This is a genomic window from Streptomyces sp. NPDC127595 (genome assembly GCF_042671685.1).
Taxonomy (GTDB): Bacteria; Actinomycetota; Actinomycetes; order Streptomycetales; family Streptomycetaceae; genus Streptomyces.
In genome coordinates this window covers 57672-115342 of the sequence record NZ_JBHXWK010000015.1, presented here as the reverse complement: position 1 = coordinate 115342, position 57671 = coordinate 57672, and the positions used below count along the sequence as shown (strand labels likewise).

The window sequence follows — 57671 nt, the reverse complement described above, 5'->3', positions numbered from 1 at the left end:
CCACGACTCGTCGATGTCAACGTTTCTGCACCGAAGACCGCAAGCCGGCCCACCGGTCGTCACGGCCCTTGCGTCGACGCCGTTCATGGCCGCTGTTGGGTCCCCAACCTATGCAGAGGCCGATCATCCGACATGGCGGACGGTGCACCGGTCTTCCTGGCCGCAACCCGATCAGACGGCCGGACCCCATCAGGCAACCGGTTTTCCCTGCCTCGACCACCCACAGGGCCGTGCACGCAGCCCTTCCAAGTCGCACGCGAGCTAGTTGACAGTCCGGTGAACAGCGTGAGCGCAAGTCGCCCGGTATACCGCTGGACGCCCCGCGGCTGCCTCGATCGACGGCTGGCCAATAGGCAGCCACCCCCTATCCAAGATCCCACGCTCAAGAACTGACACGTCTCGACCTGTACTGGCACAGCCCGAGGCAGGACCACTCGGACGTCACGTGGCGGTGACCGGTGACCACGGTTCCCGCAACGCGGCGATGCGCCTCATCGATGCTGACGTCGACCGCTCCTGATAGCTCAGATACACGTTCGCTCACCAGGCTTGCGATCACCACCAAGTCCTTGGCCAGCCATGAACTACAACGACCGCGCTTCACGTCAAAAAAGTTACGGTCGTAACATACTGGCCATGGAACCTCATCGCGTCGCTGTTTTGGCACTCCCCGGTGTACTCCCCCTCGACCTGGGCATTCCCGCCCAGATCTTCACCCCGCGGCGTAGCACCCCGTACGAACTGACCGTGTGCGGCCCCGCCCCGGGCAGCGTCACAACCAGTACCGGGTTCACGGTCGGCGTCACAGCAGGGCTACCCGCTCTGGCCCGAGCCGACACGATCATCGTGCCCGGGTACGCGGAGTACCAGCTTCCGCCAGCACCGGAGGTCACCGCTGCCCTGAGGCAGGCATTCGTTCGGGGCACTCGGATCGCCTCCATCTGCACCGGCACCTTCGCCCTCGCCGCGGCCGGACTCCTGGACGGGCGCACGGTGACCACACACTGGGCCAGCGCCGATGACCTGGAGCGCCTTTACCCCGGTCTTCGCGTGGACCGCGACGTCCTGTACATCGACCACGGTCCCCTTCTCACCTCCGCAGGGGTGACCGCCGGCATCGACCTGTGCCTCTACATGGTCCGCAAGGACCTGGGCGCCGCTGTCGCCAACGAAATCGCTCGGGCACTGGTCGCATCACCACACCGCGAAGGCAGCCAGGCCCAGTTCATCGACCACGCCATGCCACCCCCCACCGCCCACTCCCTCGCCGACACTCGTGAGTGGGCACTGCAGCACCTCGATGAGGACCTCCGCCTGGACACGCTCGCCCTACACGCACGTGTATCCCCGCGGACGCTGAACCGCATGTGGCGTCAGGAGACCGGCATTACCCCACACCAGTGGCTGCTTACCGCCCGGATCAACCACGCTCGTGAGCTCCTGGAAGCCACCGCGCTGAGCATTGGGCAGATTGCTGCCCAATGCGGACTTGGCAGCACTACCAACCTCCGCGCCCGCTTCCGCGATGCCCTCGGCACCACCCCCACGGCCTACCGACGCGCGTTCGCGAACCCAGTACGTCCCGATGCGGCGGAACCAGAGGCAGCCCGAGCAACGTCCTAAGGCGATCCTCTGCTGCCCGGGCCCTCACCTAAATACGTGATGCCCGGGGTCAAGACCTTTCCCGACACTGAGTGGATCGGCGGCAGCCCCGCACTGTTGCCGCGATGCAGCCGGCAGCGAACGGAGAATGAGGCCCCACTATGGACGATCCCACTTCAGACCCCAGCGCGGGGACCAACAAATATGAATCCACTCCGAACCTTCGCACGACGGCCGCCGACGGCGTGGAATACGCATATCGCGACGTAGGGCCGCGCGACGGCAGCGCACTGGTACTGCTCCAACACTTCCGCGGAAACCTCGATAGCTGGGATCCGGCCCTGATAGACGCACTAGCGCAACACCGCCGCGTGATCACAATGAACTACCAGGGCGTCGGAGGCAGCACCGGGACGCCGGCTGACACCATCGAGCAAATGGCACGCGAAGTTCTCGCCTTCACCGTTGCGCTCGGCATCGAAACCTTTGACCTGCTCGGCTTCAGCATTGGCAGCTTCGTGGCGCAGCGCGTCGCACTCGCACGGCCGGATGCCGTTGGCAAGGTGATCCTCGCGTCCACCGCACCGCAAGGCGCGCGCGGCATGCACGGGTGGGCGCCGGAAGTGATCGGTGCCGTCGGCAGGCCGCAGACGTCGCCCGCGGAGTACATGAGCGTGTTCTTCACCATGTCGGAGTCCAGCCGCGCCGCAGGCGGGAACACTCTTACCAGGATCTATTCGCGTACGGACGGCCGAGACGTCGAGACGGACTGGGCGACTCGGATGGCTCAGTACGACGCGGTCACGAAATGGGGCGTGCCGAACACCGCCTTGTTCGAGGAACTCGAGGGGCTGACTGCTCCGGTCTTCGTGGCAAACGGCGACAGCGACCCGATGATCCTGCCGAAATACTCGTACCTCATCGCCGGCCTGCTACCGAACGCGACCGTCAAGATCTACGAGGACGCGGCACACGGGGTCTTGTTCCAGCACTACGAGGAGTTCGCATCCGACGTCATCACGTTCCTCGATCGCCAGTGAACACGAGGCGTGGGCATCGCCATCGCTAACAAAACTGGCGCCTGGACCCTCCACAGTCCTTTGTAGCCTCTGACCACCGCGGCCTGGTTGACTCGGCGCAGCCGTCCGAGCCAAGAAGATCGCGCGGCTGCGCGTCACAGTGTCGAGCACGGCATCGCACACCGGAAGAACTGACGGATTGCTACGGCGAGGCCATAGCCAGGCGGCACTCGCCCGACACCTCAACCGTCTCGAGCACATGTGCGACACCGTCCAGGCCGTCTCCGGACGGTGTCACGCCAACAGACCGCCACCCTCTCCCACCGCCCCCGAGCGTGACCACCGCCAGCGCCGCAGACCTCGACGTCCCGCGGCCAACCACACACAAGGTCGTTAGACCCCGCGCAGACTGGGCCCAAGAAATGGCGATACGCCACCCCCTGTGGGCTGGCCCTTATTCAATCCGCAGTCAACGGCGCCAGCCGTACCCAAGCAGAGCCGTCACCCTTCAGAATGGAGTGAGTAGGCTTCTCTGAGCACATGGTGGCTACAGGTAATGGTGAGGCAACGACGCGGCTCGCGTGAGATTGCAGACATCGACTTCGCTCCCCCGGTCAGTACACCGGCCAGCGTCGAGATCATGTCACTGGCGGAGCTTCGGCAGCGAGCTGCAGTCCGCATGGGCGAGGCCGGGCTCGGTGCACCACAGCGGCCAACGTTCCATCATCTGATCACACTCTCCAGTGGCTCCTTGTGGCACACAGTGGACTTCACCGGCTATGCCCTAAAGCCGGGTTCCTGGCTGTGGGTCCGGCCCGGTCAGGTTCAGCAGTGGGGTGACCTGCACGAGGCCGAGGGCATGCTGATCCTCTTTGAGAGCGACTTTCTGGATTCGAGCACCGTGACCGCGTCACGCGTGGACGATCCGCACGCCCCTGTACTTCAGACTCCCGACCCTGAAGATCGCCACGCGCTGGCGATGGCCGTCGACCATCTTTCACTAGAGTTCCAGGGACTGCGCGGCATTTCGCTGGAAGCCCACGTAGCAGTTCTGCGCCATCTACTGTCGGTTCTGGTGCTGCGCCTTTCCCAGCGGACCACACCGGTCGGCAGCCCGGCTCCAGACCCTGGAGAATCCTTCGTCCACTTCCGTGACGCCGTCGAGCGCGACTTCACTCGCACACGTCGTCTGGAAGACTATGCCCGCGCTCTGGGGTATTCGCCTCGCACTCTCTCCCGGGCCGCAATCGCCGGAGCCGGTGTGGGAGCGAAGGAATTCATCGACCGGCGAGTGATCCTGGAGGCAAAACGCCTCCTGGCGCACGGCGACCAGCCAGCCTCCCGCATCGGGGCACAACTCGGATTCACCAGCGCCACCAATTTCAGCAAGTTCTTCCATCAGCGTACGGGTCACTCTCCCACAGCCTTCCGGGCGTCTGTGCGCGGGCAATCTTCGAAGAATTCCCATGACCGTGTGACTGATACCGGGCAACCCCGGCAGTGATGGCCGCTCCTGCAAGCGGTGCCACCAGGTAGATCCACAGAGGTGACCAGTAGACGCTGTGGTGTGCCCACAATGCGGGGCCAAACTGGCGGGGCGGGGTTGGCGGACCCACCGGTCATGGTGCCGAGGATGACTACGGCGACGGCGGTGGATCGGGCAAGTGGGATCCAGCGCCTCCGCCTGGGGCGGGACATCAGCACCAGGGTGACCGTGAGGGTTGCGGCGGTGGCCGCGGCTTCGTCGGCGAACACGGCAGCGGCTGGCCAGACGGCATCGGGCTTTACGGCGGCGTAGACCATACGATCGCCGACGACCGGGCCCCACACGAGGCGGGCCAGGCCTGTGCCGGCCACGGAACCTGTGAGTTGGGCGGCGACGTACGGCAAGACACCCCGGCCGTGGAGGGCGCCGGTCAACCACAGGCCGAGAGTGACGGCCGGATTGAGGTGTCCGCCGGAGTAGCGGCCCCACGGAGAGGACAGCGCCCAGGTGAGCGCAGTACCGACGATCACCGCCACAACCGCGAGCTGGAGGTGCGCTTCCGGCAGGACCCGGCTGCGCGGAGAGATCATCATCCAGCGCACGGCGCTGACCACGACGAAGAGCACGCCGCCGGTGAGGGCGAACTCCGCGGCGGCTGAGGCCCAGGCACCCGTGCCGCCCGTGGATGGGGACCGCCAGGCACCATCGGTTCCGCCGCCCGACGCCAGGCAGGCGTCCACCGGTGTGGACACCCGAACAGGGGTGAACATCGGTCAGCTCCAGGCCATCTCACCCGTCGCGACCTTGGCGCCCAGGTCCAGCGCGACCGGCAGGCCCAGGTCCGGGTAACGCTTGAGGAGTGCGGCCTTCAGCGCCTTGGAGTCGTTGCCGCTCCTGGCCAGCTCCTCCTCGAGCGCGGCGAGGTAGGCGCGGGTGTAGGCGATCGCTGAGACGTCGTTGGCGGCGTCGGCGGAACGGTGGCCGGCCACCACGAACTGTGGGGCAAGTTGGTCCATCTCGACGAGTGTCTCGGCCCATGCGGCCCGCTCTCGCGGGGTAGGGGTGTCGGCCGTCCACACATGCAGGCCGGCGAACAGCAAAACTCCGCCCACGACTGCGCGGTCCTCGGACTGCCACAGGTACTCGGTGCGCCAGACCAGATCCGGGTGGCCGCCGCGGAGCTCGAAGTCGTGGCCCTCCATGCTGACACGGTCCCCGTCCAGCACCTCCGGAATGACCACTTCACTGGGCAGGTTCCTGGCCAGGTGCGCCCAAGTCTTGAGCTTGCCTTCCCAGCTGGACTTGATCCGCTCCACGGTGGTGGCGGTGGCGACGATCCTGACGTCGGGGAACGCCTGCCGGATCACTTCCAGACCGAAGTAGTAGTCAGGGTCCGAGGTGGTGACCACCACGGTGGTCAGCTCCTTGCCGCTGTCGATGATGTCCGCCAGGACCCGGTGCTGCTCAGCGACCGTGAACTGGCCGTCGACCAGTAGCGCTTCACACTCGCCTGTGATCAGTACGGACGACTTGTGCAGCCCAGTGTCGCCAGCGGTGTGAACGGTATATGTCAGGGCAGACATGGCTGTGCCTTTCACGGTGCTATGCGGGGATCAGGTATTCGTTGCTGCGGCCAGGTGCTGATCCAGGGCCTGAGCCAGCGCGTCGGCCGAAGAGACCGGACCACCTAGGCGATCGGTCCCGTGTGCGGTGTGCAGTAGCAGCGTCGGGTAGGCGTCGACGCCCAGACGGCGCACCCTGAGGAAGTCGGCCTCCGCCTCGGCGCGCGCGGTAGGCGAGGCGTAGGCGTCTGCTACCGAGTCGGCGTCCAGGCCCAGTTCGATGGCGAGGTCCCGGTAGACCTCAACGTCGGAGAGGCTCCGGCCCTCGACGTACCAGACACGCTGCATCGCAACAGCAGCACGCAGGGCATCCGCGCCCGGCTGGCTGCGCAGCGCAACTAGCCCCACGGCAGCATCGGCAGAGTCCATCACGACCGTCCCGTCGGCCAGCGCGGCAAGGTAACCGTCGCCGAAAGTGACGCCGGTCAACTCGGCGATGCGCCCATTGGCGCCCGGGATATGCGGATACGCAGACACCGGCAGCGCGCGCGAGCCGGTGAACAGACCGCCGGACAGCACGCGCAGCTCGATCCGGTCCGCATTGACGGCCGCGAACTCGTGAAGCGCTGGCCCGAAGCCGTAGCACCAGCCGCAATAGGCGTCGAAGGCGTAGGTCAGTCGAACGCGCTCCACGGAACTCATCACGTGTCGGCCCTTTCCGGATTCCGTCACCCGGCTCTCTGTCTCGGTCGGGCTGACAGTGTCAAAGCTATGGCCAGATACTAGATCCCTCTGGATACAGAGACGACGCACCATGGTGAAAAACCGACAGGTTTCAGGATCGCCTCAATCCGAAGGGGACGAACGCTGTCCCGCCCTTCACTTAGCGTCGCTTCAGCGCTACGGGATGACCAACCGTTCCAGGTTGTCAACCGGACCGAGTCCATTCTGCTCGGAGCTCTGCACTCCGCCATCAGCGGGCGTGCTGGCGCGGTCGGGAGCGGACGTGAACTCAATTCTTCGCAACGCAACACAAGCAAAAGCCCATCGCTGACGCCGAACGTGAGCCCCTGTGACGACCCTGTCCTCGGCACAGCCTGCTGCCGAACTGGCCGCCCTCGTTAGAGGCACGAATATTGACCACGACCATCGCCCCGGCCATCGCGGCCAGCGCGCCGATCATCTTGAAGCCGGCGCCCGCGACCCCGCTCTCGGGCCTGATCATCGGCGAGCTACTGGCCGAGACCGAGCTGCCCGCCGGTTCGTGGAGCATCCTGCCGGTGGCGAACGAGCGGATGCCCGCCCTGGTGCAGGACGAGCGGCTGCCCGTCATCTCCTTCACCGGGTCCGAGAAGGTCGGTTACGCGATCATGGACAGCGTGCCGCGCAAGCACTGCACGCTGGAGCTCGGCGGCAACGGCGCGGCCGTGGTGCTCGCCGACTGGGCGAGTGACGCGGACCTGGACTGGGCCGCCACCCGCATCGCCACCTTCTCCAACTACCAGGGCGGCCAGTCCTGCATCTCCGTACAGCGGGTGATCGCGGACGCGTCCGTGTACGACCGGCTGCTGCCGCGCATCGTCGCCGCCGTCGAGGCGCAGGTCACCGGAGACCCGTCGGACGACAGGACCGACGTCGGCCCGCTGGTCAGCGAGGACGCCGCCAAGCGCGTAGAGGCGTGGGTCGAGGAGGCCGCACAGGCCGGGGCCCGCGTGCTCACCGGCGGCAAGCGGGACGGCGCCGCCTACGCACCGACCGTGCTCGCCGACGTACCGCAGGACACCACCATCTCCTGCGAGGAGGTCTTCGGACCGGTCCTCACCGTACGGCGGGTGGAGGGCGAGGCCGCCGCCTTCGCCGCCGCCAACGACTCCAAGTACGGGCTCCAGGCAGGTGTGTTCACGCACGACCTGCAGACGGCGTTCCGCGCCCACCGCGCGCTGGAGGTGGGTGGCGTCGTGATCGGCGACGTGCCGTCCTACCGTGCCGACCAGATGCCGTACGGCGGCGTGAAGCAGTCCGGCGTGGGCCGCGAGGGCGTGAAGTTCGCGATGGACGACTACACGTACGAGCGGGTGCTGGTGCTGACAGGCCTCGCCCTCTGACTTTCACCTTTCGCCGCCGATGGCCGGAGTCCGCTGTGCGGGGGCTCCAGCCGTTGCCGTCCCGCAACCAGCCATCAGAACCACTAGCCCCGCGTGTTGGCCTGTCCGGACCCTCAGCCGGAGAAGCCGATATGCGCGAGCCGCACTGGGCCGCGCAGTCCGAGGTGGAGGTCGGGCACGTCGGTGGCGGCGAATTCGGCGCCGAGCGTGGTGTAGCCGTACGGGCCCTTCGTCGCGCTCAGGGTTACCGCGGCGATCATCGGACCGCCCTTCAGGGAGAGTTCCACGACTCCCAACCACACCGACAACCAGACACTCCGTCAACCACACGATCAACGACTCCAGAATAAGCGAGCAAGCCCTCGACGCTCCCTGCTGCTAAAGACACAGGTGCTCAAGCATCCGTCCGCATCAGCTCTGGTGGGATGTGTTCCCGAGTGCCGTCGTCACCACTGCAGCCACGTCTGGACTGTCCGCCCCTGGGAGGTATCGCGAACGTCTGTCCATGCTGACAACAGGCGAACGATATTGAAGCCGCGACCGTGTTCGTCCGGATCGACTTCGCCCCTCGTGTGGGGGTCGCACTCACCTGAGTCGACCACCGTAATACGCAGGGTTCGGATGTCGAGACAAAGCAGTACTGTCATTTCGGTGCGACCGTGAAGGGCAGCGTTGGCGGCGAGTTCCCCGATGATGAGAAGAGCGGAATCCGTCGTGTCCGACGGAACGCACCAGTGCCTCAGCACATCAGCGGCCCAGGCACGTACTACAGGCACAGAGGCTACGGTGGCAGACGACGCGACCAAAGCTCGATTGCTCAGGCCGTGGGTGACCGTCCCAGGGGTGGGCCCGGCTGGTACGACGGGCGCTTCGGCGAGGCGCATGAGGGGCCTCTCGGGGTGGACGGGATACGGAGGCCCGACGCCGGGACGGCGTCAGGTCGTCCGGAGTGACATAATCAAAGCTATGACTAAATTGCGCGTGATTCAGGATACAAACGCGACATAGTGCAGTCAGAAAGCGACAGGCCATACCGAACCGCCCGTACGTCAGAGCCCTGAGCCGCGCCTCTGACTACGCAGGGTAAGTCGGCCTTCGTCAATCGCGATCGCTGGCCTGGCATGCCGTTCATCGCGACCTCCTCGCACCAGGACCTGCGATCGCCCGCCAACCCGAGGTAGCCACCTCACCCAGGTCGGGACGCACGCACCCTCCAGCGCGACAGCACGACGACCGCCCAGGGCCGACTGACATGACGTAGCCACCAAGACCAGTACGACCCCTTCCAGCCGGACCGGAAGCAGGTCAATGCCAGCGAGACAACCAGACTGCACCGCGAGCAGCCGACGTGCGCGCCTCTCGTCAGGGTCGTAGCGGTAGCCACTGGATGCGCCGGCTCCAGCAGTGAGCCTGCCGCACGTCACTCGGCACACAGGTCGCGACAACGATGACGTCTCCCACCCTCCGCATGGTGGGCTCCGGCGACCAGGCCGACCCGACAGACGAACACCTTGACAACGACCATCCGTGTCAAGCCCGATGTCTGGCGTCGAAGTCGACGGAGTGGGTGGTCAGCTTCCCCAGCAGTTCGATCAGCGTGCGCTTCTCGTCCCCACTGAGGGCGCTCCCCCACTCCCGCTCCCGCTCATTGTGAGCCAGGAACGCGGACGCGATTGCCTCCTGCCCCGACTCGGTGAGGGAGAGCCCCAAAGCCCGTCCGTCGTAGGCCGCGCGCTCCTTCCTCACCAGACCGTCACGCTCCAGCGTGTTCACCAGCGCAGACACTGCAGCCCGGCTCATGCCGGACAGTTCCGCCACCTTCTTCGCCTCAACTGGAGCGCTCAGCCAGATCGCGAACAGCACGCGGAAGCCGGGCCAGGACCAGCCGCGTGGCCGGTGCACGGTGGATTCGAGGTCGTAGACGACCATGTTGGCCGCTCGATGGAGAGTGAACACCAGCCGCATGGCGACCGGATCGATGCTCGGCAGTTCCCGGGAGACCCGCTCGACGGCGTAGTCGATGAACGACCAGAAGTGCAGATGCTCGGGGTCGGACGGTTCCAAGGTCATGCCTGGAGTCTAGGGCGCAGCTCGAGGCTGGTTCACCCGAGGAGGTAGGCCCGTTCGCGACGTTTCCGACAAGTAACAGGAGTCCGTCGTTCGGGTCTTCCCAAAGGTTCCAGCGAGGAGTAGGGTCCAACTAATCAAAGCTTTTATTACGGCTTTCGAGACCATTCCTCCCGATTCAGATATCGGGTCTCAATGGTGCAAAAACACCCCCGGTATGGCCCCACACCTTGTGCCTCACCGGCTTCCCTGATCGCGCGCCGCCACGGCAGACGCGATGCGAGTGCCACTCATGGGAGTCCTCATGCCTGAAGTCCTAGCTCCGCCCAGCCCCGGCGCGCTGCGCGCATGCATGTCCCGCTTCGCCACGGGCGTCACGGTCGTCACCTACGACGGCGAAGACGGCCCGCGGGGCGCCACCATGAACTCCTTCACCTCCGTGTCGGCCGACCCTGCACTGGTGCTGATCAGCGTCGCTCGCAGAGCCCGGTGCCACGACCGGCTCGCCGACCAGTCGTTCTGCGTCAACGTCCTGGGCGCCGAGCAGGAACGCCTGGCCCGGCTGTTCGCGGGGGCCCAAGGTCTGGGAGAACCCGACTGGGTGGCTGACGCCCGGGTGCCACGGCTGGCCGCCCCCCTCGCCTGGATCGAGTGCGACCCCTGGCGCTCGTACGACGGCGGTGATCACACCCTCGTCGTCGGCCAGGTCATCGACCTCGGCCACCGTGACGGCGACGCCCTCACCTACGCCTGGAGCCGCTTCGGTACAGCGACCGAGTCGTCCGACGGCATCGAACACCTCATCTGACAGCCCTTCCCCCGACCCTTCCGACTCAGGAGCACCACCATGGCCGCACGCACCGGCAAGGAATACCTCGAGCGACTGTCTGCCTCGCGTCCCACCGTCCATATCCAAGGCGAGACCATCGCCGGCGGTGTCCAGGACCACCCTGCCTTCCGCAACGTGGTGCGAACGTACGCCGAGTTGTACGACCTCCAGCACTCCGCCGAGCACAAGGACGTTCTGACCTACACCTCCCCCACCTCCGGTGAACCGGTCGGCACCTCGTTCCTGACCCCGAAGACCCCGGACGACCTGGTCAAACGACGCAAGGCGTTCAAGGTGTGGGCCGACCACAGCAACGGCATGCTCGGCCGCACCGGCGACTACATGAACAGCTCCCTCATGGCACTGGCCTCTGCCGCCGACTGGTTCGCCCAGGCCAACCCCGCTTTCGGCGAGAACATCCGCCGCTACTACGAGAAGGTCCGCGAAGAAGACCTGCTGTGTACCCACACCCTGATTCCGCCGCAGGTCAACCGTTCGGTGGCTGGCACCCAGCAAGCCGGAGGCAAGTTGGCGGCGCGGATCGTGAAGGAGGATGACAACGGGGTCGTCATCCGCGGTGCGCGCATGCTCGCCACCATCGCCCCGTTCGCTGACGAGATGCTCGTCTTCCCGTCCACCGTGCTGCGTGGCACCCCCGAGGACAAGCCGTACTCCTACGCCTTCGCCGTTCCCAACGACGCCCCCGGCCTGCGATACATCGCCCGCGAACCACTCGACTACGACCGCCCCCGCCACGACTACCCGCTTTCCTCCCGCTTCGAGGAATCGGACAGCGTGGTTGTTTTTGACGACGTTCATGTGCCCTACGAGCGCTGCTTCGCCCTCGGCGACGCGGATCTGTGCAACGGCTTCTACTCCCAGACGGCGTCCGTGGTGCACATGACGCATCAGGTCGTCACCCGGACGTCCGCCAAGACCGAATACATCCTGGGCCTGGTGTCTCTCCTGACCGAGGCCATCGGCATCGAACAGTTCCAGCACGTCCAAGAGGACATCGCCGAGATCATCACCACGCTGGAGATGCTGCGCGCATTCCTGCGGGCAGCCGAGGCCGACGCCGAAATCAACGAGTACGGCGTCCTCACTCCGGCCTTCGCCCCGCTGAACGCCGCCCGCAACCTCTACCCCAAGCTTTACCAGCGCTTCCCTCAGATCCTCCGCAAGCTCGGCGCCTCCGGCCTCATGGCCACTCCGACCGAACTGGACATCAACGGGCCGGCAGCCGCCGACATCGAGGCTTACCTGCAGTCGGCGACTCTGACCGGCCCAGAGCGCGTGAAGCTCTTTCGGCTGGTGTGGGACACCTGCATTTCCGCCTTCTCCAGCCGCCAGGCCCTGTACGAGTACTACTTCTTCGGCGACCCGGTCCGCATGGCCGGCGCCTACGTGAAGTCCTACGACCGCGAGCCTTACAAGGCCAAGGTCCAGGGATTCTTGGAGCGTTCCTGATGACACATCCGCTCGGGAACCCCCCATCGAAGATCATCGCGGTCCACCTCAACTACCGCAGCCGGGCGAAGGAACGCGGACGGGTTCCGTCGCAGCCGTCGTACTTCCTCAAGCCGCCGTCGTCCCTGTCGGGTACCAAGGAGGCGATTGTCCGGCCCGAGGGGTGCGAACTCCTCGGCTTCGAGGGCGAGATCGCGCTCGTCATCGGCTCGCGCGCCCAACACGTGACGCCTGAGGATGGCTGGTCATATGTGCGCTGGGTGACCGCAGCCAACGACGCGGGCGTGTACGACCTGCGGTACGCCGACCGCGGCTCCAATCTCCGCTCGAAGGGCGCCGACGGCTTCACACCGATCGGACCGCGCCTGTTGGACGCCCGTGAACTCGACCCAGGTGCCCTGCAGTTGCGGACCTGGGTCAACAGCGAGCTGGTCCAGGACGACACCACCGACACGCTGCTCTTCCCCTTCGGACAACTCGTCGCCGACCTGTCCCGGCTGGTCACACTGGAGCCGGGAGACGTGGTCCTCACCGGCACACCGGCCGGCGCCTCCGTCGTTTCGCCAGGCGATCTGGTTGAGGTTGAGGTGAGCGGCGGTGGGCTGTCCACGGGGCGGCTGCGCAGTCCGATTGCCGCAGGGCCCGCGCTCGACTCGTACGGTGCCATGCCCCGTGTCGACCCCGCGGAGCGCGAGGCCGCGTACGGATCGACGTACGTCCCCGAGCCACTACTCGCCAAGGCGATCGAGGACGGGCTGCGCTCGGTCGCCGTCGCCACGCTCAGCGCACAGCTACGCAAGCGCGGTCTGCCGCACATGTCGATCGACGGCGTACGTCCCACACAGCCGGGCGCCGGCATGGTCGGTGTCGCCCACACCCTGCGCTATCTGCCGCTGCGCGAGGACCTGTTCAAGAGGTACGGAAACGGCATGAACGCCCAGAAGCGGGCTGTCGAAGAGCTTCGTCCGGGCCAGGTGCTGGTGATGGACGCCCGGCGGGACACCTCCGCGGGAACGATCGGCGACATCCTGGCGCTGCGCGCACAGCAGCGTGGTGCGGCTGGCGTCGTCACCGACGGCGGGCTGCGCGACAGCGCGGCCGTGACGGAACTCGGCCTGCCGGTATTCCACGGCGGAGAGCATCCGTCTGTGCTCGGCCGCCGCCACATCCCCTGGGACACCGGCGTGCCGATCGCCTGCGGCGGCGCCCTCGTCCAGCCCGGCGACCTGATCGTCGGGGACGCCGACGGGGTGGTGGTCGTACCGCCCGAGCTTGCCGAGGAGCTGATCGCCGACTGCAGCGAGCAGGAGGCGCAGGAAAGGTTCATCACAGAGCAGGTACGGACCGGACGCAGTATCGACGGCCTCTATCCGTTGGGGCCGGAGTGGCGTGATCCGTACGAGCAGTGGCGCAAGCAGCGCAATACGGAAGGAGAGTCCCTGTGAAGTTCAGAAGTGACCCGTCCTCAATCCGCGGGTCCATCGCCCCCGTCGTCACACCGTTCACCGCGGACGGCGCCGTCGACCACGACAGCTTGCGGACACTGATCAGCTTCCAGCTCCAGGCCGGCTCGCACGGGATCTCGCTGGGCGGCTCGACCGGCGAGCCCAGTGCGCAGTCCGCCGCTGAGCGGATCGAGGCGATGCGTACCGTCGCGAAGGAAATCGGCGACCGTGTTCCGTTCCTGCCAGGCACTGGTTCGCACAAGCTCGACGAAACCCTCCAACTCACCGCCGCAGCACAGGAGTTGGGTGCCGACGCGGCGCTCGTCATCACTCCGTACTACGCGCGCCCCACGCAGGAAGCCCTCTACCGGTGGTACGCGACGGTGGCCCGGGAATTCCCGGACATGCCGATCGTCGCCTACAACGTGCCGTCACGCACCGCCGTCGACATCGCACCGGAGACAGTGAAGCGCCTGTTCACAGACTTCGAGAACTTCGTCGGAGTCAAGGAGACGACAAAGGACTTCGAGCACTTCTCGCGCGTCCTGCACGCCTGCGGCCGCTCGCTGCTGGTGTGGTCCGGCATCGAATTGCTCTGCCTACCACTCATGGCGCTGGGGGGCGCTGGGTTCGTGTCGGCCGTCGCCAACATCGCGCCAACTGCGGTTGCCCGGATGTACGAGCTTTGGGAGGCAGGCGAGTTCGACGCCGCCCGCGAACTGCACTACCGACTTCATCCGCTGGTCGACCTGCTGTTCGTCGAGACGAACCCGGCGCCTGCGAAGTGGGTGCTGCACCAGCAGGGCCTCATCGCCTCTCCGCATGTCCGCCCGCCGCTCATCACTCCCACGGACGCGGGCCTCGTGAAGATCCGCGCGCTGCTCGCCGAGGGCGGCGATCTCACCTCACAGATCGGAGTTGCACGATGACCACGATCCCCCAGGGCTTGCCGTCTGTCATCCGCCACTGGATCGGCGGCAAGCTCGTCGATGCGGCCGACGGCCGAACGTTCGACGTCTCCGATCCGGTGTCCAACACTCCGTACGCGCAGGCCGCTCGGGGTTCGGCAACCGATATCGACCTGGCAGCGCGCGCGGCAGCTGCTGCCTCCACGGAGTGGGCGGGACTGTCCAACCGGGACCGAGCCGCCACGCTGTACCGCATCGCAGACGCAGTCGAGGCCCGCCACGACCGGCTGGCTGCCTACGAGACGTACGACACCGGACTGCCGATCACCCAGGCGCGCGGCCAAGCGCGGCGCGCAGCGGAGAACTTCCGCTACTTCGCGGACGTCATCGTCGCACTCGGCGAGGAGGCCTTCCGGCAGGGCGAGGAACAGTTCTCCTACGTGCGACGCACTCCTGTGGGAGTGGCTGGGCTGATCACGCCATGGAACACACCGTTCATGCTGGAAAGCTGGAAGCTGGCGCCCGCACTGGCCTCCGGATGCACGCTGATCCTGAAGCCGGCCGAGTGGACACCGCTATCGGCGTCACTGTGGCCGGAAATCTTCGCCGAGGCAGGCGTGCCGGCAGGTGCGGTGAACATCGTGCACGGCATCGGCGAGGAGGCCGGCCAGGCCCTCGTCGACCACCCGGACGTGCCGCTGATCTCCTTCACCGGATCCACCGGCACCGGTCGGCGCATCATCCGGTCCAGCGCCCAGCACCTCAAGACCACTTCTATGGAACTGGGCGGTAAGTCCCCGGCCGTCGTCTTCGCCGACGCAGACCTGGAAGCCGCACTCGACTCGATCGTGTTCGGGGTGTTCTCCCTCAACGGCGAGCGCTGCACGGCCGGTTCACGGGTGCTCGTGGAGCGATCGCTCTACTCGGAGTTCGTGCATCGCCTCGCCGAACGGGCCGCAAATGTACGAGTCGGGCTGCCTTCCGACCCGGCAACAGAAGTCGGCGCACTGGTCCACCCCGAGCACTACGCCCGAGTCTTGAACTACGTCGAGATCGGCAAGCAGGAGGCCCGGCTCGTCGCTGGCGGCACTCGACCTGATCACCTGAACGACGGCAATTACCTTCAACCAACCGTGTTCGCCGACGTCAAGCCTGACGCCCGGATTTTCCAGGAAGAGATCTTTGGCCCGGTCGTCGCCGTTGCCCCCTTCGACGACGAGGCCGAGGCGATCGAACTCGCCAACGCCACCCGGTACGGTCTGGCGGCCTACATCTGGACAACCGACCTCAAGCGCGGCCACCGCATCGCCCATGCCGTCGAGTCAGGAATGGCCTGGATCAACTCCCACAACGTCCGGGACCTGCGTACTCCCTTCGGCGGGGTCAAGGACTCGGGCGTCGGCCGCGAGGGCGGCGCCCACTCCATCGACTTCTACACCGAATCCAAGATCATCCACGTCGCTCTCGCCGAGGTTCACACCCCACGGTTCGGGACCGTCTCATGAACGCACCTGATGTCATCCGGTCGACGTATGCCCAGCTCGCCGTCACCGATCTCGGTGCGGCACGCTGGTTCTGGGTCGACATGCTCGGTTTCTACGTCCAGTACGAGGACGCCGACTCTCTCTACCTGCGCGGCACTGACGAACTCACTCACCATTCCCTGGTGCTGCGCCGCGGTGAACTGGCCGCCCTCGACCACATTGCCTACCGCGTACGCACCCCTGACGACGTCGACAAGGCCGAGCGGTTCTTCGCCGAACTCGGCCGCCCCGTCAAGCGCTTGAAGAAGGGAGATGGTACACGCGGCATCGGCGACGCTGTACGTGTGATCGATCCGTTGGGCTTCCCTGTCGAGTTCTTCTACGAGATCGAGCACGCCGAACGTCTCATTCAGCGCTACGACATCCGTCACGGTGCTGAGGTTGCCCGCCTGGATCACTTCAACATCTGCACTCCGGACATCCCCGCGGCTTACGCTCACTACAAGTCCCTCGGCTTTGGTTGCTCGGAGACCATCGAAGGCGACGAACACGAGCTGTATGCAGCGTGGATGTATCGCAAGCAGACGGTGCACGACGTTGCTTTCACTGGCGGTGCCGGCCCCCGCCTGCACCACCTGGGCGTCGCCACCCATGAATCCCACCAGATCCTGCGATGCGCCGACATCTTCGGCTCGCTGCGCAAGGAGCATCACATCGAACGCGGCCCCGGGCGTCACGGGGTCTCCAACGCCTTCTACCTCTACCTCCGCGACCCTGATGGTCACCGAGTGGAAATCTATACCTCGGACTACTACACCGGTGACCCGGATCACGAGACGTTTCGCTGGAACGTCCACGACGACCGTCGCCGTGACTTCTGGGGCAATGCAGTGATCGAGTCCTGGTACAAGGAAGCCACCCCAGTCCTGGATCTGGACGGACGGCCTCAGGACGTCTCAGATGCCGTACTCGATGAGTCGGCCGTTCAGGTCGGCGCAGACGGACTCGGCTGAGCCCGTCCGGAGGGGGACCCCAGATGGGGACCCCCTCCGGACAGCAGAGAGCCGTGGCGTTAGTGACCACGCCGCGAGGCGACGCGTCCGCCGGACGCATCGAATTCTAGGCGGGAGGCCGTCCGTCAAAGCTTCGTGCCCCCAGAAGCACAACCGGGCGAGACGTCCAACTCCCGCGCCTCCCTGCACAGATGTCGTCTCGCTGCTATGCACAAGGGATAAGCGGACGGCGCTCGACATGCCGGTCCGATGACACTGCGGTCCGGCGGTTCGGCGTCCGACATTGCCTACGTCCAAGTTGCCCTAAGGCTTGGGCCTTGGCCCAAGGCCCCTTGTCCCGTAAAGATCTTCGAGTCAGCGGGGCCGTGATCGGCTACCACCCGCTCTGCTCGCCTATCGGCTGAGTGCGAGGTTGTGTAGGCGGGCGATTCCACTCATCGCCTGATGGACGCCGTCGCCCTTCAAGCGGCAGTCGCGGAGGATCTTCCAGGTCTTCATGCGTGCGAAGGCGTGCTCAACACGCGCACGGACCTGGCGGTGAGAACTATTGTGCTCTTCCTTCCAGGCCGGCAGCGCGCTCTGCCCGCGCTCGCGGCGGTGCGGGATGACCAGGCCGGTGCCCCGGTGGCCGCCGTCGGCGATCACAGTGGTGCGGCCGACAGCGTCCTTGGCTCCGGACAGTGCCCACGCCTTGCAGTCGTTGCGGTTGCCGGGCAACGGTCGGCCGACCACGACGACGCGCCGGGTGTCAGCGTCGATGACGACCTGGTGGTTGGTGGAATAGCGGTAGTTCTAATAGGTCATCGGTGATCCTGAACGCGTGAGCGCAAGGGCTGCCGAGCGAGGTGGAAGCCTGCCCCACTTCCGGGACGAGATCCCCGTGGTCAGACCGGCTCTGCCTCGCGCCCGCCCTGCCGGGCGGAGACCTTCGGTAGTTCCGGGACCTTTGATCTCTTGTCTAAGACCGGTCCCGCCCGGCAGGAGCGGGTCAGGTTTCATGTCGCCAGCCCGCCGGCAGGGGCCGACCTCTCAGCAGTTCGCGAGCCCGAGAGCTCTTCAGCAGACCGAGGTCCCTGCCGGTCGCTGGAGACACGAACGGCTCATGAGATGGCGTGCCTTGAGCACTTCTATTAGAGCGCCGCGTGCTCCGCCCGGGCAATGACGTGCACGACGAGACGGAGGTAGAGAAGTTGAGCGCAATCTTCTGCGGTATCGACTGGGCAGAGGGGCACCACGACATAGCCCTGGTCGACCAGGACGGCAGCCAGTTGGCCAAGTTGCCGATCAGCGACGACAGCGCAGGCTTCCACGCCCTGCTGGAACTCCTGGCCCGCCACGGCGACAGCGTCGAGTCCCTGATCCCGGTCGCCATCGAAACTCCGCGTGGGCTGTTGGTCGCCGCTCTGCGAGCCACCGGCCGCACGGTCTATGCGATCAACCCCTTGGCCGCCGCCCGCTACCGCGACCGCGGAAGCATTTCCCGGGCCAAGTCCGATGCCGCTGACGCCCGGGTACTGGCCAACATTCTCCGCACCGACCGGCACGCCCATCGCCCGCTGCCCGCAGACAGCGAAGCCGGGCAGGCCATTGCCGTCCTGGCCCGCGCCCACCAGGACGCGGTCTGGGATCGACAACAGATGGTCAATCGGCTCCGCTCCCACCTGCGCCAGTACTACCCGGCCGCCCTCACCGCCTGCCACGGATCGGGCAAACTGGGACTCGACTCCGCACACGCACGCGCGGTCCTTGCGGCCGCCCCCACCCCGGCCGCCGCGGCCAGACTCACCCGCAGCCAGCTGCGCGCCCTCCTCACCCGGGCGGGTCGCCTGCGTCGTGGCATTGAAACGGAGGTCGAGCGGCTCCGGGAGATATTCCGCGCGGAGCACCTCCACCAACTGCCCCTGGTCGAAGAGGCCATGGGGCGTCAGGCATCGGCACTCATCCAGCAGGTCAACGCTGCCTGCAGCAGTGGCACCGACCTCGCGGCGGCGACAGAGGAAGCGTTCCTCGCGCACCCGGACGCCGACATCATCACCAGCTTCCCGGGTCTGTCCGTGCTCTCCGGAGCCCGAGTGTTGGCCGAGATCGGCGACGACCGCTCCCGGTTCGCGGACGCAAGGGCGGTCAAGGCATACGCCGGCGCGGCACCCGTGACACGGGCGTCAGGCCGCAGTCACGTCGTCGTGGCTCGGACCGTCAAGAACCAACGGCTCGCCAGCGTTGGCTACATGTGGGCCTTTGCCACACTCCGCACCGACGCTACACGCGCCCATTACGACTGGCGACGAGCCGGCGGAGAACGCCACACCGCCGCACTGCGGAACCTGTTCAACAAGCTCCTGGGCTGCCTCTACCACTGCCTGCAGAACCGAACGACCTACCACCCCGACCGAGCCTTCCCAACCCCTGTGCCCCTCACCACCTGAGCGCGGACTTGACCTCTCAACGACATGAGATGTCTTCGACCGCTCGGCCACCGTGTGGTCGCGGGTGGGCACCAAGGTTCCGTCCACGATGAGCACGGTGGCCTTGCGAAACCGGCTGCGGGACTTGAGCGCGAGCAGGGGACCAAGGTGGCTGATGATTCGGTCAGCCGCGGAATTCGAGTCGCCGAAGAGCGGGGCAAGCTGGCGCAGTGTCAAGTTGGTGCGCCAGTACGCCGTGACCAGCAGCACCCGATCTTCCAAGGGCAGGCTCCACGGCCGACCTCTGCGGACCGCGTCATCTCCCTCGTGCCGCAGCTGCGCCACCAACGTCCCGAAACAACGGGGGCTCAACCCAGTGAACGGGGCTATCCACGACGGCTGCGACGCCGTAATCACAGCAGGCACCGCGAGATCATTTCACTCGTCGCCAGACGTCCCGCTCACGGCAGGTCTCGACGTCCCACCCAACCTTGAGCGGCGGCCCCCACCGGCCCCTGGCGATTTGGTTCAGTCGAAGAGGGCAACGACTCCAATTACCCAGATTACGAGGAACGCCAGGGCCCCCGCCAGGCAGCCGACGCCCGCCAGTACACCGCCGACTGTCCACGGCCCGGAGGGCGCCTCCTCGTACTTCTCTTGCAGGCCGTCCCGGTAGGAGGCGGGGTCGTCCCAGTCGACGAGGTGCCCCAACTCCTCGGCGCAGGCGTTCCGCACTGCGACCAGCTGCTTCTCCGCGAAGGAGGTGGCAGCCATCGCCTCGGGGCCGCGCCAGGCGAGGGCCTTCATCCGCCACCCGGGAGACCTGTACCGCGCCTCGAAGGCGGCGGTCTCGTCGGCGTTGCGGTCCTCCTCGAGATACATCCAGCGTCCGGCCTCGGCGGCATCGCCGTAGAGCCGGTACACCTCGGCCAGGCCGCGACGGAGCGTCAGGTCATACGGGAAGGATGAGACGAGACCGCGCAAACGCTGGCGCGCGACGGGAACCCGGCCGGCGGCCAGGTCTGCATCGACTCGGGCAATGGTCTCTCTCAGGGGCATGAACGCATCATCGGGTACCGCACTGATCCACGTCGACCTGGTTTGTTGCTCAACACTTGCCGCTCTCAACGGCATCGACCGAAACCCACTGAGACGGGACACCCTTACTTACGGGACAGCCCTTACGAGCTCGTGCATGGTTGGCGGTGGCGCGTTGAGGTCTGCGGCGCTGACGGTGGGGTCACGCTCGACAATCGCGGGCGAGAGCCCTCCAGTTCTTCAGGTGTGCGATGCCGTGCGCAACGCGGATGCGCCGTGAGGAGTGTGCCTTGCGCTGCTGCTCGTACCACTCCTCCTACCAAGCGGGACCGTTCTCCTTGAACTTGTGATGTGGCGGTGTCACCACCCGCCCGCCGATCTACGTACCCATGGCCTGTCAGCCGCGGCGTCCGCGAGGATCCCCTGAAACGGACCGTCACGTCGGCCAGGAACTTGACGAGTCCCAGCTGTCGGGTCTTGGACGATGTCGGCTCAACTGCCCCGCCAGCTCTGGCTGCAGAACAACACTCGCCCCTTGGCGTCCGTGACGACCATGGACTTCACAGCGTTCTGCTTGGTCTTGCCGGAGACAGCGGCCTGCGGCCGGGCGCCTCCCACGGATCTCCGTGCATACGATGATCCCCGTCCGACCGCGGACGCCCGGGTGCTCGATGACCTCGGCAAGCGTGCGCAGCCGGATACCTGGCGCGATCGTGCAGCCCTTGCCTTTGACGGCATCAGCGACGAGTTACGTCAGTCCGCACTGAATGGGCCCGTACGCGCCAAATGGCTCTCCCACTCGGGGCTCACTCGATTGCAAGGCGATCACGCAGGACGTGTGCAGTCCTTCGAAGCTGAGCTGCGCGATTTCAACGTCAAAGACGATCACGTGCACCTGCTCGTGCGCTGCCCACCGAAGGTCCAACTCTCGAAGCTGGTCAACTCTTGCAAGGACGTCGTCAAGCAGTACATCGAGCAGTAAAGACGTCCGCTCTAACCACCACGTCAGAGCAACAACGAGATCGCGTTCCCACCAGGACTAAAGGCCGAGTGGGAACGCGAGGATCAGGGATGGCGGCGGCCCCTCAACCAGTCGCAGTACCGGCGGCGCTGGTTGACCTGCACCGGCACAACGCGCGTGGCACCCCGCACTCGCTCAGGTGAAGAACGGGTCGTCGACGACGTGAACCCATCCGCCATCGGGCTGACGCCGTAGGATCTCGGTGGTGTTGGATACGACGGGCTCGGGCGTGGCTCCGGTCAGCGTTGCGGTGTTGGATACCAGAGCGACGTCGTCAACCACGCGCAGCTCGCGTGGCTCCAGCTTCAGCTTTGCACCGCTGTTGATCAGCTGACGCAGAGCGTTACGGATGGCCTCCGTGCCGACTACGTGATTACCGGGCTCCGGAACAAAGTGGGCGTTCGGCTCGTACAGCGACACCAGGCCTTCCAGATCTCCAGCCTGAAGGTACTCCACGAACAGAGCGGCCACCTGCTGAGGCGTTTCGGCAAGTCGTCGACCACTGGTAGTCACGGGCTTGTCGCCCCAACCAGTCGTCGCAAGCAGGTCATGCCAATCCGGGTAGGCGCCGTACGGCAGATGCCGACGCAGCGCTTGACCTACGAAGGTGGTCGGGCTGGCCTTCTGCGGCTTAGCCAGGGCCTGGTTCAGGACGGCATCGGTGAACCTGTACGCCAGATCGGAGCGAGGAAGCAGGGCGTGCACGTCATCAGCAAGGCCGTCAGGAAGCGTTTCACTACCCAGACCAAGAATGTCGGTGGTAATGCCCGCCTGCGCAATGGATACCTCCGCTCCCTTGCGCGCGGCGATTCCGTCGGAAGTGTGCAGGGCGATGGCGTCCCAGACGACCTGAACACGTGGTTCCTCAACTCCCTGCTCTCGCAGGAACGCCGCCGCTACGTCGGCCCCGTCGAGCTCGAAACGCTGATCGCCGTTGCCTTCCTCGCTCAGCCCCACATCGTGCAGGACACAACTGAGGAAGAGAAGTTCGTCGTCGTAGTCCACACCCGACCGCAAGTCACGGTGATTCGCGTGCGCCCGGGCGAAGACGTAGCTTCGAACACTGTGGTTCAGGAGATATTCCGGCGTGATGCGTGCCGTGAACGCAAACGCATCTCGGGCAATCTCCGAGTCAGGAAGAGAGAGGTGAGTGAAGATGAGCGGTGGTGTGTCAGTCACGGTATATGGCTCCCTTTCATCGAGTGCGGCTGGTTGAACCGAGCCCGGTCAGCTGTGACATTAGGCGGCCCCGCCTCAGGGCATGCGGCGTTGCGCGCACGGGCGTGTGGCGTTTTCTGATATGGCAGGCACACAGTCACAGAGCCGACAGGGGCGAGCACGAGTGAGTCGGGGGTACCTTCCATAGGCCTCGCGACGGCTCGACGGGTCCAGACCGGCATCGCCAGAAGCGAAGATGTTGCGATCGACTAGTCACGCCGGTTGCTTTTTCAGCAGTCGATCTACCCAGCCGCACATCAGCATGACGCGCCTCTATTTCCCACCCAGGATCCATCCTCTGGACCTGGCCGGGCGTTGACCGCCATTACGTGTCCCTGAGTGACGTTTATCGGGTGGGGTGACGCGGGATGCACCCTTGGCCTAGGGGCGTAGGCGACTCAGGACCGTCCAGTAGGTGGACGGGAGAATACGGCCAACAATGTCGGCGAAGATGGCAAGCCGAGTAATCACTACCAGGCCATTGCGCTTCTCGATGGCGCAGAGTATCCGGGCGGCAGCCTTGTCCGCGGAGTAGGTGAGCATCTTGTCGAAGGAAGCGGACCCAGCCTGCCCTGACTGTTTGTCAGCGAGGCTTGCGGCGATCCGTGCCAGGGCATGTCAGCAGGGCCCCTTGGTATTTCGGGCGTGCGAACCAATCCGAGCGCCAGAGGGCTTGTTGCCCCTGCCTCCAGCGTCCGCGTGAGTAGAGCCCAATCCGGCTTTCCTGTCGTGTGTCGGTCTCACGCACAGGTTCGGCAATGCGTCGGACAGGCCTGACCACGCCCGAGCTATATCTCAGACGTCACGAAGGCGGAGTAGCGGGTCGTCCAGGCGGTGCTGCCGGTTCCGTCCTGGCTGGAGGGGCGGGGCGGTCGGCCGGACGACTTCTGCCACCGGAAGCTGATCGACACGGTGCGATATATGGCCGACAGTGGCGTCAAGTGGGCCAACTGCCTGCGGTTTTCCAGCCGTATCTGTGGATGCTCATGGTTCCGCCCGCAGCCGGCAGGTCACGGGATTGCCTGAGAGCTCCCTGGCCGGTTGCGCGACAAAGTCCGCCAGAAGGAGGGCCGTTCACCGGGCCCGACGGCCGCGAACCCGCGGTCGGGGCAGGCAGCCGCGAACATGCCGGGCTCGACCTCCGGCTGCGATGGCGACAAGAAGGTGGGCGGCCTCAAGCGCCGTCTGATGGTGGCCGGCCTCGGCCTGGTCTTGGGCGTCACGATGACCGCAGCGAACGTGCGGACCCGTGATGCCACCGGGGCGCGATGCCGGGTGAACACAGACGCGGAACCTGGCATACAGGGTGCCTGGCTCCACGTCCGTTTCCGTCGTGACTACCGGCTGGTCAAACGGCCCCAGCAGCCCTTAGCCACCGCGGGACATCGTCAGTCCGGACGCACCGGGCCGGCGAGCAGCTCATCCAACCCGGGGAACGGATTGTCTGGCCGGTGCTTGCGGTACACGGTGTCGACGAACGACAGCGGCACCCACTTCGACGGCTTCTCGTCGATCTGATGGACCAGCTGATCATGGATGTTCTTGCGCAGATCCAGATACGGAAACGCCGCGTGCGCCGCGTCCAGTACCGCCCGGTCCACGTTCTCGACACCGAAAGCGAATATGTCGGCGCCGATTCCGAAATGCGCGAGAGCGCAGATGGCATGCTTGTGAGGTGCGATCCCCGAGGATGTGTGCAGCGCCACCGCATCCCAGATCTGGTCGGCGGCGACATCGGACAGCCCGTGCTCCCGGGCGAAGCGAGCGGCCCGGAACGCACCGTCCACCTCGAACCGGTTCGGACCCTGCCCCGCGTCGGTCAGACCGATGTCGTGCAGCACCGTGGCGAGAAAGAGCGTCTCGTCGTCGTAGTCCGCACCCGCAACGAGGTTCGTGGCGGTGGCGATACTGCGAGCATAGAAATAGCTGCGGACACTATGGTTGAGCAGCCATCCCGGCGCGTGCTCGGCAGTGAAGGCAACGGCGGCCTCCGTAGCCGCCGTACGCGGCCACCGTCCGATTTCCTCCGGCAGATTCTCGAGCACGCTCATTTGACCTCAGCCTCCAGTGCCCGGACCTCGGCGCTGACCGCCTTCGGGGTCCACGTCTCGAGCACAACATGCATGGTGCGCATCTCCTCACCGGTCGCGATCGACATGATGGGACCAGCGTAGAAACTCCCAGGCCACCGTACGATGGCCAGGTGGACAGTAATCCCAAAGATCCGGCCAAGGTCGTCGTAGTGGTGCAGCCGGGCTACGTTCTGTTGGACGTAGCCGTTCCCCAACAGGTGTTCGGCCACTGGCCGGACTACGTGGCCGCCCGCTGGCCCGGCGGCGCCCCCTACGAGCTGACCTTGGTGAGTGGGGTTCCCGCGGAGAACTCGCTGGTGCCCCGCGAGGTCGAGCCGCTCGACCGATTGGACGCGGCGGACACCGTGATCGTCGCCGGAGTGCAAGACCCCACAGAGCCTCCAGACGCTGAGTTGGTCGAACGCCTGCGTAATGCATACAACCGGGGCAGTCGGATGGTGTCGATCTGCACAGGCGCCTTCGCCCTGGCGGCAGCCGGGATCCTGGACGGCCGCAGCGCCACCACCCACTGGTACTGGGCCAGACTGCTGCGAGACCGCCATCCGTCGGTCACGCTCCGCGAAGCGGAGCTCTACGTCGAGGACACTGGCGTCTTCACCTCCGCGGGAGTCCTCGCCGGAACCGACCTGTGCCTGCATCTCCTACGGCTCGACCATGGTCAGGCCGCCGCGAACACCATGGCCCGCTTCCTGGTCAGCCCGCCCCGCCGCGAAGGCGGACAGGCCCAGTTCATCGACCACACCCCACCCGGCGGTGACCCCGAGATCACCGACGTGATCACTTGGATCCTGGAGCACCTCGACGAGCCGCTCACCCTCGAGTCGGTCAGCAAACACAGCCACATGAGCACACGAACACTGCGCCGCAGATTCCAGGCCGTGACCGGAACGAGCGTCATGAAATGGGTGGCCATGCAACGTGTAGCCAGCGCCCGCGAACTCCTCGAGACCACTCGCCTCGGCATCGACGACATCGCCCATCAATGCGGCTTCGGCTCCGCGGAGTCACTACGCATCCACTTCACCGCGATGACCAGGACCAGCCCGTCGAGATACCGCCGCACCTTCGCCGCCTGACTGCTCGCTTCTGTCTCCGAACAAAGAGCCGAAAGAGCTCGTGGAGTAGACGGCCATAGCTTCACCCTGTGCGGTCAGATCGACAACACCCGAAGTGTGTTTCTCGGTGTACAGAAGCAGGTCCATCGTCGCCGCATAGCAACAGCTGACACAATGAGCCCTTTTCAACCTGTTGCGGAAGCACGGCAGTTGGGCTGCCAGCGAGGTGAAGCCCCTGGTAGATAGGTGCGCGACCAAGAAAACTGTCTTCACCAGAGGCTTCGTGTGCACGTCTACCCGTCCGGGCTGGACGTGTCCAGCTCCGCCCTTCGTTTCCCCTCCGCTCGCCGCGGGAGCGCCGTCAGATCCTCGGTACCCGGTGGCGGCGCTTGAACGCCGGCCGACAGGCCCTGCTCGCACTGGCTCACTTGCAGTGCGGCCACACCTACGCGCAGCTCGCGGCTGGCTTCCCAATCGGCTCCCCCACCGCGTACCGCTACGTCGCCGAGGCCGTGGATGTCCTGGCGGCCTTCGCCCCGTCCCTCGCTGAGGCGATGCAGACCGCTTCCACCAAGGCGTTCGTCATCATGGACGGCACGCTGTCGCCAATCGACCGGATCGCCACGGACCGGTCCTTCTACTCCGGGAAACACAAGAAGCACGGCATGAATCTGCAGGTCATCTCTGATCCGGCGGGACAGCTACTGTGAGCATCTCCCGCCCTTCCCGGAGCGGTCCACGACATCAAGGCCGCACGGGTCCACGGCATCGTCAACGCCCTGAAGAAGCCGGGGTGCAGTGCTGGGCACATAAGGGCTAACGGCGAGCCGGGGCACTGTGCGAGTGCCCTGCTGAGGGCGTCGATAGAAGCCTGTCCGCCGATCAGCAAGCCGTCAACCGCGCGCAGGCGAAATGTCCGGTCGCGCGCTGTTGGTCGTGGCAGGTCGCCCACGCCTCGGGCCCGGACGGCGCCGGGCGGCGGTGGTGATCGCGGTCGTCGCGGCGGCCGTCGCCAGCTTCGGCTGTTCTTACGAGGCGATCGCCGACACGATCTGCTCGGCCTCCACAATCCGCAGCCGCCGCGACGAGTGGATACGACTGGGCATCTTCGCGTACGCCCGTCATACGGGCCGTGTTGATCAACAGGCCCTCTGACCGACCGTGTTCAGCGCGTCCGAGGAACGACAGTCCGGTCTCAACGATCGCATCTACTGATCGTGCCCTGGCCAGTGCTGTGACAAATCCGTGTAGACGACCGATTGGCTACTGACTCCATTCGTCGGGGCGGCGTAACGAGCCATGGCGCGATGTTTCAAGCTTCGTTTCATCAGTGCTCGCCTTCTGTCTGCGACATGACGTCTGCGGTGAGACGGAGCTTGCTGAAGTCTCACCGATGCTTGCGCTCCTCGGTCACGCCTTATCGTGCTTCCCCTCGGTCGTCACGTGTCCGGATCCGAAGGGACGAAGAACGTGCGTCGCGCGGGTGGTCCCTGATGCCTTTACGCCCGTCGACGAGCCCTCGTCCGGGCCACCGTCTACGACGGGGCGTGCAGCGCGATGCCCGCCAGCCGGAGGTTGCCCGGGAGGCCGGGAGGTACGACCAGCCGGATGTCGGTCGCCGTCGTACGGGGCACTTGGTACGTACGGGCGGCGGCGGAGCAGACAAGGCGCGCGACCGGCTGCCAGGGGCTGTCCGATGTCGTACGCGCGTCCAGTCGCACATCCCGCAGCCAGGACTCCGGATGCGCCGGGTCGTCCCACAGCGAGATCCGGTCGAAGGTCGGCGGGCTACTCAGGTGGGACTGGACAAGCAGGTGGGACAGCGGGAACCCCTCGGCGGTGTACTCGACCAAGTCGTCGGACAGCAGCGGTGCCTGCGGCGGAACGTGGGCCGGGTTCAGCAGGTTCACTGTGCTCAACGGGGTCGTGCCGCCCGGCAGCGAGGAGCCGACGAAGGCAATCGTCGTAGTGGCGGTCAGCAGGTTGGGAAGGCCGGCGACCGCAGGCGTGGTGCCGTTGCCGGCGACGGCGATCCGCGATACCGGGGCGGTCTCGGCCGCGAGCAGGGCGGCGCGCATGTCCGGAGCCGCTGAGCGCAGCTGGGTCGACCAACTCTGCTGGTAGGTCGTGCCGTTCAGCCGGCCGACCCGGCCCAGCCAGGTGGCGAACAGCAGGTCGCCGCCGGGCAGCCAGCGGACCGCCGGGATGCCGGTGACGTCGGTGACCAGGACGGGCTCGGCGTTCGCGTCGAGCACGATGAGGTTGCCCTGTTCGTCGCCGCACGCGATCCGGCCGTCGGCGGCGATGTCGAGGTTGTGCAGGACGTCGGCCGCCGGGTAGGAGCGGCGCAGCGCCCAGCCGGATCCGGTGTCGCCGAACTGGTCGAGCCGGGTGTCGCGCAAGGTGACCAGCGACCGGCTGTCCGGTCCCCATGCGAGTTCGTCGGCGCGGGAGTTCAGGGCCGCGGCCACCGAACCGTCCGCGGTGCGCAGCAGGAACACCCGACCCGAGTCATAGGTGCTCGCCAGCGCCACCGTCATGCCGTCGGGGCTGGGCGTGGCGCCCGTGAACAGGCCGCCGAAGGCGGTGGCGACGGCGGTCAGGTCCGTCTGCCAGCGGGTGGCGCCGGTGCTCACCTGGTACGCGGTCGCCAGCCCGCGGCCGGCGACGAGCACGGTGTCCTCACCGAGTGCGGTCAGCACCACCTCGGCGGAGGCTCCCGGCCGGTCCGACAGCGGTGCCCGCGACCACCAGTCCTGATGCCACAGCTCCGCGAACCCCGAGTCCTCGCGCCGCCACACCGCGAGACCGAGGTTGCCCGCGGTCGTTACCCACGCGCCGCTGGGCGCGGCGGCGAAGGCCGGCGGCCGCCCGTCCGGCACGACGCTGGTGATCCGCAGGAACCAGCGAGGCGTCGTGCCGTGCAGGTCGAAGCGGTGTTCCACCGCGCCGGTCGCGGTGTTCACCAGATGCAGCCCGAAGCCGCTGGGCGTGTCCAGAGCCATGCCGCGTACCGCGATTGCGTCGCCGGCCGGCTGCGGGTCGTACGCGTACTGCTGCCCGATCCGGGTCTGCCAGCGCTGCTGCCCGGTCGCCAGGTCGATCGCGTAGAGGTTGGTGTCCCAGTTCGCGGCGGTCAGCACCGCGCCGCCGTCCCCGGTCAACGCGATCTCCCGCAGGTGCGCGCCGAGCCGCTTCGCGGCGGCCTGCCAAGGGGTCGCCACGGCGGCCATGGGCCTCGCGAGGGCCTTTTCCGGTACGGAAGCCGGAGCGTTCGTAGCCGCTGCTGCGGCGGCGGCACTCGTACCCGGCACGGCGGCGGCACTCGTACCCGGCACGGTGGCGGCACCCGTACCCGGCTCGGCCGCGATAGAAGTGACGGGCCCGCCGCCGTCCCCGCCGCTTCCGGGGAGCAGATCGATCGGGGTCCCCCCGGCCTGGGCCTGGGCGTCGGCGACGCCGGGCCGCCCGCTGACCAGCTCGACCGCCTCGACCCGGATCGCGCCCTGCGCGTTGGCCGGTACGACGAACCCGCCGACGGCCGGGGTGATCGTGCGGTTCTCCCAGAGCACGGTGTTCCCGGCGTCCAGGATCCTTACCCGCACCGGCAGTACGAGTTCCGCGGTGCCGGGCGGACCGCCGAGTACGCGCACCGACCAGCTGATCAACAGCGGGTCGCCGGCCCCGGCGCTCACCACCGGCGCCGCGGCGACCACGACCTGGCTGATCGGCGCGGTCAGGATCGCGTGGACGGACACCGGCCAGTGCCGGAAATCGGCCGGTACCTTGCCCTGCGGCGACGGCGTCACCCGGGTCGCCGCCAGTACGTCGTAGACGGCCGCGGTGCCGGGGAGGCTCGGGAGGTTCAGCGTGGTGGCCACCGGGGGGCGGACCGTGTGGTGGTTCTCGGCACGGCGGAAGAGCGCGTTGTCCACGTCGAACACCGAGCTGTTGACAGCGATGACGAGCCGCGCGTCGCCCCAGGTCCGCTCGCTGACCAGGATCTCGGAATCGTCGGCCGTCGCCCGGTCGGCGCCGACCACGTCCGCGAGGGCGGTGCGCAGAGCGGGAACGTGGGCGAGTGAGATCGACCGCCAGCTCTTGGCGTCGGGACGCGTGGCCCCTGCCCGGTTCGGGTTCGTGGTCTGGACGCAGGAGTCCGCGTTGAACTGCTTGAAGGAGTTGTCGTCAGCCAGGTCGAAGGTGACGTTCAGTGGGGTGCTGCCGACCGCGTCGGTCACGATGCTCGTGCACGCGCCGTCGTGGAACACCCGCCGGGCCCCGGCCAGCGCGCTCAGCACGGCTGGTTCGCACTCGATCCGCTCGTGCACGAGCAGTACGGCGGCGTAGTCCGACAGCTGTCGCGTGCCGGGGAGTTGGAGGTCCTCGACGAACACCAGGCTCGCCGGGATCTGCGCGTACAGCAGTGCTACGTACGCCTCGTAGATCCGGGCGAAGTGGTTCGGCATCTCCCGGTACCAGGTCTCGGTGGCGAACTGGCGGCGCGAGAGCAGGATCGCGACGCGGTCGGCGCTGCGGGACCGGCTGATCCAGTCTCCGTATTCATGTAGCAGTTCGGCGAGCACTCTGTGCATCGATGCCGTGCCGTGCACCAGCGAGCGGGCGTCCGGCAGTTGATCGTGCTGCCGGGTGGTCGGGACCAGAGCGGAGTGGCCGCTGGTGGCGGACCCGCGCATCAGGGACAGAAGTGCCTGGCCCAGCAGTTGGTCACCGGTTCCGTTGTCGTTCCAGTTCTCTTCGTGCAGCGTGCTCGCCTTGCCCGGGCGCGGGTAGTAGTCGACGGAGAAGGCCGTGTGCAGCCACATCGGGAATGCTTCCATCTGCGCCTGGAGATCCACCTCGTCCACCTCGTCGAAGGTCTCGGGCGGGTAGACGAAGGGCGTGCGCAGCGGTCCTGCGGCCGAGGTGACCAGGTCGGCGGTGCCGGCGCCGGCCGCGGCGCCGGCGGTGAGCGCCCGCCGCAGCTGCCGCTGGGCGTCGGGCGCGTGGCCCATCGTGTGGGCGAGCATCGCGGCCAGCAGCGGCCGCCACTTGCCGTCCTTCTCGGTGCTGGCCAAGTCGGCGGCGTACGGGCCGGCTTGGGGCAGCGTCGCAAGTTTGCCCGGGCTGTGCTCGGTCACCCACCAGTTCGCCGCCCAGTGCCAGCCTCCGAACGCCCGGTAGCCGCAGAACACGGTGTTCGCCAGGAACAGGTTGGAGTAGCGCTGGACGGGGCGCAGGCTGTAGCTCTCCCGGGGGTCGTTCTGCTCCTGCAGCGGCAGGTTCGCGTCGTTCTCCATCAGCAGGCCGCGCTGCTGGACGCCCGACGCGCCCAGCCCGCTGACGGTGTCCAGCAACGGGGTCAGGCGCCACAGTTTCATCGGGTCGGCACCGGCCGGCTCGCGGTCCAGGCGGGTCTTGATCGGCCCGAGCACCACGGTGTCCTGCTCGGGCGGGAAGACGGACGTGCCGGGCATCTGGGAGGCCAGCCGGTCGACCACGTGTGTCCAGCCCTGGCGCCGGACCCGCTCCAGGTGGGCGGCCACGACATCGGCGGAGTCCCACTGGTCGGCGGCCGGTCCGGCGGCGGACCCGCCGGGGTACAGCCCGCCGTACTCGCCGAACCACACCCGGCGGTAGCCGCTGGGCGGGGCGCCCGGGCCGATGTCGAGCGGCTGGGCGGCGATGGTCCGGCCGGGGGCGTCGGCGGTCAGCAGATACCGTCCGGGCCGTAACTGCCCGGTCACCGACGGGGGCACGGTCAGGGTCAGTTGCGGCGACGCTGCCGCCGGCACGGACACCGTGGTCCGGGCGACCGTGACCGGGGTGGCACCGTCGGCGCCGCCCACGTCGTCGAGCCGCAGGACGAGGTCGGTCGCGGCTGTCGGAGCGGGACGCACCGACACGGTCACCGTGATCGGCTCGCCGACCGCGTAGCGCGTACGGTTGAGCGTCCGCTCGTAGCCTGTGGGCCCGTTGACGTACCCGATCACCGCGTGCGCGACCGTGCCCAGGCTGACCGAGCCGGCGGCCCCCTGCGGGCGGACCTCCACGATCCGCCGCAACCGGTACTCCGGGGCGGCGCCGATCCGGTATGGGCCGCTCTCCGGTGCCAGGGTGAGCTGGGTCAGCCCGCTGATGTCGGCCGGTACGGCCAGGTGGTACAGCGTGGGGTCGGCGACATCGGCGGTCAGGGGGAGCTCGCGGTGGTCCTGCGCGCCCATCGTGCGCAGCCACGCGCGCCAGTCGGGTGCGGGGACCGGCTGCTGTTCGGGCGTGAACCGTTCGGTGGTCAGCCGCACCTGTACGGTGCTGCCCGCCGTCCAGGCCGCTTCGGTGGGTTCGTCGACGAACTGCGCTCGTGCCACGTCGTGTTGCGACCACACCGAGTACTGGAACGCCAGCGTCGGCTGGGCCGCGGCCGGGTCCGGCAGTGCGAAGGCCCCGTACAGCTCGCTGTCCTGCGCGCGGCGCAGCAGCAACTGGCCCGGCAGCAACCGCAGTTCCTGGTACGGCGCGGCCTGGGCCGAGGGGAACGCACCGGCCAGCGGCAGTTCGACGCGGGCGCTGGTGCCGTCGGCGGGGTAGCGGTAGACCGACGTGCCCTTGGGCGCGACGACGTACAGGTTACCGGCCGCGTCCACGTCGAAGCCGCCTGACCTGGTGGTCTCGTTGCGCGGCAGCTGCTGGATGACGGTGTCCGTGCGGTCCCACACCTTGGTCCCGGACTTGTCGATCTTGGTGATGTGCGGCAGGCCGTCGGCCGTGGCGGCGTAGAGCACGTAGAACTCCGGCGCGAAGTCCGCCGCGCCGCCCGTCTCGCGCATCCGGAAGTCCAGCACGGCCTTCGCCGTGGGCGCGAACGTCAGCGGGTACGTGGCGGCGACCGCGTTCACCGGCTCGGGCGGGCTGCCGACCGCGACGATGTGCGGTGTGGCGTTGGCGAGTTCCCTCGGCTTGCCGGGAACGGACAGGCCGTGCTGCGCCAGCGCGTAGAACCGGCCGCTGACGGAACCCGCCTCGACCCGGAACGGCGAGTAGAACTGCACCGCGTCGCTGACGTAGCACCCGACCCACTGGCCGACCGGGTCAGCGTCGAGTCCCTGGCCGAGCACGGTGACCGCGCCGGCGAAGTGCGCGTCTGCCCGGGCCACATAGCCCGCGCTGTTCGCGGTCACCGCCAGCGGGGTCTCGATCCCGGTCTTGTAGACGAGGCCGTCACGCGTACCGCCGTCGACCGTCATCCGCAGCAGGTAGTTGTACCCGACCGCCCCGATGTACTGCGTGCCGATCAGATAGACCAGGCCGTCCCGGCCGGTGCTCAGCCTCATGGCCGCGCCTGCCATCGCCGGGTGCTCCCGGCTGACCGACTGCTCCAACGTCAACATGACTGTTTCCCCCCGTCACCCCGCCCCTTTACGTGCTCTTCGATTACCAGAGTGAGATGACGCGGGCCAATCCGACACACCGGCCCGGGCGTTTCACCCGAAGGAGAGACATGACAGCACTCTTGAGACCGCGCCGGCCGACTGCTCCCGTGGCCAACGGCGGGCCACTTCGGCAACTGCTGCGAGGCTCAGGTCCGGCCATCCCGTCCGGGGCGGTCTCAGGAACCATCCATGGTCCGGCGAGGCGTGTCAGGGGGCGCTGGGCCGGCAGGGTGTCGGGGGCGGCGCCGAGGACGAGGGCCCGCGGTTTCCCATACCCGCTCAGTGCGGGACCGAGCAGCATGGCGCCCTGGAAGGCGATTCGTCTCAGCGCCAGGCCCGCGGCCAGTTGGGACTTGGGCAGGAGGTGCGGAATGAAGGTGCGCGAGGCGGGGCCGCTGCCTGCGCCGAAGCAGGACTGGAGTGCGACCAGCCCCAGCACGCCGGCGGCAGGAACGTGCCCGAGGAAGCCCTGGAGTGCGAGGAGGAGCGAACACGCGGCCTGTCCGCTGATCGTGAGCAGGTAGAACTTCCGGCGGTCCACCCGGTCGACGAACGAGCCCGCGAACAGCCCGAGCGCGACGAGCGGAACCGCCTGGGCCAGCCCGACGGCACCCGTCCACGTGGGGCTCTCCGTCATCTGCCAGACCTGGAACATGACGGCGACGAGTGTCATCTGGCCGCCGAAACCGGACAGGGTCTGGCCGATCCACAACCGCCGGAACGGTGGCGATGACCGTAACGGAGTCACGTCGATCAGCGTGCGCTTCAGCCCCATGCGGGATCCTCAGCCAGCTTCTCGGCGATCCGGTCGTGGAAGCTCCTGCGCTCCAGAGCCTGCTCGATATCCGCGACGACCTGGGAGAGCGGGTAGGGAATCTCCGTCTCCACGTCAGCGACGGCAGCCTCGGTGGCCGCGAACGGGCATTCGCCGACGGCGTCCGCAGCAGGTGCGGCCGCCGGGACACCTCCACGCGTCGGTCGACGGCCGGAGCCGGCACCTCAAGTCTGCCGATCCGTCAGGCCCATGGGTCGAACGGGATACCCGCAGGCTTGGAGGCGTTCAGCAGGTTGGTGAAGCGGCTGTCCTTGTCCGTGATCTTGATGGTGGCGGAGCCGAAGTCCGCGTTCATCAGCCGATCTCTGAGGGAGGTGCTGGGCCAGCCGTTCCAGTCCACGATGGGGGGCTGGCGCCAGTTGTGATAGTGGTTCTCCGGCGGCTCGTCGTTGCTGTTGGCGAGCCGGAAGAAGTGAGTGCCCAGCCCGTCCTTGTGGTAGACGACCTTGGGGTGCGATCCGTCGAACCGTACCTGGGACCGCGCGTAGGTCACCTGGCTGCTGTGTTGCGTGGTGGTCACGTATTCGACCTGGTTGGCCTGCTGGTTCACCCACGAGATCACGTGTTCGAAGTCGTGACGGTGCCCTCCAAGGCCGCTGCCCGCGACGGCCTGGTCCTTCTCGAAGTAGCTCGCGTAGACGACCGCGCACCATCCGTTGTTGCACTTGGACCGGGCGTATGTCTGGGTACGGTCGAGATCGGACTGGTCACGACAACTGCCGTTCACCGCGCCCGACGTGTTCAGGCCGGGGTTGAGTGTCCCGTCGGGAGATATGGCGGCGACCGCATAACAGCCGTCACCGTCATAGTCGTACGCCGGTGAGAACGATGCTTCATATCCTCCGGCGTTCTGGGGCAGGTTCGGCAGATTGTCGGCATACGCCACTGATGCGGGAATCACCGTGGCCAGGAAAGCAGCCCCGAGGATCGCGCTCAGCCGCCAACGTCGTTTGCTTTGTCCAGCAGTCCGCATTCTTACTCCCAAGACGGCACATACTTTGGGTCGGATGGAATAGCGCAACGATGAACGCCTGGCCCGACCTCTGTGCAGCGCACGGCGGGCGTGGGCAGGGCAAGTAGAGCGTACAGAGGTCGAGTTGCGCAAGAACCGGGAAGTTTCCCAGGCGCCGCAACCCCCGCGGTGCCGGTATTCCAGTTCAGTGCTGATACATCCGGCCGTTGCCCCAAAGTTCCGGCGTCATGGCTTGGCCCGCGGCATCCTGGCCACTGCGAGGAAATGATGCATGAGGTTTACGCGAAGGCCAATTGTGCGACTGTGCGAGTTAAACGGCGAGACTCACCACGGCTACCCGCTGGTGCAGCGCCCGATCCAGATCAAATTCTCCGCTCTCGTCGGTCAGCTCAAATCCGCCTTTCGCCCGTGATGTCCAGGCGGTGGCCTATGATCGCGGTCCTGCTCCCTGGGCGTGGCACCCGCCCCGGCGAGCATCTGGCGTCTTGCCTGGGGGCGTTCAGGGTCGGGGTGCGCCGGTCGCTTCCCCCAACTTCTGCTACGAGACCGCCGAAGGACGACAGCCTTGGGTCACGCCTGCGAGTGGTGGCCGCGGGTGGACGCCATCCGGTCCGCTTCCGTGCCGGATCCGTCCCGGATCCGACACGGAAGCGGACCGGTCCTGCCGACTCCGTCCCCCCGGGTCAGGCCCCGGAATGCGGAAGCCGCCAGTCGAAGGGCATCAGGTCCCGCTCCCAGCCGGGCGATGGGGCCAGTACGCCAGCAGCATCGGGCATACGCAGGAGGCAGCGGTGGCGCAACAGCTCGCGCCGGTCACCCGGCGTCAGAAGCCTCTCCTCGGGGCTGAGATTCTCCGGATGGTCGGGGGGCAGGTCAGCACTGCCGTCGATCGGGCGGTCCCCCGCCACGTTGAGCCGATCGCCGGACGGGGTCCGGTAATCCAGGCGGAAGCCGGTACACCACTGCGAGTTGCCGCCCCAGCCCTGAGACAGGTCGATCGTCGGCCGGTGACGGCGCCGGAAGGCCCAGTACAGCGGCGAGCGGTCCGCCACGCCGCGCTGCGCGTGCACGACGCCGGCGCTGATCCGCACACCGGCCCGGTTGAACAGCAGCCGGCCCAGCATCAGGCCGGGCCACAGAACCCCGGTGACCACGATCGGTGCGTGCGGGTCCTCGGCCTGTTCGACCTCGACGATCTCGTGGAGGAACGGGTCGAACGTAGCGCCGTCCTCGAACGGCGTCATGCCGAGCGAGGTGAACACCTCGAAGTACTCCCGCTCCGAGAGCAGAGGCAGCGGGTCCGGGGAGCCGGGCCCGTCGGCGGGAGGCTGGAAGGTGAGCAGCAGCCGGTCGCTGAGCCGGTGCAGGGCATAGAGCTCCCACACCAGTTCCTGGCCGCCCGGCTCCGATCCCTTCCCGGCCCACCAAGAGCTGTCTTCACCCGCCGTGGCCAGCCGGCCGCGGTAACCGTCCCCGGCCCGGTCGAGCCACGGCACCACGACCCTCTCGAACGGCTCCACACCCTCGAACCGGACCAAAGCCTCGTACAACTCCCGCGCACCCACCCCGAAAAACATGACCGGAGCCTACGACAGACACCCAGGGCACCTATCCGGAAACCCACCCGGACAATCCGCCCGGACGGACCGTCTCCGACGCTGCAGAGGGCGGCGCCCGGATGCTGGTCGGCCGAAGTACGCCGAAGGGCCCCGGCTGCTTCCACCCGCCAGCCGGACTCACCAACGTGGCCCCGGACAGCCGCCTCATAGACACGGAGACCCTAAGTAGGTGTTTCTCATCCTGAGGCTTTACTGAAGTGATCTGCCGACGGATCTTCTCGGATCTTCCTCAGACACCTGGTTCGGACCCTAGGGTGGAGGCTGGTCTGACGACGGTTGGAAGGGGAACGCGGTGATTACGGGGTGCGTCATCGGAGAGAGTCTGCGGTCAGGCGCGGTACTGGAGTTGACGGGGCTTCGGGTGTGTAAGGTCACGCGGGTGGACGTCTCCAGCTCGGCTCAAGGGAGCCAGCCGCCGGTGTGGACGGTGCTGGAGTTCGAGAGCGACGCGGAGGACGATGCGCCCCTGGCGAAGGCACTGGCGGAAAGCCTGTCTAACGAGGGTGGCTGGTACGCGGATTACCGTTCCAGCGGGGAACGAGTGGTGGTCTTCGCGGGCCGTGTGTTCCGCTATGCGGGGGCTGACGATGTCCGCCGTGCCGAGGCGGTCGCGTACGGGCTGTCGGTAGGGGTGCCGGAGCACCAGCTTGACTGGAAAGACTAGGCAAGCAGTGCGGGCGGGCCTGTCATAGTCTGGTTGGGTGATCGACACTGAACGGCTCTTGCTGCGGCCTCTCCGGGTCGAGGACGTTGACGCGTTCGTCGCTCTCCATGACGACGAGCGGGTCAACCGGTTCGTCGGCGCTTACTCGCACCAGCAGGCGTTGGAGCGGCTGGCCTCAGTCGAGCAGCAGTGGGCGGAACGAGGTCACGGGTTGTGTGCCGTCGAGCTGAAGTCCACGGGTGAGTTCATCGGGCGGGTCGGGTTGAACTACTGGGAGAACTTCCGTGAGGTGGAACTTGGCTGGACTTTCAAGGCCGAGACATGGGGCCACGGCTATGCGACCGAGGCAGCGCGCGCATGTCTGGACTGGGGGTTCGCGACCTTGGACGAGTCCTACTTCATCTCCTTGATCCGTCCCGGGAACGTCGCCTCGGTGCGCGTGGCGGAACGGCTTGGCTTTGCCCCTCTGCGTGAGGACGAGCTCTTCGGGAATCCAGTCACGGTGTACTCCTTGGACAAGCCGACCTCGCTCTGAAGTACGTATGTCTGCGGCTCTCCCGCAGGTCAACGTGGCTTCTTCGCCCAATGGCTCGTTCGGGGGCTCTTGCGGGTCAGGCGCCGGGTCATCATGGTGATGAGTGCCCAGTTCAGGTGTGCTTCGGAGTGCTGGGGCAGCCGTTCGTAGTCGCGTGCGTTACGGCGGGCGTTCATGCACCAGCCGATCGTGCGTTCTACTTTCCAACGGCGGGGAAGCACGACGAAGCCCTTGGTGCCCTTGGGCCGGGAGACGATGCGCAGGCTGAGCCAGAGGCGTTCGCGGGCCCAGTCCACGAGTTCGCCGGCGTAGCCGCGGTCTGCCCAGACCTGGGTGATCTGCGGCTGGGTGAGGCGCAGGCGCCAGAACACGTCGCGGGCTGCGTCGCGGTCCTGGATGTCGGCGGGCGTCACCGTGATCATCACCGGCAGGCCGAGCGTGTCCACCGTGATATGTCGTTTGCGTCCGTTGATCTTCTTCGCGGCGTCGTAGCCGCGGCTGTTGCGGCCGACGGTGGAGGCGCCCTTGACCGACTGGGAGTCCACGATCAGCGTGACCGGATGCGGGCAGCGGCCCTTGCCGGTACGGATCCTGCGGCGGAGCTGGTCACGGATGTAGGTGACGACCCCGGCCCGGTTCCACCTCCAGAAAAACCCGTAGACCGTCTCCCAGGGCGGGAAATCCGCAGGCAGAGCCCGCCATTTCGCGCCGTTGTCGACGATGTAGCGGATGCCGTCGACGATCTCCCGCCGCGGCCACTTCTCCGGGTGACCGCCGGTCTTGGTCCGGCAGGCCGGGACGGGCAGCAGGGGTTCGAGAAGGGCCCATTCGGCGGCGGATGTGTCGGAGGGGTAGCGGCGGCGACGGGTGGCAGCGGGCATGGCGAGCTCGGCAGGGTGATCGGCGGGGGTTATTTGGAGAGCTGGGCGAGGGTGGCGCGGACGCCGGTGAGCTGGGCGGTGGCGAGCTGGGCCCATTCGTCGTCGGGGTAGCGGGCCAGGTGCGGGTCGAGCGTGCCCGTGATCACCCGGGTGAGTCGGCCGAGGATCTGCCGGAACTGTCGCTTGTCGTACTCGATCCAGTCCGCGGGGTCGTCGGAGAACATGAACCCGTCGCGGCGGGTCCAGGTGATCGGCGTCAGGTTCTCCGCGGCGACGACGTCGCGGACGTGCCGGATGCCGCGGCCGACCTGCGAGCGGGTGAGGCGGGTGGCGGCCATGAGCTGGTAGGTGTGCAGGCCCGCGGGCCTCGCTTCCATCAGGGCGACGCGGACCAGGTCGCCGTAGTGCTCGGCCAGCGGCCGGGCCTCCCGGCGTCGCGGCATGGCCTACTCGCCTTTGAGTAGCTGGACCAGCTGCTCGTCCAGGGTGAACTCGCCGTTGTCGAGAGCTCCTTCGAGCCAGTCCGCCGCCGCGCGGACCCGGCCGATCTGCCGGCGCACGGTCTCGCGTTCGTCCTCGGTGAACTCCTGCCCGCGCAGCTGCGGGACCAGCCGGCCGAGCGTGGCCACGAAGCCGTGGCAGGAGCCGACCAGGTCGAGGTATTCGATGGTGTGCTCGATCGCCCGGACGGCCGGAGTACGTTCCCGGATCCGGTCACGCGTCTCGTTGGAGTTGTCGAACTGGGCGCGGTTGACGAGCATCCGGGTGGTGTCGTCCCGCATCGTCTTCCGGGCAACGGCCGGACGGCGCAGCAGACCGGTAGTAACCTCCTGCGCGACACTGTCGTCCCTGGTCAGCTCCGTGACGACCCGGACCTTCTCGGCAGGGGTGACGTGCTCGGTGACCGCCGGCCGCTTCAGCAGGTCGGTGGCGACCTGGGCGGCGACCTCGTCGTCCCGGGTCAGGTCGGCCACGGCCTGGACCTTCTCATCCACCGTCACCGGCCGATCGACCCGCTGGCCGACGACCCGTTTCGCGCCGTCCGGCGTCCACTGCCTCACCCCGGTGCGCGGGTTGAACGGCGCGTCCTCGATCGCCGCCCACCGCTCGTCCTCGTCCACGACCGAGGCCAGGATGCGGTGAACGGTGAACGACACGCCCTCCTTGCGGCGCTTTTCCGGCCACCGGTTGGCGGTGTAACGCCAGTCCTCCACCGTCCGGCGTTCGACGCCGATGTCGTCCGCGAACATCTGCAACGACTCAGTGACGGTGAACAGGTCGTCCGTGCCGTTCGGCATCGACCCGCCCACCGCCCTCATCGGCTCGATCTCCAACGCCATGTCACCCAGGGAGAATTGAGAGCGGGCGATCTGCGCGATCAGTTCCTTGGCCTGGGTGACGAGCTGTTCGTAACGCTGCCGGGTGACGTTCCCGATCCGGTCGGCCACGTCGGTCATGATGACCACCGCCCTCGCCCGGGTCCGGCCCGGCCACCACGACGTGACCGGTCAAAGGGGCGCCGGCCCCGGTCACTGTCCACCGTGACGCGCGCGCGACACGCCGGGGCAGGGCGTGAACCAGGGGCGCTCGAAGCGCTCGGAAGTCGGTCCCAACTTCCCTACAAAACAAGGGGTGTTCGAGGTGTTCGCGAGGCGTTCGGCTATGGCGTTTCCGTAACGCCGTTCCGCGACGCCCGCCGCTGACGGCAGGCCCGCACCCGGCAACGGTCCGAGCAGTACACCGCAGCCCTCGACCGCTCCACCCCCACCGTCCACGACCGACCGCAGACCGGGCACTCCGCATGCTCCCCGCGCTGCATCGCAACCACCCGCTGCCGGGTCCGCCGAAGCCTCCGCCACCGCCGTGACCTGCACCGACCCGAGCAGAACACTGCCTCTGCCGCCATCGTCTGCGGCAGCGGATCACCGCACTCTCGGCAGTACCGCCGAGCCGTCCCGCCAGCCCCCACACCTCAGATCATCCAGCCGTACCCACCTCACGGCCAGGGATCAAAAACACCTACTAAGCACGGTCGCCGCGATCGTCACCTTCGACGACGAGCACGAGGTCGTACACCGGGCCAACGACACCCCCTGGGGCTTCGTCGGCTATGTCTTCACCGAGGGCCTTGACCGCGCCCTGCCCGTCGGCGAACGCCTGGAGGTCGGCCTCGGTCGGGCTCAGCACGGGACTTTTGTCCAACCCTGCGGCCTCGTTCGGCGGCATCAAGCAGCCCGGGCAGGGTCGCGAGCGCGTGCGGGTCGAGATCGAGAAGTTCCTGGAGTACCAGTACTTGGCGGTGCCGGTGTACTGATCCGCCGGCAGCCGAACGACCGAAAGGCACGGCGCCGCGATCAGACGGCGCCCGGTGGATCACGGTGTGGATCGGGCGGCGGATCCTTGCGCAGGGTGGTGGTGATGGCGTCGCCGACCTCCCTGGTGAGGGCGGGCCGTTCGCCGGTCAGGCCGAGTTCGTGGGCCAGGGTGATCGCGTGCAGGTCGACGGTGGCCTCGACGAGATCGGCGAACACCGCCGTCGCCGAGCGGCCCCGGATCCATGCCGTGACCGCGACGACCGCGGCGGCGGGCAGCGCCGGCCACCACCAGGCGCCGAGCAGCAGGTACATCCCGGCCCATCCGGCGAGCCCGAAAGCGGCACCGTAGGCCTCGCGGGCGGAGAGGAGTTCGGCCCGGACCGCATCGGGCACCGTAAGCCAGAGCCGGGGCCAGGCGGCGCCGAGGTCCAGGTCGTAGGCGTCGTACACCCGTTGGTCGGCCGCGTGCAGGCGGTCGCCGATCCAGGTGGGCCGCCGGGGCCGGACGAGAGCGATGGCGTCGCGCCGTTCGATGGCCCTGGCGAGTTCGGCGCGGGTGCCGGCCGCCTGGCACGCCGTGTCGGCTCGCTGCCAGCGCTGGACCCGGCGCCGTACGAGAAGGCGCGCGGGCCACCGCTCGCCCCGACTGGTCCAGAGTCGCTCCACTACGACGGCCGACGCTCTGGTGCACAGTCCGGCCAGCGTGGCCGCCGCCAGCACGCCGGCGGCCACGAGGAGGATCGCACCGGCGTTGGAGGCTGCTGGGTGGGCGGCCAACCGGTCGACGGCGGACTGAAGTTCAGCCAGCTCCAGGGCGTGGGCGTGTCCCAGTACGACGGCGGCGGCCACACCGGCGAGATAGAGCACCCCGGGCAGGACGAGCAGGGTGAGCCACTTCTCGGCAGCCTTGCCGGCGAGGGCGGACAGAAAGGTGGTCACAGCCGGGCCCGGCCGTAGACGAAGGGACGGCCCGTCATCGCACACACGGGGGCCTCCGGGTACAACTCCGCGCTCGACAACCGCTCGCAGGGGTGGGCGGCGGGGCAGGTCCACCGGTGCACCAGCGGACGGCCGGCGCTGTTCCCCGGCAGAGTCGGCAAGCCCTTCGCCGCGCTGGTCACAATGCCGAAGCCGGCTGCGGCCATGCGGTCGTCCAGGGTGTTCAGCCGGCGCTCCAGCACAGAGGGTGCCACAGGTTCGTCTCCGCGCAGCGCCGCAAGAACAGACCCGACGAGTTCCGCCGCGCCCGCCTCACGCGCCGCCTCCTCCAGCTCACCCGCACCCATGAGTGCGCACACGCGACTGAGCCGTTCCGCGAGTTCGTCCACCGAGCGCTCCCTGCGTTCGCGACCGCCATGTCAGTTGCATGATCCCGGATTTGGTGACTCTACGAGGATCCGGCGCTCCCGCTACGGTGGTCGGCGGTGTGGCGCCAGTGTGATGCCGGGACGCCGCGGGGGACCAGAAGGAAACAAGGAAGCAATGAGTAAGTGGAAGCGCCGCAGACTGCTCTTCATGGCCGAAGTGCATGAACGGCGGGGCACCGACCCGTCCGACGTGCTGGCCGGGCTGCACGAACTGGCGGCCGAAGATCCGTACGATCTCGAAGTGCTGCTCACTGCCGCGGAACTGCTCGCCCACCGCGCCGACCGCAGAACCGGCACGGCGCGGGAAGCGGACCTCGCGGCCTCGATCGCCCTGCTGCATCGCTGCGTTCCGCTGGTGCCGCCGGGCCGCTATGACCGCGGCCGGGTCTTCAACAGCCTGGGGCAGCGGCTGTTCATGGTCGCACAGGGTACGGACTCCCCCGAACCCGTGGCCGAGTCGGTGCTCGCCTTCCGCGAGGCCGTGGCGGCGACGCCGCACGGCGACAGCATGCGCCAGGTGAACCAGTTCTATCTGGTGGTCCAGCTCGGTGAGCACTTCGAGCGGAGCGGGGACCGTGACGCACCCGTCGAGGCCGTCGAGGTGGCACGCGAGGGCTACGCCATCGTCCCGCCCAGCGACGAGCTCCGCCCCATGTTCCGGACGGCCCTGATCACTTCCCTTCGGCATCTCGCGAGCGCCACCGCACGCGTCGAACCGCTCCAGGAAGCCGTCGGCCTCGCGCGCGAGGCGCTGTCCGGGGCCACCAGCACCTCCGACCGTGCCGGGGCACAATTCGATCTCGTACGCGCTCTGAGGGCACTGCACGACGCGACGACGGACACGCAACTGCTGGTCGAGGCAGTCGACTTGAGCGAAAAGGGCCTTGCGGCCACACCGCGGCGCGATCCCGAGTTCAACGATCGTCGGACACGTCTCGCATCCTCCGTCAGGCTGCTCGCCCAGGACCGCAGGGATCCCGACCTGATGCGCCGGGCCATCGACCTGATGCGGGCGACGATCGAGACGCCGTCGGCCGCCGACGAGCACGCCGGCACTCTCATCGACCTCACTCAGTCGCTGGCTTCCCTGCACACCATGACCGACGACCAACTCCCGCTCAGGGAGGCGGAACTGACCGCCCGTACGGCCGTGGCCGCCGCCCCCGACCTCGGCCCCCGGCGCACCGAGGCACAATTCACCCTGGCAACGGTCCTGTTGTACCGCTCCAGCGTGGACGCTCGCGGCACGGACGCCGTAGCACTGCATGAGACGCTGGGTCTGTTCCAGCATGTGGCGGCTGCCACACCGCCCGACCACCGGGAACGTGGCGATCGCCTGTGACAGCTGGGCGTCACCCTGCGAGACCTGGCCAGGCACGGCGACGGCGACACCGCCGTGTGGCGGCGCCAGGCGCGGGACGTCTTCGCCGAGGCCGCGTCCACCGCCGGCCCGCCCAACGTACGGATCCAGAGCTTCCAGCACCTGGGCGCCGTGGAGGCCGCCCTCGGCGACCCGCACGCCGCACTCGCCGCCTACGAAGCCGCAGTTGCCCTGCTGCCGCAGCTCACTCCGGACTGGCAGTCCTACATGGGCAACGTCATCGGACTCAGACAGATCGAGGGACTGCCGGACGAGGCCGCTGCCGCCGCGCTGGAGCTCGGCAGACCTGAACGGGCCGTGGAGATTCTGGAGTTGTCGCGCGGAATCCTGCACGGCCGGACGCTGGAGGTGCGTGACCTCAGACTGCTGCGGCACCGGTCACCCCAGCTCCACGCCGAGTTCTTGCGGCTGCGCACCGCCCTCAACTCCCCTGCCCACGACGGGAACGACGGGAACTGGGACGACCTGTTGAGCCGGATCCGGAGCCTCGACGGCATGGCTGGCTTCCTGCGGGCACCCTCCGTCCAGGCGCTGCGACGCCACGCCGAACAGGGCCCCGTAGTGATCGTGAACATCACCGAGCGGCGCTGCGACGCACTCATCCTGCGGGCGGACGCCGAACAGCCTGTCCTGCAGGTCCCGTTGACCCGCCTGACCCAGGCCGACGTCATCGCTCACCTCCTGCGCCTGGCTCGTGCCGTCTTCACCGCCCCGAACGACCCGTCGCTGCTCACCCGTCGGGACGCCCAGCGGGACCTGGACGAGATCCTGCGCTGGCTGTGGGACCGCGTCACCGCACCCGTGCTCGACGCGCTGAATCTCACGGCCGCGTCCTCCGATACGCAGCCACCGCCCCGCATCTGGTGGTGCCCCGTCGGCCTGATGGCGTACTTCCCGCTCCATGCCGCTGGCCATCACGGCAATGGTGGGAAGGCGACGGTGATGGACCGGGCTGTCTCCTCCTACACAACCACCGTGCGCGCCCTGGCCGGCCGGTCCACTCCCCCGGCAGCCGGTACGACCCTGCACACGCTGATCGTGGCGGTGCCCGACGCCGAGAACGCCCCCTCACTGCCGGGCGCGGCGGCAGAGGCCGCGGCCCTCACGGGACTGCTGCCGAACGCCCTGGTCCTGTCCGGCACGCAGGCCACGTACGAGAACGTCGTCCGCGCGCTTCCCGCCTACCCCGTCGCCCATTTCTCCTGCCACGGCCTCAACTTCTGGGAGAACCCCGCCGCCGGCATGCTGCTGCTCCACGACCACCTCACCCGACCGCTGACCGTGGAACAGCTCTCCGCCATGGAACTGCCCTACGCGGACCTCGCCTACCTGTCCGCCTGCAGCACCTCCAACACGCATCCGGACAACGCCGACGAGGCACTGCACATCACCGGGGCCTTCCAACTCGCCGGATACCGACGCGTCATCGGCACCCTCTGGCCGGTCAACGACGCCACCTCGGTGGACATCACCCGCGCGACCTACACCGACCTCACTCATGGCGGCAGCACCCCACCTCCGCACCGAACTGACGGCCCAGGCCCTGCACCGGGCCGTACGCGCCCTGCGTGACCGGTATCCGGCCAGCCCCTCACTGTGGGCGGGGTATGTCCACGTCGGTCACTGAAGGGGTATCCGTACCCGCAGAGATGGCGGCCCCTGCCACGGCCCACGCCGCCGGCGACCAGGTCGACGGCCCGCCGAGTCGCCCAAGCGGGGACGACCGCCGACGTCGCCACGTCGACTACGCGGCCGACCGCGTTCCGCTACCGACGGCCCTCGTCCACGACACCGACCCCTGACCAGGCCAAGCGCACCAGGAGTCCTACGCAAGCATGTGGTCGGCGCCGCGCGACCGACCGCCGAACCCACCACGAGCACCAACAACCTGGCCGCACACTCCAAGCGGAAGCTTCACGGGCCCAGTTCGTAGAGGCGTCGTACCACTCAGCATTCGAGAGGCCAGGTCCTCCATCTCCACGAACTCACAGAACGAAGCCGTTGGCGGCGCAGACAAGCAGGCCGATGGGACGGCTGACGGCTGACGGCTGACGGCTGACGGCTGACGGCTGACCAAGGCCACACCAACGCTCACGTCCTCGGTGCGACGCCCCCGGGCTAAGATCCGCATCATGCTTGCGTTGACCGTTGTGCCCGGGGCCCCGCACGTTGCACTGACCACAGTCGCGGACCCCACGCCATTGCCCGACCAAGCGCTCGTCCGAGTCAAAGCGTTCTCGCTCAATCGCGGCGAAGTCCTCGACCTGCCAGCGCGCCCGGAGGGCTCGATCACGGGCTGGGATGCAGCAGGCGTGGTGGAGCATGCCGCCGCGGACGGCAGCGGGCCGGCGGCGGGAACCCGGGTGGTCGGTCTCGTCCGGGTCGGTGCCTGGGCAGAACTCGCGGCGATCCCCACGACCAGGATGACACCGATACCGGACGATGTGTCATACGCCCAGGCATCCACATTGCCTACCGCGGGTGTGACAGCGTTGCGGTCGCTGGAGATCGGCGGCCTACTGCTGGCCAAGCGCGTACTGATCACGGGCGCGACCGGAGGAGTCGGCCGGATGGCGCTGCAGTTGGCGAACCTCTCTGGTGCCCACGTCACCGCGCTCGTCCGTGATCTTGCAGCGGAGCCGTTGCTACGGCGCCTGGGTGCGAGTGCGGTGGTGAACGCTCTGACCGAGGACTTCGATGTGATCGTCGAAGGCGTCGGCGGCGCCACGCTCGGCACGGCCATTGAGCACCTGGCCAAACGTGGCGTCCTCGTCAACATCGCGACACTGGACCCCGCCGAGTCCGTCACCTTCCGGATGGCCCGCTTCAACCGCTCTCCCGGCGCGCGGATCTACACCTTCAACAGCTTCGACGAGACCGCAGCCCACGACAGCGGAACGAGCGACCTCGCCCGCCTCTGCACCCTCGTCGCGGAGGGGAAGCTCAACTGCCAGATCGAACTCGAACAGTCATGGCGCACCATCGCCGAAGCAATCGACGCCCTTCTCAGCCGCCGGGTCGGCGGCAAGGTCGTCCTCCACGTCGACTAGCTTTGTCGAGCCCATCAGCACGCAGCAGGTGCCCGCCGCGACGGATGGGCCCAGAACGAACCGCCAGGCGGCATCCATGTCGAACCCGACGACCACGGCCTCGGCCGGTCCCGCGGCGGCTTCACCACCAAGATCCATCTGGCCTGCGAACAAGGCCGACGGCCGCTATCCCTGCTTGTCACCGCAGGCCAGCGTGGTGACAGCCCCCAGTTCGCCGCCGTCTTGGAAGGCGTCCGAGTGCCACGCACCGGGCCTGGCCGTCCTCGTGTCCGCCCTCTGCGGGTGCGGGGCGACAAAGCGTTTTCCTCACGCGCCAACCGGGCCTACCTGCGACAGCGTGGGATCCGGTGCACGATCCCGGAGCCTTCCAGCCAGGTCGCCAACCGCAAGCGGCGAGGCAAGGCCGGCGGGCGGCCTCCGGCCTTCGACCGCGAAGACTACAAGGCCCCGGCACGCGGTCGAGTGCGGGATCAACCGGCTCAAGCGCAACCGGGCGGTTGCCACTCGGTTCGACAAACTCTCGGTCCGCTTCGAAGCCACCGTCCTGGTCGCCGCGATCGGCGAATGGTTATGACGGGCCTGAGCCGTCGGTTGCACATTCCATGCTGACCGAGACCAGGGTGGACGGGGCGAGGTAGATATTTAACAGTCCTAGCGGGTCAGCGTCTCGAAGCCGACATCTCCGCAGTACTTCACGACACGCCCCTCCGCCTCGGAGTCACCGTTGTTCATCGCTGCCGCCGTCGCCTCCCCCAAGGTGCGGCCTCCGCCGACGGTCTCATCCCGGAGCGGTTGCATCGCGAGAAAGGCGTCCTGAGCGACGGCCCCGACCTCGTCGTACCCTGACGACTCCGGTGTGTCCGTGCCCGCCGCGTTCCGCGCCTTCTGCCACGTCCCCAGCTGCATGCAGTAGTTCTCCCGCTGCTCGGTCAGCCGCTGCTCATCCTTACCCTTGGACGAGGAACACCCCGCCGCCACCGCCACCAGAGTAAGGACTGGGAGTACTACCTTAAGCATGCGCACCACGTTGCCCCCCGGCTGGAACTTCGTCCGCTCGACGCTGTCACCTGCAACTCCCGCAGCAGGATACTCCCGTGGGATACCTCAACCGCCGCAGTGATCGCTGACTGGAGGCGCTGTCCATGATGATCAGCGACCTCAACGACTCCGGACAACACCTTCGTGGTCATCCAGCCCGACGAGGACCCGTGTGGTTCGCCTCAGTGGCCGTCCTGGAAGAAGGCGGCTACAAAATCGTCCGCCGTGACACCACCCGCAAAGAGCACCAGGTCACCACCTCGACCAGCATCAACGGCATCGCCCGCGACCTCACCATCTGGTTGGCCGCCCGCCACCACCCCGGGCGGCCAACCAGCCAGGTCACCAGCTTCTAAAACACGACCTAGCCACACCGGCCGAGGCGCCCGCGCGGTGCTCGGTTCTCAGCTTGTCCTACGGTTTTGGCGCGGGTCTACGCCGGTCATTGGTGGGATCGGTGAGCCCGAGGGTTCCGGACCGACTTCTACAACTGCCTGACCACCCGCACCCATGCGCTGTTCGAGCCGGCCGACACCGACTCTTGCATCACCTCGGCCAACGGCGCCCCCTCCGCCGTACCGACAAGGCGGGCCGTAAGTACCACTGGATCCTGGAGATCCATCTCGTCGACCGGGAGCGGGAGTTCGACGGCTTCTGCGAGGAGCTGCACACCCTGGCTGAAGGGGCCCGCGGGAATCGGCCCGCCGTGCTCCCGATGCTGCCGCCCGATCTCTGGATCTGCATGGAATGCGGAGGCGAGACGACCTCAGCCGGACCCGGAGGCGCATCGAAGCTCCGGGCGATGCAGGCGACTGGTCAGGTCACCGGCATCAACCGGAGCTTCGTTGCGCATGCACCAGGCCCACCGGGCATCGTCATACCGCCGTGGGCCCGCGCACTCGTTCACTCGCCAGGACTACGCAACTGCGCTGAGCGGGTGCCTGCGATCAGGAGACGCAGGTGAGACTCACGTCGTCGATTCGGACGAACTGCGGGACTCCGCTGCTGTTCCCGTAGATCGCCTGGATGTACACGGTGCTGAGTCCGTTCAGGTTCAGCGGTGCAGTGGTGATCTGCTGATATCTGCCGGCACTGACGCCCGGTGCGGTGCTGGTCAACTTGACCCAGCCGTTGGCCCCGTTGGGGTCCCAGACTTCAAGGCCGACTCCGGCGCCGTAGCTGACGGGGTTGGCCCAGATGCTTGCGGAGCAGTTGGACCGGTTTCCCCATGAGCCGATGGGCACCGCGATCTTCTCGGCAGCCCAGCCGTTGCCGGTGTAGAGCCATCCGTTGTTGACGCCTGTGCGGGCGACGACCGGGTTCCCGTTGACGTCAGCGCCCGCCACACCGTCGCCAGTCTGCAGACCCTGCCAGTCGTTCCAGGGGTTCCCCTCGAAGCTGTTGGTGAACTGGATGGTGGTAGCCGGTGCCGACTGTGCCGGTACCGCGATTCCGATGGCGGTCACTGCCGCTGCCGCTGCGACGGCGATCAGCCGAAGCAGGCCGCGCTTGTTCCTGGCCATGGGGTCTCTCCCTGTTTCTTCCGTCCGGATTCGGCGTTGCACTGAGACGACGCGAAGCCGCTGACCTGCCGGGTCCGATGTGCCGTCTCATGCCTGTTGTCTACCGGGTTGCCGTTGTCCGGTTCCGGCGGCAGGACGCCGGACAAACAAACACCGGACAATGAGCGCGATCAACGTCCGGCGGTACGGGGGGACTGGAAGCTGGCCGGCTCGGCGAAAGGACCCAGTGGCAGTAAACCGCTGTGCGAGCAGGTCGAGTTCGGCCGCCAGGCGAAACCTGTCCTGGCCCTGGTGAGCAGCACCGTCGTTCCGTAGCCGGCTGATTGACCGCATGCCACACCTCGATGCGCGCCTCGGGGGCGAGCGCGGCCGTCGGCTCGTCCAAGAAGAGCACCGACGGATCCCGATGAGGCTCATCGCGATGTCCAGCCGTTGGCGCAGCCCACCCGAATACGTCGACTACGTCGACAGCCGGCGCGTGCCCGCCTCCTCAGCGAGAGGCGCCAGGTCAAGCCTTGCCCCCCACCGTGGGATCCCGGCCAGTCCGCTGCGCCGATGCGGGTCATCGCCGAGAGCGTGCCGGGCTCAGCAGCGTCGCCACGACCGACGCCCCAAGATGATCTTCGGCTTGGACAGTCTCCTTTTCGGGAACGCTGAGTATCGGGATTACGGAGCCGGAAATTCGAATACCGCGGGAAATGGGCACCACCCCCTTGACAGTCAGCGCCTATGTGGCATCCGGTCCACTGGGCGGAACCGGGATGGACAACGGACAGCAGGTTTCGGAGAATCCGTCCTGTCGCAATCTCAGGGGGGAGAGCCGGCATGCCACGCTCCGAGAGTCCGCTTGACCAGACGGATAGCCCGCTTGTCCGATTCGCGGCCGAGCTGCGGCGGTTGAGGAAGGCTGCGGGCGCGCCTCCTTACCGAGAACTGGCCAAGCGTGCTCATTACTCGGCCACGACGCTCTCGGACGCCGCGGGAGGTCACTCTCTGCCAAGCCTTGCGGTGACCTTGGCGTATGCCGAGGCGTGCAACGGCGATCGCGAGAAATGGGAAGAGCGATGGCACGCCACCGTGGCCGATATCGCCGCGGCGAAGGGCGACGTACACAAAGCGGTTCACCCAGACGAATCCGCCTCGCCATATGTGGGGTTGGCTGCCTTTCAGCCTGATGACGCATACCGGTTCTTCGGCCGGGACAGGCTCGTCGGCGAACTGGTGGCGAAGGTGAGCCGGCAGCGGCTTACGGCCGTTTTCGGTCCTTCGGGGTGCGGGAAATCCTCGTTATTGAGAGCGGGCCTGGTCGCCATGGCGAAAAAGACGGGACTGGGCGGAGCACCCCTACCTGTCCTTCTGCTCTCGCCCGGCACCAACCCGCTGGAGGAGTGCGCCGTCGGGCTGGCGGCACTCACCGGTGATTCCCCGGGCCTGCTCAAGGCGGAGTTCCTCAACGATCCCGGCATCTCCACCTGCGCATCCGGCAAGCCCTGGCCGACTGGCCCGAGGAGACCGATCTGCTGATCGTGGTCGATCAGTTCGAGGAGGTCTTCACTCTGTGCTCCGGCCGTGCCGAACGCGACCAGTTCATCACGGCTCTGCTCACCGCGGTCGGTGCTGCCACCAGCCGAGCCCGAATCGTGCTCGGCGTCCGTGCCGATTTCTACGGCCACTGCGCCCAGAACCCCGCCCTGGCAAACGCGTTGCGGGATGCGCAGGTGATGGTCGGTCCCATGAGCAACGAGGAACTGCGCGAAGCCATCATGCGACCGGCGATCAGCGCGGGCTGCAGTGTGGAGGGCCCGCTGCTGGCGGCCGTGGTAGCCGACGCGACGGGCCAGTCCGGTGCGCTTCCGCTGGTCTCGCACGCCATGGCGGAGACCTGGCGACGGCGCAGCGGCAACCGTCTCACCGTAGGAGGCTATCGAGCGGCCGGCGGCATTCGGCACGCGGTTGCGCACAGCGCCGAGGCGGCGTACACAGCGCTGTCCCCTGCCCAGCAGGACCTGGCACGCGGGATCTTCCTGCGTCTGACCGCGCTGGGCGAGGGCACCGAGGACACCAAACGCCGTATCCACCGGCGCGAGCTGGACGCGCGCCCCGGCACCGATGCCGTTGTCGAAGCGCTGGCCGGGCGCCGGTTGCTCACTCTCGACCGGGACTGGATCGACATCACCCACGAGGCCCTCATCGGCAACTGGCCGCGGTTACGGGACTGGCTCACCGAGGATCGCAACGGCCTGCGGATCCACCGCCGGCTCACCGAGGCCACCGACACGTGGGAGGGCGGGCACCGCGACGAGCACAGTCTCTTGCGGGGCAGCCGGCTGGCGGTGGCAACGGAATGGGCCGACGCTCACGAGGGCATGCTCACCGATCGCGAACGCCGTTTCCTGTCCGCGAGCCGCGCCGCCGAGGCCGCCGTCGAGGCCGCCACCCGTCGTCGTACCCACAGGCTGCGGCAGCTCCTCGCGCTGCTCACGGCCGCGTTGCTGGTCGCCGTCACCTCCGCCGTGCTCGCAGTCCAGGCCCGGCAGGCCGCCACCGAGGAACGCGATACGGCCCTCGCCCGGCGGGCGACAGCGGCAGCAGCCGACATACGCGGGAGCAATCCGGCGCTCGCGGCCCAACTAGGCCTGGCCGCTTACCAGTTGGCACCGAGCCAAGAGACCCGTGACGGCCTGCTCAGCGCCTCGGCCACGCCGTACGCCGCCCCGCTGATCGGGCACACCAGTGACCTGGTTTCGCTGGCGTTCTCCCCAAACGGGCGAACACTCGCCACGGCCAGCTGGGACCGAACTGTCCGGCTCTGGGACGTGCGGGACGCTCACCGTCCCCGTCAGCTGACCATCATCCGCCGGCCAGGTGCGTTTCACGCCGTGGCCTTCGATCGGACAGGCAGTGTCCTCGCCACAGCCGACAGCAACGAGGTGGCGCTGTGGGACCTGACCGATATCCGCCGCCCCGGCCTGCTCGCCACGATCACCCACCGGACCGGCGACGTCACATGGGTAGCGCTCAGCCCGGACGGCCGGACCATGGCCACGGCCAACCAGGACAAGACAGCCGAGCTGTGGGACGTGAGCGATCCCCGCCGACCGGAGCGAATGGCCACACTGCGAGGTCATACCAGCAGCCTCACGTCCGTGACGTTCAGTCCCGACGGCCGCATGCTGGCCACCACGGGCGACACCACCGCACGCCTGTGGGACGTCAGCGACCCGCATATCCCGAAGAAGCAGGGGGTGCTGACCGGACACACCCGCGCGGTCTGGTCGGCGGCGTTCAGCCCGGACGCCCATACGCTCGCCACCGCAGGCTGGGATCACACCGTGCGGGTCTGGGACATCACCCGCCCGACGGCGCCCCGCAGCCTGGCCACCCTGACCGAACACACCGCGCTGGTCTGGGCCGTGGCCTTCAGCCCGGACGGCCGCACACTGGCCTCCACCGGCGGCGGCACCATCCTGTGGGACATGTCCGAACCCCGGCGTCCGAGCATGCTGACCAAGCTTCCGGAAGGGGTCTACGGCGCCGCGTTCAGCCCGGACGGGACCGTTCTGGCAGCCGGTTCGGCATTGCACGATCTGCGGGAACTCCCCTTGTTCTTCCACAACGACGTCGTCACCACGGTCGCGTTCAGCCCGGACGGCAAGGTCCTCGCCTCCGGAAGCTGGGACAGCACCATACGGCTGTGGGACGTCGACGCCGGCCATCCCCGGCTCCTGCTCGCAACGCTGACCGGCCAGCGGGACTTCATCCGCTCGGTGGCTTTCAGCCCGAACGGACACACCCTGGCGACCGCCGGCAACGACAGGACAGTATGGCTGTGGGACGTGACGGACCCACGCAACGCACGGCGGCTGACAGTGATCGAGCCTCATGCGGAAGAGGTGGCCTCGGCTTCCTTCGGCCCGGATGGCCGGACCCTCGCCATTGCGGGGGTCCAGTCCGTGCAGCTCTGGGATGTGACCGACCGCAACGACCCCAGAGCACTGGCTCGCCTCGGCGGGTATACGGAAGGCGCAGGAGCGGCTGTGTTCAGTCCGGACGGCCGCACACTGGCCACCGGCAGCAACGAAGGGTCCAGGCTGTGGGACATCACCGACCCACGACGGCCGAAGGCACTGGATTTCGCCTTCGCCTCGGACTCGGTCCCGGCCCATGCCTTCAGCCCCGACGGCCACATCCTGGCCACCGTGAACACCGCCGACAACACCGTACGTCTGCTGGACATGACCGATCTTCGCCATCCCCGACAACTGGCGCTGCTGAGCGGCTACACCAACTCCGTGTACACGGTGGCATTCACCCCGGACGGCCGCCGCCTCGCCACGAGCGATGCCGACAAGAAGGCCCGCGTGTGGGACGTGGGCAACCCCCGGCAGCCCAAGGAACTTGCCAACCTCACCGGGAACGAACTCGACGTTCCCACGGTGGCGTTCAGCCCCGACGGCCACACCCTCGCCACCGGCGGCAATGATCACACTCTTCGGCTGTGGGAAACCGACATCGACCGCGCCACCACACGCGTCTGCGCCCTCGCCCACCCGCCCATCACCCGCACCGAATGGGAGCAGTACCTCCCCGGAGTGCGCTACCGTCCGCCCTGCCCGGAGTTCTCGATCGGGTGATCTCAACTGGCCGCAGGCATGACAACGGCACGCGCCTTCACCCCGGACCTTGGACACTTGCGACGTGGATCTTGAGGATCTGAGGACGTACATCTCGTGGTCATGAAGCACTATCCGCCGGTCTTCAACGCGGACGGCGGTCGCGCTGCGCCAGTCGCGTCCTGGAACGGGATCAAGCAGGTCGCCGCCGATCTGGGAATCAACCCGGCGAAAGTGCGGAACTGGGTACGGCCGGCCGGGGCGAACCTGTCGCAGGGGCGCCGGGCGTAGTTACCCGCCGAGCCGCCGACGGAGGCGCGGGCGGGGGCGGGGAACGCAACCTGCGCAAGAAAAGCCGTGAGCCGGAGGAGGAGTGCGACACCCTGCGGAAGACGGCGAAGTATCTCGCCGAGGGAACCCACCGGTGAACCGCTTCCAGGCCGCGCCCCCTGTCTCATCCCGTGGACGCCACGTCATCGCACGATCTCCTCGGGAGGTTCAGCCTGCACGAGGGCGCCTGACGCGTGATCAGGCATGTGGTGCGCCAGCGGTCGCCGCCAGTCGGGTAAGCCACTCACGCAGCAGGAGCTGCTCGGCGTCGCTCAGGACGTCGGCACCGTCGGGGAGGGCGGCGCGCAGCGCGCGGGCCGCCGCGGCCGGACCGGACTCCGAGGCGGGAACCACCGGCTCGGCGCGAGTGACAGCAGCGATCATGGACTCGCGCAGGACGGTCAGCAGCGCCGGATTGCGGCGGTCCGCAGGGGTGGAGTGCCAGGTGGTGACCGTGCCCTGGCCGGTTGCCTGGATGATCTGGGCGGCCAGTTCCTCGTCGACCCGCAGCCACCCCCCGGCGGCCAGCCGACGCACCCGCCCATGGAGGATCTCCAGGCCCGCGCGGTGTGCTGCGTCCGATCCCCGGCCGCCGGCCCGGTTCATCACCGCGAACAGCTCGGGCCGGGAGACCCCGAACTCGACCACAAGGTCCCAGGCGCGGCGCAGTTCCTCGACCGGGTCCTGTGGGGCGGGGTCGAGCTGCGCGCGCTTCCTCTCCAGGAACTGTGCGTAGCCGTGCTCGGCGACGGCCTCAAGAAGCCCCTCCTTGTCGCCGAAGAGGCGGTAGATCGCCGGCGGCTGCATTCCGGCCGCGGCCGCGACCGCGCGGGTGCTCACCGCGTCAGGGCCGCCGCTCTCCAGCAGCTCGACGGCGGCCTCCACGATGCGGAGCCGGGGGCTGTCGGTTGAGTCGCGCGTAGCCATGAACCGATGATACCGAGAATCTGGTTCCAGTGGAATTTCCAGTGTTACCGTCTACTTGATTCCATCGGAAACAGCGTGTGGAGAACTCAATGATCATCGTTACCGGAGCCACCGGAAAGCTCGGCCGCCGCACCGTCGAACGCCTCCTGGAGCGCGTCCCCGCCGACCGCGTCGGCATCAGCGTCCGCGACCCACGCAAGGCCCAGGACCTTGCCGACCGAGGCGTCCGCGTCCGGCAAGGCAGCTTCGACGACCCCACCTCGCTCACACACTCCTTCGAGGGCGCCGAGCAGGTGCTCCTCGTCTCCCTCGACCGCACGGGCCAGGAATGCGTCAGCGGCCACCGTGCCGCCATCGACGCCGCCGTACAGGCCGGCGTCGGCCGCATCCTCTACACCAGCCAGATGGGCGCCGCCCACGACGCCCGCTTCCAGGCATGCCGGGACCACGCCCAGACCGAGGACCTGCTGCAGTCCACCGGCCTGCCCTGGACCGCGCTGCGCAACGGCTTCTACGCATCCAGCGCCCTGCAGTTCCTGGAGTCCGCCCGCCACACCGGCGACATCGCCCTCCCCGCCGACGGCCCTGTCGCCTGGACCGGCCACGACGACCTCGCCGAGGCCACCGCGGTGATCCTCGCCGAGAAGGCCCGCTTCGAGGGGCCCACCCCACCGCTCACAGGCCCGGCGGCGCTCGACTTCGACACCATCGCCGAGATCGCCTCCGAGGCGACCGGACGTCCCTTCACCCGCACCGTCGTTCCAGACGACGCCTTCCGGGAGCAGGTCCTGGAGCACGGCGCCCCGGCCCCGGTCGCCGACCTGCTACTGAGCATCTTCGCCGCGGCGCGCAATGGCGAGTTCACCGCTGTCGACTCGACGCTGGCCGAGCTGATAGGGCGAAAGCCCGCCACCTTCCGTACCGAACTGGAGCGTGCCTGGGCCGAATAGACCCAGCGGGGCGCGCAGACTGCCCGGCCTCACTCGACGCCCACAACGGCTCATCCTCTGCCCCGAAGGCTCGCCCTCAGCCGCCCGAGGACGAGCCTTCGTGGTCAACGATCACCAGATCGGCGGCCTCGGGCACAAGCCCAGGCTCGGCACCATCCCAGGGTCTTCGTGTGCCCCATGCCCATGCCCGTGCCCGTGCCCGTGCCCGGCGGCCATCCACGGCAGACGACTCCTCGTCGACCAGGTCCGCGCCCGCGGGCCCATCGCCCACGTCGCCGAAGAAACGGTCATCTCCCGCGCCACAGCCCACACATGGGTACGACGCCGGCGAGCCGAAGACGATCCGGGGCTGTACGACCGCTCCGGTCGACCGCGGACGACACCGCACCGAACCGCTGCCGACAAGACCCCCGTAAGTTACGACGCCGGCCTACGAACCCCGAGGGTCTGGATCAATTGCTTCCTGCCTCTGCCGAAGACAAAGGGACTTCGCACAAGGCCCTATGGCGCCTCTTTCGCGAAGCGGGCGGCCTCGTGGGGCGGGGCCGCTGTCCGACGGTGGCGGGTCTTCTCCGGCTCGCTGCCACAGTCACGGTCCGGACGCTACCGAAGGGTGGATTCAAGCAGCAGTTCAGTCAGGTCCGTCGGCATGGTGATCATGCAGTCATGCCCGGTCGGCAGTTCCCGTATCCGTGCCGGGGAGCCGTTGGGCTGTGTCGCGGGGACGGGCCGCCGCACGATGCCTTCCGGCTCTGCGCCGACGCAGTGGATGTGCGTGCGCGGAATGGAGTCCACGGCAGGGTTGTCCAGCCGGACCGGTTGCAGCAGGCAGCGCACCGGCTGGTCGGAGAGCGTCGCACGCAGCCATGCGACGTCCGCCGGGTCGGTGACTCCGAACAGACCGAGGGGCGGAGGCATCTCGGGCAGCGGCGGGATGCGCCAGCTGTTGTCGGACTTGGCAGCCAGGTCGATCAGGATCTGGGTCATGGGCTGCACGTCGACGGCGGTCTCGCCGTGCTCCGGGACCATCGCGTCGAGATACACCAGGTGCGCGATCCGTTCCGGTACCTCGTTGGCGACGGAGGAGACGACCAGCCCCGCGTAACTGTGACCCACGAGCACCACCCCAGTCAGGTCCTCCTCATGGATCAGCTTCACGATGTCCTCGACGTGTGTGTCAAGCCCCACCTCGGGGCCGAACAGGTGTGCCTTGTCGCCGTAGCCGGTCAGCGAGGGCGCGAACACGCGGTGTCCGGCCGCTTCCAGCAGCGGGACCACCCGCTCCCAGCACCGGCCGCTGTGCCAGGCACCGTGTACCAGCAGAAAAGTTGACATGAGGGGATCTATCTTCCTCTTCGGGGAGGTGGAGGCGTGGGACCCTTACGGTTCCTGTTTGTGCCTCGGTACTCTTCAGGAACCG

At 67.6% G+C, this 57671-nt stretch carries 44 protein-coding genes and 11 pseudogenes; 29 read left to right on the top strand and 26 right to left on the bottom strand.

Annotated elements, in window-relative coordinates; all coding sequences use genetic code 11:
- The first annotated feature begins 636 nt into the window (after window positions 1-636).
- From ACFVKT_RS35515 to ACFVKT_RS35505, 3 genes are all read left to right on the top strand, one after another.
- Window positions 637-1623: a GlxA family transcriptional regulator gene (locus tag ACFVKT_RS35515; protein ID WP_385739456.1), complete on the top strand. Its 987-nt coding sequence runs from the start codon at window positions 637-639 to the stop codon at window positions 1621-1623.
- A gap of 140 nt (window positions 1624-1763) precedes the next feature.
- The gene (locus ACFVKT_RS35510) at window positions 1764-2642 is read left to right on the top strand and encodes an alpha/beta fold hydrolase (protein ID WP_385739453.1); all 879 of its coding nucleotides are present in this window, start codon (window positions 1764-1766) and stop codon (window positions 2640-2642) included.
- 535 nt (window positions 2643-3177) lie between these two features.
- Entirely contained in the window at window positions 3178-4125 is a 948-nt protein-coding gene (locus ACFVKT_RS35505; protein ID WP_385739450.1) for a helix-turn-helix domain-containing protein, read from the top strand.
- Here the strand turns inward: ACFVKT_RS35505 and ACFVKT_RS35500 are convergent.
- Genes ACFVKT_RS35500 through ACFVKT_RS35490 form a run of 3 tightly spaced genes read right to left on the bottom strand, consistent with a single transcriptional unit; the run spans window position 4032 to window position 6371 of the window.
- The gene (locus tag ACFVKT_RS35500; protein WP_385739447.1) at window positions 4032-4877 is read right to left on the bottom strand and encodes an aquaporin; all 846 of its coding nucleotides are present in this window, start codon (window positions 4875-4877) and stop codon (window positions 4032-4034) included. The two genes, ACFVKT_RS35505 and ACFVKT_RS35500, sit on opposite strands and share 94 nt — an antisense overlap.
- 3 nt (window positions 4878-4880) lie before the next feature.
- Window positions 4881-5690 carry an MBL fold metallo-hydrolase gene (locus tag ACFVKT_RS35495; protein WP_385739444.1) on the bottom strand — a complete coding sequence of 270 codons (810 nt, stop codon included), beginning with the start codon at window positions 5688-5690 and terminating at the stop codon, window positions 4881-4883.
- Between the two features lie 30 nt (window positions 5691-5720).
- Window positions 5721-6371 (bottom strand): DsbA family protein, encoded by a 651-nt coding sequence (locus ACFVKT_RS35490; protein WP_385739441.1) that lies wholly within the window; start codon window positions 6369-6371, stop codon window positions 5721-5723.
- Window positions 6372-6814: 443 nt separating this feature from the next.
- On the opposite strand from ACFVKT_RS35490, the pseudogene ACFVKT_RS35485 reads away from it, so the two are divergent.
- Window positions 6815-7774: pseudogene (locus ACFVKT_RS35485) on the top strand (aldehyde dehydrogenase family protein); the annotation flags it as partial.
- A gap of 113 nt (window positions 7775-7887) precedes the next feature.
- On the opposite strand, the gene ACFVKT_RS35480 reads toward ACFVKT_RS35485, so the two are convergent.
- The 3 genes from ACFVKT_RS35480 to ACFVKT_RS35470 form a co-directional block, all read right to left on the bottom strand.
- Window positions 7888-8061: a hypothetical protein gene (locus ACFVKT_RS35480; RefSeq protein ID WP_385739438.1), complete on the bottom strand. Its 174-nt coding sequence runs from the start codon at window positions 8059-8061 to the stop codon at window positions 7888-7890.
- A gap of 159 nt (window positions 8062-8220) precedes the next feature.
- Window positions 8221-8658: an ATP-binding protein gene (locus ACFVKT_RS35475; RefSeq protein ID WP_385739435.1), complete on the bottom strand. Its 438-nt coding sequence runs from the start codon at window positions 8656-8658 to the stop codon at window positions 8221-8223.
- Between the two features lie 646 nt (window positions 8659-9304).
- The gene (locus ACFVKT_RS35470) at window positions 9305-9844 is read right to left on the bottom strand and encodes a MarR family winged helix-turn-helix transcriptional regulator (RefSeq protein WP_385739432.1); all 540 of its coding nucleotides are present in this window, start codon (window positions 9842-9844) and stop codon (window positions 9305-9307) included.
- A 301-nt stretch (window positions 9845-10145) separates the two neighbouring features.
- On the opposite strand from ACFVKT_RS35470, the gene ACFVKT_RS35465 reads away from it, so the two are divergent.
- The 6 genes from ACFVKT_RS35465 to hpaD are packed head-to-tail and all read left to right on the top strand — an operon-like array spanning window position 10146 to window position 16990.
- A complete protein-coding gene (locus ACFVKT_RS35465) occupies window positions 10146-10649 on the top strand; it encodes a flavin reductase family protein (RefSeq protein ID WP_385739429.1) in 504 nt (167 codons plus the stop codon).
- 39 nt (window positions 10650-10688) lie between these two features.
- Window positions 10689-12140 carry a 4-hydroxyphenylacetate 3-monooxygenase, oxygenase component gene (hpaB, locus tag ACFVKT_RS35460; RefSeq protein WP_385739427.1) on the top strand — a complete coding sequence of 484 codons (1452 nt, stop codon included), beginning with the start codon at window positions 10689-10691 and terminating at the stop codon, window positions 12138-12140.
- Window positions 12140-13585, top strand: coding sequence for a fumarylacetoacetate hydrolase family protein (locus tag ACFVKT_RS35455; RefSeq protein WP_385739424.1), 1446 nt, complete (start codon window positions 12140-12142; stop codon window positions 13583-13585). The genes hpaB and ACFVKT_RS35455 overlap by 1 nt, the downstream gene beginning before the upstream one ends.
- Entirely contained in the window at window positions 13582-14514 is a 933-nt protein-coding gene (dapA, locus tag ACFVKT_RS35450; RefSeq protein WP_385739421.1) for a 4-hydroxy-tetrahydrodipicolinate synthase, read from the top strand. The genes ACFVKT_RS35455 and dapA overlap by 4 nt, the downstream gene beginning before the upstream one ends.
- Entirely contained in the window at window positions 14511-15998 is a 1488-nt protein-coding gene (hpaE, locus tag ACFVKT_RS35445) for a 5-carboxymethyl-2-hydroxymuconate semialdehyde dehydrogenase (protein WP_385739418.1), read from the top strand. The genes dapA and hpaE overlap by 4 nt, the downstream gene beginning before the upstream one ends.
- Entirely contained in the window at window positions 15995-16990 is a 996-nt protein-coding gene (gene hpaD / locus ACFVKT_RS35440; RefSeq protein WP_385739415.1) for a 3,4-dihydroxyphenylacetate 2,3-dioxygenase, read from the top strand. Before hpaE ends, hpaD begins: the two co-directional genes overlap by 4 nt.
- A 393-nt stretch (window positions 16991-17383) precedes the next feature.
- Here the strand turns inward: hpaD and ACFVKT_RS35435 are convergent.
- A pseudogene (locus tag ACFVKT_RS35435) lies at window positions 17384-17782 on the bottom strand (transposase); the annotation flags it as partial.
- A gap of 398 nt (window positions 17783-18180) precedes the next feature.
- On the opposite strand from ACFVKT_RS35435, the gene ACFVKT_RS35430 reads away from it, so the two are divergent.
- A complete protein-coding gene (locus ACFVKT_RS35430) occupies window positions 18181-19416 on the top strand; it encodes an IS110 family transposase (protein WP_385739412.1) in 1236 nt (411 codons plus the stop codon).
- Here ACFVKT_RS35430 and ACFVKT_RS35425 read toward each other — a convergent pair.
- From ACFVKT_RS35425 to ACFVKT_RS35415, 3 genes and pseudogenes are all read right to left on the bottom strand, one after another.
- A pseudogene (locus tag ACFVKT_RS35425) lies at window positions 19357-19821 on the bottom strand (transposase family protein); the annotation flags it as partial. The gene ACFVKT_RS35430 and the pseudogene ACFVKT_RS35425 overlap by 60 nt on opposite strands.
- 102 nt (window positions 19822-19923) lie before the next feature.
- Window positions 19924-20454, bottom strand: coding sequence for a DUF6584 family protein (locus ACFVKT_RS35420; RefSeq protein ID WP_385739409.1), 531 nt, complete (start codon window positions 20452-20454; stop codon window positions 19924-19926).
- Between the two features lie 471 nt (window positions 20455-20925).
- Entirely contained in the window at window positions 20926-21051 is a 126-nt protein-coding gene (locus ACFVKT_RS35415) for a hypothetical protein (protein ID WP_385739406.1), read from the bottom strand.
- Window positions 21052-21097: 46 nt separating this feature from the next.
- On the opposite strand from ACFVKT_RS35415, the gene ACFVKT_RS35410 reads away from it, so the two are divergent.
- Window positions 21098-21415, top strand: coding sequence for a transposase (locus ACFVKT_RS35410; protein WP_385739403.1), 318 nt, complete (start codon window positions 21098-21100; stop codon window positions 21413-21415).
- Between the two features lie 174 nt (window positions 21416-21589).
- On the opposite strand, the gene ACFVKT_RS35405 is transcribed toward ACFVKT_RS35410, so the two are convergent.
- Together ACFVKT_RS35405 and ACFVKT_RS35400 are read right to left on the bottom strand one after the other, a co-directional pair.
- Window positions 21590-22633: an SgcJ/EcaC family oxidoreductase gene (locus tag ACFVKT_RS35405; RefSeq protein WP_385739401.1), complete on the bottom strand. Its 1044-nt coding sequence runs from the start codon at window positions 22631-22633 to the stop codon at window positions 21590-21592.
- Window positions 22634-24060: 1427 nt separating this feature from the next.
- Window positions 24061-24723 (bottom strand): HD domain-containing protein, encoded by a 663-nt coding sequence (locus ACFVKT_RS35400; RefSeq protein ID WP_385739398.1) that lies wholly within the window; start codon window positions 24721-24723, stop codon window positions 24061-24063.
- A gap of 152 nt (window positions 24724-24875) precedes the next feature.
- On the opposite strand from ACFVKT_RS35400, the gene ACFVKT_RS35395 reads away from it, so the two are divergent.
- The 3 genes and pseudogenes from ACFVKT_RS35395 to ACFVKT_RS35385 form a co-directional block, all read left to right on the top strand.
- On the top strand, window positions 24876-25841 hold the full coding sequence (locus tag ACFVKT_RS35395; RefSeq protein WP_385739395.1) for a GlxA family transcriptional regulator: 966 nt from the start codon (window positions 24876-24878) through the stop codon (window positions 25839-25841).
- A gap of 264 nt (window positions 25842-26105) precedes the next feature.
- A pseudogene (locus ACFVKT_RS35390) lies at window positions 26106-26733 on the top strand (transposase family protein); the annotation flags it as partial.
- 104 nt (window positions 26734-26837) lie between these two features.
- Window positions 26838-26930 (top strand): annotated as a pseudogene (locus ACFVKT_RS35385) (IS5/IS1182 family transposase); the annotation flags it as partial.
- A gap of 425 nt (window positions 26931-27355) precedes the next feature.
- Here the strand turns inward: ACFVKT_RS35385 and ACFVKT_RS35380 are convergent.
- The 5 genes and pseudogenes from ACFVKT_RS35380 to ACFVKT_RS35360 form a co-directional block, all read right to left on the bottom strand.
- Window positions 27356-33208 (bottom strand): hypothetical protein, encoded by a 5853-nt coding sequence (locus tag ACFVKT_RS35380; protein WP_385739392.1) that lies wholly within the window; start codon window positions 33206-33208, stop codon window positions 27356-27358.
- A gap of 316 nt (window positions 33209-33524) precedes the next feature.
- Window positions 33525-34025 (bottom strand): annotated as a pseudogene (locus tag ACFVKT_RS35375) (MFS transporter); the annotation flags it as partial.
- Window positions 34016-34138 carry a hypothetical protein gene (locus tag ACFVKT_RS35370; RefSeq protein ID WP_385739389.1) on the bottom strand — a complete coding sequence of 41 codons (123 nt, stop codon included), beginning with the start codon at window positions 34136-34138 and terminating at the stop codon, window positions 34016-34018. The gene ACFVKT_RS35370 and the pseudogene ACFVKT_RS35375, both read right to left, overlap by 10 nt.
- A 128-nt stretch (window positions 34139-34266) precedes the next feature.
- Window positions 34267-35058, bottom strand: coding sequence for an NPP1 family protein (locus tag ACFVKT_RS35365; RefSeq protein WP_385739387.1), 792 nt, complete (start codon window positions 35056-35058; stop codon window positions 34267-34269).
- A gap of 683 nt (window positions 35059-35741) precedes the next feature.
- Window positions 35742-36635, bottom strand: coding sequence for a hypothetical protein (locus tag ACFVKT_RS35360; RefSeq protein WP_385739384.1), 894 nt, complete (start codon window positions 36633-36635; stop codon window positions 35742-35744).
- A gap of 421 nt (window positions 36636-37056) precedes the next feature.
- Here ACFVKT_RS35360 and ACFVKT_RS35355 point away from each other — a divergent pair, with 421 nt between their 5' ends.
- Entirely contained in the window at window positions 37057-37341 is a 285-nt protein-coding gene (locus tag ACFVKT_RS35355) for a hypothetical protein (RefSeq protein ID WP_385739381.1), read from the top strand.
- Window positions 37342-37378: 37 nt separating this feature from the next.
- Entirely contained in the window at window positions 37379-37876 is a 498-nt protein-coding gene (locus ACFVKT_RS35350; protein WP_385739378.1) for a GNAT family N-acetyltransferase, read from the top strand.
- A gap of 29 nt (window positions 37877-37905) precedes the next feature.
- Here the strand turns inward: ACFVKT_RS35350 and ACFVKT_RS35345 are convergent, their stop codons facing one another.
- From ACFVKT_RS35345 to ACFVKT_RS35335, 3 genes are read right to left on the bottom strand one after another with little or no spacing between them, the layout of a single operon-like run.
- Window positions 37906-38757: an IS5 family transposase gene (locus tag ACFVKT_RS35345; RefSeq protein WP_385739375.1), complete on the bottom strand. Its 852-nt coding sequence runs from the start codon at window positions 38755-38757 to the stop codon at window positions 37906-37908.
- A 29-nt stretch (window positions 38758-38786) separates the two neighbouring features.
- Window positions 38787-39200 (bottom strand): hypothetical protein, encoded by a 414-nt coding sequence (locus ACFVKT_RS35340; RefSeq protein WP_229882432.1) that lies wholly within the window; start codon window positions 39198-39200, stop codon window positions 38787-38789.
- Between the two features lie 3 nt (window positions 39201-39203).
- Window positions 39204-40214, bottom strand: a complete 1011-nt coding sequence (locus tag ACFVKT_RS35335; RefSeq protein ID WP_385739371.1) for a DUF6192 family protein — start codon at window positions 40212-40214, stop codon at window positions 39204-39206.
- 562 nt (window positions 40215-40776) lie between these two features.
- Between ACFVKT_RS35335 and ACFVKT_RS35330 the strand changes: the two are divergent.
- Window positions 40777-41071, top strand: a pseudogene (locus ACFVKT_RS35330) (aldehyde dehydrogenase family protein); the annotation flags it as partial.
- Between the two features lie 40 nt (window positions 41072-41111).
- Here the strand turns inward: ACFVKT_RS35330 and ACFVKT_RS35325 are convergent.
- Both ACFVKT_RS35325 and ACFVKT_RS35320 read right to left on the bottom strand, forming a co-directional pair.
- Window positions 41112-42011 carry a hypothetical protein gene (locus ACFVKT_RS35325; RefSeq protein WP_385739368.1) on the bottom strand — a complete coding sequence of 300 codons (900 nt, stop codon included), beginning with the start codon at window positions 42009-42011 and terminating at the stop codon, window positions 41112-41114.
- The gene (locus tag ACFVKT_RS35320) at window positions 42008-42400 is read right to left on the bottom strand and encodes a hypothetical protein (RefSeq protein ID WP_385739365.1); all 393 of its coding nucleotides are present in this window, start codon (window positions 42398-42400) and stop codon (window positions 42008-42010) included. Before ACFVKT_RS35320 ends, ACFVKT_RS35325 begins: the two co-directional genes overlap by 4 nt.
- Before the next feature lie 154 nt (window positions 42401-42554).
- Between ACFVKT_RS35320 and ACFVKT_RS35315 the strand changes: the two genes are divergently transcribed.
- From ACFVKT_RS35315 to ACFVKT_RS35300, 4 genes and pseudogenes are all read left to right on the top strand, one after another.
- Window positions 42555-43781, top strand: coding sequence for a hypothetical protein (locus ACFVKT_RS35315; RefSeq protein ID WP_385739362.1), 1227 nt, complete (start codon window positions 42555-42557; stop codon window positions 43779-43781).
- A gap of 54 nt (window positions 43782-43835) precedes the next feature.
- Window positions 43836-45392, top strand: coding sequence for a CHAT domain-containing protein (locus tag ACFVKT_RS35310; RefSeq protein ID WP_385739359.1), 1557 nt, complete (start codon window positions 43836-43838; stop codon window positions 45390-45392).
- A gap of 560 nt (window positions 45393-45952) precedes the next feature.
- Complete coding sequence (locus ACFVKT_RS35305; RefSeq protein ID WP_385739356.1) at window positions 45953-46870, top strand: zinc-binding dehydrogenase; 918 nt, start codon at window positions 45953-45955, stop codon at window positions 46868-46870.
- Window positions 46871-46873: 3 nt separating this feature from the next.
- Window positions 46874-47444, top strand: a pseudogene (locus ACFVKT_RS35300) (IS5 family transposase); the annotation flags it as partial.
- A gap of 77 nt (window positions 47445-47521) precedes the next feature.
- Here ACFVKT_RS35300 and ACFVKT_RS35295 read toward each other — a convergent pair.
- A complete protein-coding gene (locus ACFVKT_RS35295; RefSeq protein WP_385739353.1) occupies window positions 47522-47887 on the bottom strand; it encodes a hypothetical protein in 366 nt (121 codons plus the stop codon).
- Window positions 47888-48000: 113 nt separating this feature from the next.
- Here ACFVKT_RS35295 and ACFVKT_RS35290 point away from each other — a divergent pair.
- Window positions 48001-48264: pseudogene (locus ACFVKT_RS35290) on the top strand (hypothetical protein); the annotation flags it as partial.
- Window positions 48265-48453: 189 nt separating this feature from the next.
- Window positions 48454-48584 (top strand): annotated as a pseudogene (locus tag ACFVKT_RS35285) (aminopeptidase); the annotation flags it as partial.
- A gap of 271 nt (window positions 48585-48855) precedes the next feature.
- Here ACFVKT_RS35285 and ACFVKT_RS35280 read toward each other — a convergent pair.
- Window positions 48856-49431 (bottom strand): hypothetical protein, encoded by a 576-nt coding sequence (locus tag ACFVKT_RS35280; protein WP_385739350.1) that lies wholly within the window; start codon window positions 49429-49431, stop codon window positions 48856-48858.
- An 825-nt stretch (window positions 49432-50256) separates the two neighbouring features.
- Here ACFVKT_RS35280 and ACFVKT_RS35275 point away from each other — a divergent pair.
- The 3 genes from ACFVKT_RS35275 (at window position 50257) to ACFVKT_RS35265 (ending at window position 54335) form a co-directional block, all read left to right on the top strand.
- Window positions 50257-50955 carry a helix-turn-helix domain-containing protein gene (locus ACFVKT_RS35275; protein WP_385739347.1) on the top strand — a complete coding sequence of 233 codons (699 nt, stop codon included), beginning with the start codon at window positions 50257-50259 and terminating at the stop codon, window positions 50953-50955.
- A gap of 2 nt (window positions 50956-50957) precedes the next feature.
- Window positions 50958-54065: a WD40 repeat domain-containing protein gene (locus ACFVKT_RS35270; protein WP_385739344.1), complete on the top strand. Its 3108-nt coding sequence runs from the start codon at window positions 50958-50960 to the stop codon at window positions 54063-54065.
- A 102-nt stretch (window positions 54066-54167) separates the two neighbouring features.
- Window positions 54168-54335, top strand: a complete 168-nt coding sequence (locus ACFVKT_RS35265) for a hypothetical protein (RefSeq protein ID WP_385739341.1) — start codon at window positions 54168-54170, stop codon at window positions 54333-54335.
- Between the two features lie 237 nt (window positions 54336-54572).
- On the opposite strand, the gene ACFVKT_RS35260 is transcribed toward ACFVKT_RS35265, so the two are convergent.
- Window positions 54573-55301: a TetR/AcrR family transcriptional regulator gene (locus ACFVKT_RS35260; RefSeq protein ID WP_385739338.1), complete on the bottom strand. Its 729-nt coding sequence runs from the start codon at window positions 55299-55301 to the stop codon at window positions 54573-54575.
- 89 nt (window positions 55302-55390) lie between these two features.
- Here ACFVKT_RS35260 and ACFVKT_RS35255 point away from each other — a divergent pair, with 89 nt between their 5' ends.
- Together ACFVKT_RS35255 and ACFVKT_RS35250 are read left to right on the top strand one after the other, a co-directional pair.
- Window positions 55391-56251 (top strand): SDR family oxidoreductase, encoded by an 861-nt coding sequence (locus ACFVKT_RS35255; RefSeq protein ID WP_385739335.1) that lies wholly within the window; start codon window positions 55391-55393, stop codon window positions 56249-56251.
- Window positions 56252-56465: 214 nt separating this feature from the next.
- Window positions 56466-56655: pseudogene (locus tag ACFVKT_RS35250) on the top strand (leucine zipper domain-containing protein); the annotation flags it as partial.
- Window positions 56656-56854: 199 nt separating this feature from the next.
- Here ACFVKT_RS35250 and ACFVKT_RS35245 read toward each other — a convergent pair.
- Window positions 56855-57586, bottom strand: coding sequence for an alpha/beta fold hydrolase (locus ACFVKT_RS35245; protein ID WP_385739332.1), 732 nt, complete (start codon window positions 57584-57586; stop codon window positions 56855-56857).
- Between the last annotated feature and the right edge of the window lie 85 nt (window positions 57587-57671).

Bases quoted from the DNA above. Each gene is read 5' to 3' on its own strand.
- hpaB (WP_385739427.1), top strand. From the start codon at position 10,689: ATGGCCGCACGCACCGGCAAGGAATACCTCGAGCGACTGTCTGCCTCG.
- ACFVKT_RS35380 (WP_385739392.1), bottom strand. From the start codon at position 33,208: ATGTTGACGTTGGAGCAGTCGGTCAGCCGGGAGCACCCGGCGATGGCA.
- ACFVKT_RS35500 (WP_385739447.1), bottom strand. From the start codon at position 4,877: ATGTTCACCCCTGTTCGGGTGTCCACACCGGTGGACGCCTGCCTGGCG.
- hpaE (WP_385739418.1), top strand. From the start codon at position 14,511: ATGACCACGATCCCCCAGGGCTTGCCGTCTGTCATCCGCCACTGGATC.
- ACFVKT_RS35470 (WP_385739432.1), bottom strand. From the start codon at position 9,844: ATGACCTTGGAACCGTCCGACCCCGAGCATCTGCACTTCTGGTCGTTC.
- ACFVKT_RS35265 (WP_385739341.1), top strand. From the start codon at position 54,168: ATGAAGCACTATCCGCCGGTCTTCAACGCGGACGGCGGTCGCGCTGCG.
- hpaD (WP_385739415.1), top strand. From the start codon at position 15,995: ATGAACGCACCTGATGTCATCCGGTCGACGTATGCCCAGCTCGCCGTC.
- ACFVKT_RS35245 (WP_385739332.1), bottom strand. From the start codon at position 57,586: ATGTCAACTTTTCTGCTGGTACACGGTGCCTGGCACAGCGGCCGGTGC.
- ACFVKT_RS35275 (WP_385739347.1), top strand. From the start codon at position 50,257: ATGCCACGCTCCGAGAGTCCGCTTGACCAGACGGATAGCCCGCTTGTC.
- ACFVKT_RS35420 (WP_385739409.1), bottom strand. From the start codon at position 20,454: ATGCCCCTGAGAGAGACCATTGCCCGAGTCGATGCAGACCTGGCCGCC.
- ACFVKT_RS35495 (WP_385739444.1), bottom strand. From the start codon at position 5,690: ATGTCTGCCCTGACATATACCGTTCACACCGCTGGCGACACTGGGCTG.
- ACFVKT_RS35455 (WP_385739424.1), top strand. From the start codon at position 12,140: ATGACACATCCGCTCGGGAACCCCCCATCGAAGATCATCGCGGTCCAC.
- ACFVKT_RS35465 (WP_385739429.1), top strand. From the start codon at position 10,146: ATGCCTGAAGTCCTAGCTCCGCCCAGCCCCGGCGCGCTGCGCGCATGC.
- ACFVKT_RS35515 (WP_385739456.1), top strand. From the start codon at position 637: ATGGAACCTCATCGCGTCGCTGTTTTGGCACTCCCCGGTGTACTCCCC.
- ACFVKT_RS35400 (WP_385739398.1), bottom strand. From the start codon at position 24,723: ATGAGCGTGCTCGAGAATCTGCCGGAGGAAATCGGACGGTGGCCGCGT.
- ACFVKT_RS35365 (WP_385739387.1), bottom strand. From the start codon at position 35,058: ATGCGGACTGCTGGACAAAGCAAACGACGTTGGCGGCTGAGCGCGATC.
- ACFVKT_RS35305 (WP_385739356.1), top strand. From the start codon at position 45,953: ATGCTTGCGTTGACCGTTGTGCCCGGGGCCCCGCACGTTGCACTGACC.
- ACFVKT_RS35505 (WP_385739450.1), top strand. From the start codon at position 3,178: ATGGTGAGGCAACGACGCGGCTCGCGTGAGATTGCAGACATCGACTTC.
- ACFVKT_RS35475 (WP_385739435.1), bottom strand. From the start codon at position 8,658: ATGCGCCTCGCCGAAGCGCCCGTCGTACCAGCCGGGCCCACCCCTGGG.
- ACFVKT_RS35360 (WP_385739384.1), bottom strand. From the start codon at position 36,635: ATGTTTTTCGGGGTGGGTGCGCGGGAGTTGTACGAGGCTTTGGTCCGG.
- ACFVKT_RS35335 (WP_385739371.1), bottom strand. From the start codon at position 40,214: ATGACCGACGTGGCCGACCGGATCGGGAACGTCACCCGGCAGCGTTAC.
- ACFVKT_RS35295 (WP_385739353.1), bottom strand. From the start codon at position 47,887: ATGCTTAAGGTAGTACTCCCAGTCCTTACTCTGGTGGCGGTGGCGGCG.
- ACFVKT_RS35260 (WP_385739338.1), bottom strand. From the start codon at position 55,301: ATGGCTACGCGCGACTCAACCGACAGCCCCCGGCTCCGCATCGTGGAG.
- ACFVKT_RS35490 (WP_385739441.1), bottom strand. From the start codon at position 6,371: ATGAGTTCCGTGGAGCGCGTTCGACTGACCTACGCCTTCGACGCCTAT.
- ACFVKT_RS35510 (WP_385739453.1), top strand. From the start codon at position 1,764: ATGGACGATCCCACTTCAGACCCCAGCGCGGGGACCAACAAATATGAA.
- ACFVKT_RS35280 (WP_385739350.1), bottom strand. From the start codon at position 49,431: ATGGCCAGGAACAAGCGCGGCCTGCTTCGGCTGATCGCCGTCGCAGCG.
- ACFVKT_RS35345 (WP_385739375.1), bottom strand. From the start codon at position 38,757: ATGCCCGCTGCCACCCGTCGCCGCCGCTACCCCTCCGACACATCCGCC.
- ACFVKT_RS35340 (WP_229882432.1), bottom strand. From the start codon at position 39,200: ATGCCGCGACGCCGGGAGGCCCGGCCGCTGGCCGAGCACTACGGCGAC.
- ACFVKT_RS35255 (WP_385739335.1), top strand. From the start codon at position 55,391: ATGATCATCGTTACCGGAGCCACCGGAAAGCTCGGCCGCCGCACCGTC.
- ACFVKT_RS35315 (WP_385739362.1), top strand. From the start codon at position 42,555: ATGAGTAAGTGGAAGCGCCGCAGACTGCTCTTCATGGCCGAAGTGCAT.